Source organism: Streptomyces sp. NPDC004126 (genome assembly GCF_050275515.1).
In the GTDB taxonomy this organism is placed as follows: Bacteria; Actinomycetota; Actinomycetes; order Streptomycetales; family Streptomycetaceae; genus Streptomyces.
Genome location: NZ_JBNNPF010000063.1, coordinates 1 through 40,826, shown reverse-complemented (window position 1 = coordinate 40,826; position 40,826 = coordinate 1). Strand labels below are relative to the sequence as shown.

Sequence of the window (40,826 nt, the reverse complement as noted above, 5' to 3'; positions counted from 1 at the left end):
CGGCGCCCCGGGCCCCCCCGGGGCCCCCTCGGGCGGCCCCCGCCCCCCCCCCCCACACCGCGGGGGGGGCTTATCCCAGCCCCGCCGGCGATTGAGGCGCGGGGGTCCGGGGCGGAGCCCGGGGAACGGGCGAAGGGCGGGGCGGGGAGCAGCCCGCGCAGCGGCAACCGCGGCCCGGCACCCGCACCGCCACCGGCACCGGCCGCGCAGCCCTCAGCCGCGCCGCTCCAGCCGGGCCACCCGGCCCTTCTCCCCCGCCGCCCAGCAGCCTCCGTCGGCCGCGCAGTCGACGGTGTCGAACGACCCCGGCTCCAGTTGCCGCCAGCTGCGCCCCGCGTCCGTGGTGACGTCCGTCCCGGTCGGGCCGACCGCCAGGGCCGTGCCGTGCCCGTACGGGTGCCAGGCCACGCCCGAGCGGTACGCCGGCGGCGGCGTCTCCGCCTGGGTCCAGCCGCGCCCCCCGTCGGCGGAGCGGGCCGCCGCCCGCGGCGACGGCTGCCCGGTGCGGTAGTCGCCGCCGACCGCGAGGCCCGTCGTACGGTCGCGGAAGGCCAGGGCGAACACCCCGCGGGCCGGGTCCCCGCCCGGGACGGTGGAGTCGGCGACCCGCCAGGTCAGGCCCCGGTCGGCGGAGTGCAGCACCCGCGCCTGCGGGCCCCCGCCGGTGGCCAGCCACACGTCCCGCGGCCCGGCGGCCGTCAGGCACTGCCCGCTCGCCGCGAATCCGGCCTCGCCGGGCAGCGCCGGCGGCATCCCGGCGTCCGGGAGCACCCGCCAGCTGCGCCCGCCGTCATCCGTGGCCAGGAGGCGGAACTTCCCGTCGACGGGGTCGCTCACGGCCAGACCGTGGCGGGAGTCGAAGAAGGTCAGGCAGTCGTAGAAGGCACGCGGATCGGTGTTGCGGAAGGCCTCGGTCCAGGTGGCGCCGCCGTCCTCGGTGCGCAGGACCCGGGAGGCCTCGCCCTCGCCGATGGACAGGGCGACCGCCCGCCGTCCGTCGAAGGCCTCGATGTCGCGCAGTTCCAGCCCCTCGGCCACCGCCGCGGGCGGCGAGACGTCCCGCCAGCTGCGACCGCCGTCCCCGGTGCGCAGCACCCGCCCCTTGGAGCCCGCGAGCCAGGCCGTCCCGCGGCTGACGGCGGCCAGGCCGCGGAACCGGACGCCGTCGACGCCCTCCTGCCCGGTGTCCTTGACCGCCCAGCCGACGCCGCGCAGGTCCGGCGCGGACGCCGCCTGCGCCGGCGCCACGGCGGTGGCGACCAACAGGGCTGCCGCGCACATGCCAACTCCCAGAAGTCTCATGGCGCGGGAAGCTAACGCACCCCTCGGGCCCCGTCCAGGGTGCCTCCACCCGCCCCTCGGGCCCCTCCCGCATCCGCTTACGCCTGCAGAGCGATCGATTACCGGACGTATTGGAATCGCTTCGCGGGGCACGCCCCCGCCCCTCCGCCCTTTTACCGCACGTCACCAACGCTCACTCTGTGCGATCACACGGATGAGATCGCGCCAATCGGTGACACAGCTCACGTCATCCGCCATGCACGGATTTGCCGATTCCGGCGTCTATCCGGTTGCCGGGCTCCACCCCACAGCCCGACAGCAGATCCGCCGCAAGGGAGCGAGCCTTGATCACTGTCATCGAGCAGGCCGTGCAGGCCCGACTGATCGCCACCGCACCGAAGGTCGAGACCGTCCCCGTCACCCTCTGCTACGACCGCTCGGATCCCTTCGCCGTCCGCATGGCCTTCCCCGCCCTGGCCACGCTCGAAGGCGTGGAGGTGTCCTGGACCTTCGCCCGCGAGCTGCTGATGTCCGGGCTGCGCCATCCGTCCGGGTGCGGCGACGTGCGGGTGCGGCCGTACGACGGGGACCGGACCACGGTCGAGTTCCACGCGCCCGAGGGCGTGGCGATCGTGCTGATGACCACGGCCGAGCTCCAGCGGTTCCTCGAACGCACCTCCGCGCTCGTGCCGCCGGGCCTGGAACACCGCTATCTCGACATGGACCACAGTCTCGACGAGCTGATGCGCGGCTCCTGCTGATTAATTCGTTTGCGGGCGGCCCCGGGCCGCCCGTAGCTTCGTGAAGGCCCAGCAGTCGCCGAAACGGAGTAGGACATTGCTCTTCTGAGGTCCGAGACACCGACCCCCTCACCCACCCGCCGCATCCTCGCGGCCCCCGTGGCAGTCGGCCGTCTCACCACGTTGCACGCACCATCCACGCAACCTGGAGGCCTCCATGAGCCATACTCCTGTCTTCGCCACCTGCACCGCCCTCTCCTTCGACTGGCCCGACGGCAGCCCCGTCTTCGAGGGGTTCGACCTGACCGTCGGGCCCGGCCGGACCGGCCTGGTCGGCCTCAACGGCTGTGGCAAGTCAACCCTGTTGAAACTCCTCGCCGGCGCCCTGACCCCGTCCGGGGGGCAGGTCTCGGTCGCCGGGACCATCGGCTACCTCCCGCAGGACGCCACCCTCGACACCGCCCTGCGGGTGGACGAGGCGCTCGGCATCCGCACCGCCCGCGAGGCCCTGCACGCCATCGAGGCCGGTGAGGCCACCGAGGCCAACTTCACCGCCGTCGGCGACGACTGGGACGTCGAGGAGCGGGCGCTCGCCGTCCTCGACCAGCTCGGCCTCGCCGGAGTCGGCCTGGACCGGACGGTCGGCGAGCTGTCGGGCGGCCAGTGCGTCCTGCTCCGGCTGGCGGCGCTGCTGCTCGCCCGGCCGGACGTACTGCTCCTCGACGAACCCACCAACAACCTGGACCTGCGGGCCCGGCGCCGCCTGTACGCGGCCGTCGAGTCCTGGTCCGGGGTGATGGTGCTGGTCAGCCACGACCGGGAGCTGCTGGAGCGGGTCGACCAGATCGCCGACCTCCGCGAGGGCGAAGTCCGCTGGTACGGCGGCAACTTCAGCGAATACGAACGCCTGCTCGCGGCCGAGCAGGAGTCGGCCGAGCGGATGGTCCGGGTCGCCGAGGCCGACGTACAGCGCCAGAGGCGCGAACTGGCCGACTCCCAGGTCAAATTGGCCCGCCGCAAGCGGTACGGCCAGAAGATGTACGAGAACAAGCGCGAGCCGAAGATCGTCATGGGCGCCCGCAAGCGCGCCGCCCAGGAGTCGGCCGGCAAACACCGCATCATGCACGCGGAGAAACTGGCGGACGCCCGGGAGCGGCTGGACCAGGCCGTCGAGGCGGTGCGCGACGACGCCGAGATCCGCGTCCGGCTGCCCGCCACCCAGGTCCCGCCGGGGCGGCGGGTGCTCACCCTGAGCGATCTGCACCTCGCCCACGGCGGCGCGCGGGTCGCGGGCGAGTGGGAGGTGCGCGGCCCGGAGCGGATCGCACTGGTCGGCGCGAACGGCTCGGGCAAGACGACCCTGCTGCGGACCCTCGCCGGTCTGCTGCCACCCGCGTCCGGGGAGGCGCTGACCCACGTCCCGGCCCGCTTCCTGCCGCAGCGGCTGGACGTGCTGGACGACGAGCGGTCGGTGGTGGAGAACGTGGCGCGGTTCGCCCCGCAGGCCACGAACAACGTGATCCGGGCGCGGCTCGCCCACTTTCTGTTCCGGGGCGCCCGGGCGGACCGGCCGGCCGGCACCCTGTCGGGCGGCGAGCGCTTCCGGGCGACGCTGGCGGCGCTGCTGCTGGCCGAGCCGGCTCCGCAGCTGCTGATGCTGGACGAGCCGACGAACAACCTGGACCTGGCGAGCGTGCGGCAGCTCGGCGCGGCCCTGGAGTCGTACGAGGGCGCGCTGCTGGTGGCCAGCCACGACGTGCCGTTCCTGGAGTCGATCGGCATCACGCGCTGGCTGCTGCTCGACGGCGGCGTGCTGCGGCCGGCCTCCGCCGAGGAGGTCCGGGGCTCAACGGGGCAGTAGCGGGGCTCGGCCGGTCCGCGCCGGCCGGGCCAGGGCCCGCACCGCGGTGCGGGCCCCACCCGCGGTCTGCGCCGTCAAGGCGGTGCCGCGGACCACCTTCCGGCGTGATTCTCACCCCCGCGGAGCAGCCCGGCACCCTCTCAAACTGCATAGATAACCGGATGTAGCCGGACAGAACGATGGCCGGGGCTTGGCGCTCCTTGATGTCGCGCTTAACCTACGACTCCGTAGGCTACGGAACCGTAGGTAATTCGCTTTGTCCCCAGGAGCACCCGTGACGATCACCTCTCCCCACCTCGGCAGCTCGGAGGCGTGGACCGACGCCAAGCTGCTGTACGCGCTGGAAGAGGTGGTCGAGAAGGAGCTCAACCGCCACCTGAAGGTCACCAAGGACTGGATGCCCCACGAGTACGTCCCGTGGAGCGACGGCCGGAACTTCCCCGGTTTCTTCGAGGACGGCGAGGCCTGGGACCCCCAGCAGTCCAAGGTCACCGACATCGGCAAGATCGCCCTGGTCGTGAACCTGCTGACCGAGGACAACCTCCCCAGCTACCACCACGAGATCGCGACGCTTTTCGGCCGCAACGGCGCGTGGGGCACCTGGGTGCACCGCTGGACCGCCGAGGAGGGCCGCCACGGCATCGTGATGCGCGACTACCTGCTCGCCTCGCGCGCCGTGGACCCGGACAAGCTGGAAGCGTTCCGCATGCAGCACATGTCGGAGGGCTTCGAGTCGGACAACAGCCACTCGATGCTGCACTCGGTCGCGTACGTCGCCTTCCAGGAGCTGGCGACCCGCATCTCGCACCGCAACACCGGCCACCAGTCCGGCGACCCGGTCTGCGACCGGATGCTCGCCCGCATCGCGCAGGACGAGAACCTGCACATGATCTTCTACCGCAACCTGCTGGCGGCGGCCTTCGAGATCGCCCCCGACCTGACGATGCAGGCCGTGCGGGACGTCGTCGTCAACTTCCGGATGCCCGGACACGGCATGCCCGGCTTCGAGCGGATGGCCGCGCAGATGGCGATCGGCGGGGTCTACAACCTGCGGATCCACCACGACGACGTGCTGAGCCCCGTGATCCGCTTCCTCAAGATCATGGACATCGAGGACCTGGGTCCCGAGGGCCAGAAGGCCCAGGAGGAGCTGGGGCTCTTCATGAACGGCCTGGACTCCGAGGCCCGCAAGTTCGACGAGCGCCTCGCCGCGCGCGCCGCGCGCATGGCCGCCCGCAAGGGCTGAACCACCCGGAACCCACGGCGGAACCCACGGCCCCGCCGGGGGTTCCGCCGTGTCCGGCCGCCGCCCGTCAGGCGCGCGGACGCAGGGCGGAGCGCTCCGCCTCCGACAGGCCGCCCCACACCCCGAAGCGCTCGTCGTTCGCCAGCGCGTACTCCAGGCACGCCGCCCTGCCCTCGCACGCCCCGCAGAGCCGCTTCGCGTCCCGGAGCGAGGACCCCGGCTCCGGGAAGAAGAAGCTCGGGCCGGTCTGGGCGCACAGGGCCTGGTCGTACCAGGCGGGGGCGGCAATGGAGTTCATCGACATGCGCCGATCGTGGACCGGCGGGATGGACGTCCGATCAACGCCTGATCAACAGGGGGCCCGGCGACCGCGAAGACGGCGCACTAGGGTGAAGATCATGGAAGACATCCAGTTCGTACCGGGCGAGCCGGAGCGGCGTGCCGCGCAGGGGGACGTCGCGTACCTGCGGGAACTGGGGGCGCGGCTCGCCGACGGGTACGAGGACGCCGCCCGGCGGGCACGGACGTACCAGGAGCAGCTGGCGCGCGTCGTGCGCGTGCTGGCGCTCACCCCGGGCCGGGAGAGCCTGGCCGAGCTGATGCGGCTCGTCGACGAGAAGCGGCTCCCGTCGCACCGGCGGGAGCTGGCCTCGCTCCTCGCCGAGCACCAGCGGCCCGACGATCTCGCCGACGCCGTCTTCCGCCGCCCCGGCGCGTGGACACCGTACGAACTCGAAGCCTGCCTCTTCCACGAACTGCTGCTGCGGGGCGTGGACGTGCGGGCCTTCCCGCCGCCGGCCTCCTCGCACACCCTGTCCTGGCTCCCCGTACGGCGGCGCGACTTCGAGGCGGGCGCCCGGTTCCCGGTCCGCTCGCTGGGCGGCGGTACCGGCGGATCCTCGACGGCCATGCCCGCCGAGGGACGCGTCGACCCGCCGGTCCCGCGCAGCACCGAGCGGTCCGCCCTGCTGAACTCGGTCACCGCCGAGGAGCACGAGGCCATCCTCAGCGCCCCGCACAGCGGCGACTGGGGGCACTGCGACGCCTGGGTGTTCCCGCTGGACGAGGCCCTCGCACCCGAGCGGGTGCCCGCCCTGCTGCCGGCCCTGCCCATGCCCTGCACCGACGTCGGGGCCTCGGCCCGCTTCGAGGTCGCGCTCAGGCCGCTGGACGACGTCTGGCAGCTGCTCTTCGCCTCCGCGTCGATGGGCGGGGTGTGCGCGGGGGGCGTGGGCGGAGCCTGGGGGCGGATGTGGGCGTGGCGCTCGATGGCCGCCCTCAGCGGGGCCCCGGCCGGCGCCGACGCCGAGGAGGTGGAGCGCCGGGCCCGCGAGACCACCTGGTTCCGCTTCGAGGCCGACTCCGGCTGGTTCTTCAACGAGGTCGGCGCCGACTTCGCCATCGCGGCCCTCTCCCCGGACCGCCGCCGCCTGGCGGTCCTCGCGGCGACGGACACCGACTAGCCGCCCGCACCGCTCAGGCCCAGCCAGCGGCCCATCACGGCGAAGTCCGCGTCCGTCAGTCCCGTCCGGGGGTCGACTCGGTGCAGGAGCGCGGGGGCGGGGTGGTGGGCGGCGGCCCAGGCCCGGTCGGCGGGGGTGATCTCGTCGTCGGCCCAGACGAACGGCCGCCCGCCGGCCCGTTCCAGGAGGGTGCGGGTCTTCCAGTGCAGCCCGTCCCGGCCCTCGGCGTCGGAGGGCTCCGGCCACTCCACCACCGGCAGGCGCGGCAGACCCAGGCGCGGGGAGAGCGTCTCGTTGGCCTCGTCCTCCCAGGTCGTCGCCCACACCAGCTCGCACGGCAGGGCCAGCAGCCGGGGCCCGAGAGCGGGGTCGACCCTGGCGAGCAGGGGATTGCCGGGCCCGGCGGCCGGGGGGTAGCCGGTTCCGCCGAAGGGGATCAGCGGGCCGTCCACGTCGAGGAAGAGCAGCGGCAGCGGGGCGGGAGCGGCGACCATACCGCCAGGCTAGGTGCCTGCGCCCCTGCCGGGCCGAGGAGTTTCCCGCGCTGCGGGCCCCGGAAACCGGGCCGGCCGTCAGTCGTCGTGTTTGGCGCGGCTCGGCTGGACGCGTTTCGGTTCGCCCGGCATCTTCGGGTAGTCCGGCGGGTACGGCATGTCGCCCAGGCCGTGTTCGTGCTCGTCGCGGGCCGCGAGTTCCAGGACGGGTTCCAGGCTGAAGGCGTGGTCGTCCATGTCGGCGTGCAGGTCGCCCAGTTCGGCGAAGCGCGCCGGCATCGTCACGATGTCGAAGTCGCGCGGTTCCGCGTCGTCCACCTCGTCCCAGCGCAGCGGCGCCGAGACCGGGGCGTGCGGGCGGGGGCGGACGGAGTAGGCCGAGGCGATGGTCCGGTCGCGCGCCGTCTGGTTGTAGTCGACGAAGATCCGCTCGCCGCGTTCCTCCTTCCACCAGGCCGTGGTGACCTTGCCCGGCATGCGGCGCTCCAGCTCCCGGCCCAGGGCGATGGCGCAGCGGCGGACCTCGGTGAAGGTCCAGCGCGGGGCGATCGGGACGAAGACGTGCAGGCCGCGGCCGCCCGAGGTCTTGGGCCAGCCGCGCAGCCCCAGCTCGTCCAGGAGCGCCCGCAGTTCGTGCGCCGCCGCCACCGCGTGGTGGTAGTCGGTGCCGGGCTGCGGGTCGAGGTCGATGCGCAGTTCGTCCGGCCGGTCGGTGTCCTCGCGGCGCACCGGCCAGGGGTGGAAGGTCAGGCAGCCCAGGTTGGCGGCCCACAGGACGGCGGCCGGCTCGGTCGGGCAGATCTCGTCGGCCGTGCGGCCGCTGGGGAAGGCGATGTGCGCGGTGGGGATCCAGTCGGGCAGGTTCTTCGGGGCGCGCTTCTGGAAGAAGGACTCCCCCTCCACCCCGTCCGGGTACCGCTCCAGGGTGGTGGGGCGGTCGCGCAGGGCGCGGGTGATCCCGTCGGCGACGGCCAGGTAGTACTCGGCGACGTCCCGCTTGGTGAGGCCGCGCTCCGGGAAGTAGACCTTGTCCGGGCTGGACAGGCGTACCGCCCGCCCGCCCGCGTCGAGCTCGATCGCACCACCCGCGCTACCGCCCATGGGCGCCACGGTAGGCGGGTGCGGGCGGACTCGCACACCGAGCGGGCCCGGACGCACCACCGCAGAATCGAGGGCATGGACCTGCCGGTGATGCCGCCCGTGAAGCCGATGCTCGCCAAGTCGGTGAGCAGGATCCCGCCGGGCATGCAGTATGAGGCCAAGTGGGACGGCTTCCGGGCGATCGTGCACCGCGACGGGGCCGAGGTGGAGGTCGGCAGCCGTACCGGCAAGAGCCTGACCAGGTACTTCCCGGAGCTGGTGGCCGCGCTGAAGGAGAATCTGCCGGACCGCTGCGTGGTCGACGGGGAGATCGTCGTCGTGCACGGCGGGCGCCTCGACTTCGACCGGCTCAGCGAGCGGATCCACCCCGCGGCCTCCCGGGTGAAGCTGCTCGCCGGGACGACGCCGGCCAGCTTCGTCGCCTTCGACCTGCTCGCGCTCGGCGACGAGTCCCTCCTCGACACTCCGCTCGGCGAGCGCCGCAGCGCCCTCGTCCACGTACTCTCCACGGCCCGGCCCCCCGTCCACCTCGCGCCCGCCACCACCGATCCCGCGCTCGCGCGGGAGTGGTTCGAGCGGTTCGAGGGCGCCGGGCTCGACGGGGTCGTCGCGAAACCCCTCGATCTCCCCTACCGGCCCGACGCCCGCCTCATGTTCAAGATCAAGCACGAGCGTACGGCCGATGTCGTCGTCGCCGGTTTCCGTTTCCACAAGAGCGGTCCGATCATCGGATCGCTGCTGCTCGGCCTGTACGACGACCGCGGCGCCCTCCAGCACGTGGGCGTCTGCGCCGCCTTCCCGATGAAGCGCCGGGCCGAGCTCGTCGAGGAGCTCGAACCCCTGCGCATGCCGGACCCGGCCGGCCATCCCTGGGCGGCCTGGGCCGAGGAGGCGGCCCACGAGACCGCCCGGCTGCCGGGCGCGCAGAGCCGATGGACGGGGAAGAAGGACCTGTCCTGGGTGCCGCTGCGCCCCGAGCGGGTCTGCGAGGTGCGCTACGACCACATGGAGGGCGACCGCTTCCGCCACACCGCCCAGTTCGCGCGCTGGCGCCCCGACCGGACGCCGGAGAGCTGTACGTACGCCCAGCTGGATGAGGTCGTCGGCTACGACCTGGCCGAGGTGCTGGGCGGCACGGGCTGAGCAGCGGTGTCGGCCCGCTCCTGTACCTTCGGGAAAACGGCCCGGCTCCGGACGGAGCGGCCCGAAACTCTCGGGGGAAGAGATGAACGACGAGGGCAGCCACTTCTACGCGGTGACCGTCAAGGTCCAGCGTGAGACCCACTGGAGCGAATACGGGGCGGCGGGATCCGTCACCCCGTACGAGGGCACGACCACCCTCGGCGTGTACCGCCAGGTCGTGCAGGACCTCCTGAGGGCGCGGGGGCTTCCCGAGGACACGAGCTACCTGCCGGTGTCCTTCAAGCTGCTGCCCAACGACCCGAACAGGATCTGACCCGGGCCGCTCCCGGCGCCGGTGAGCCGCTCCCATTCGGCCCGGTCCGGGCCCACCGCGTTCGGCGTCCAGTCCGGCCGGGCCGCGAGCCAGCGCGCCACCCGCGCCCGGACCCCGGGGTCCGCGTAGGCGCGTTCGGGCGGCTCGGCCAGGTGCCGGACCCTGGCCCGGGCCCGCATCACCTCGGGGTCCTCCAGCGCGCACTCGAACAGCGCGGCCGCCTCCCGCGCCCGGCCCGCCACGCCGCCCCCGGAACCGGCCCGCGCCGCGAGCCGCTCCCCGACCGCCGCGTCGGCCCCGACCTGGAGGTCGAACCAGGGCTTCAGGGTGCGCAGCGCCCAGCCGTGGTACGCGGCGGCGAAGCCGAAGGAGCCCGGGTCCCGGTGGGCCGTCCGGGCCACCCGGTCGGCGGCCCACAGCGCGAGCGAGGTCCCCTGGCCCAGGGTCGGGTTGGTGTGGGTGAGCGCGTCGCCGACCGGCACCATCCCGGTCGCCACCGGGCCCCGCCCGTCGGCCAGCGGGCTCCAACGGTTGTCCAGGCCCGCGGTCGCCAGCACCCCCGACAGCGGCTCGGCGCCCAGCCCGAGCCAGGCGGCGCCGGGCGGGAAGGCCCGCGCGGCGGCCTCGAACACGGCCGGGTCCCGCAGGGCGGCGCGGGTGGGGTCCCCGGTGTGCGCGAACACCGTGACGGCGAAGACCCGGTTGTCGGACGGGAAGACGGCGCAGCCCGCGAAGGCGCCGCCGGTCACCGTCCACGGCTTGCGCGGACCCTCGTCCGTCCCGTCGGGCAGCCGGTACCAGCGGCAGAAGTACGCCAGGCCGGTGCGGTGCCGCTCGACGGGGGCCGGACGGCAGCCGGCGGCGGCCGCCAGGCCGGCGGAGCCGCCGCGCCGGCCGGCCGCGTCCACCACGAGGTCGCCCCGGTACGCGCCGCCCGGGGTGGTCACCCCGGTGACCCGGACCCACGGCACCTCCCCGGCCCCGTCGCCGCCCTCGCCCCCGTCGGCCCCCTCGGCCCGCGTCAGGCCGACGACGGGCTCCCCGTACCGAACCACCACGCCCGGCTCCGCCCGTACGGCGGTGGCCAGCGCGCTCTCCAGCACGATCCGGCGGGCCTGGACCATGACCAGGTCCTCGTCCCCCGGGCGCGCGGGAGGCCGTACCTCGAACCAGTCCAGCTCGTGCCGCTCCCGGGCGCCGAGCCGGATCATCTCGGCATGCACGTCGGGCAGTTCGGCGCGCAGCAGCCGGCGGGCGGCGCCGAGCAGGACGTGCGGCTGCGCCGCCTGCGGTACGCCCGGGCGGTGCCAGCCGAAGAAGTCCCGGTCGAGGGCGGTGCCCGGGGCGCGGGTGTCGCGTTCGAAGACCTCGGCGGTGTGCCCCCGGCGGGCCGCGAGGAGGGCGGTCGCGAGCCCGGCGATCCCTCCGCCGATGACCAGCAGATGTGCCATGGCTACCCCCGAACCGGCGTCCCGTACGACGATCTGACCGCCCAGAGCCTGCACGTACGGACCCCGGCCGAAACTCGTACATCCGTCCGAGGGGTCCGGCGGGGAGGCGGGCCGCCCCACCGGCGAAAATGGCCGCATGGCCAGCGAACACGAGAACACCCCCGGCGCCGGATCCCGCCCCGGAGGCTCCATGCCCGCCCGCGCCGCCGCCGGGATCCACGCGACCGTCGGCGTCGGACTGATCGTCGTCGGCCCCGACGGCCGGGTCCTGCTCGGCCAGGCCCACGACGGGAACTGGGAGCTGCCCGGCGGCAAGGTCGACCCCGGGGAGCGCTTCGAGGAGACCGCCGCCCGGGAGCTGGCGGAGGAGACCTCCCTGCGGGCCGACCCCGGGGACGTCGAGCTGCTCGCCGTCCAGCTGTCCGCGGCCCCCGAGCCGCCGACCCGCCTGACGGTGGCCGCCCTCACCCGTTCGGCCGAGGGCACCCCGGCCGTCACCGAACCGCACAAGATCGCCCGCTGGCAGTGGTTCGCCCCGGAGGAGATCCCCGGCGCCCTGTACCCGCCGTCGGCGGCCGTACTGCGCGTCTGGCGCCCCGGCCTCACGGCCCTGCCGCCCGTCCCCTCGCACGACTACCCCGCCGGAGCCGGGGACACGGCCTAAGCGGTGCGCCGGGGGGCGAAGTTGCCCTCACCCAGGTCCTCGGCCAGCAGCCGCTTGGCGATGGCGTCCGCCGCCGCCCGCAGCTCCTCGCTGCGCGGGCGGCCGCGGTCCTGCTCCAGCCGGTCGCCCAGCCAGTCCGCCCAGGCCCGGGAGATCACGGCGGCTTCGCGCTCGCCCGCCCGGGTGTGGGCGAAGAAGCCGTTCTGCCGGGTCAGGAAGCCCTCCTCGACCATCCGGTCGAACACCGGCAGCAGCACCTCCGGCGGCAGCGACAGCCGCGACGCGATCAGCCCGAGGCCGGCGTGCCCCACGGTCCGGGTCATCAGGTCCACCTGCATCACGGCCCACGCCCCCGCCATGTCGAGGCGCGTGTCGGAGGCGTTGACGATGGCCCGCGCCGTGTCGGGCCCCATGTTCCGCACGAGTTTGCCGACCGCCAGCTCCAGCAGCTTGGCAGAGTCCCCCGAGGCCGTGGCCGGGGAGCCGAAACCGTCGCCGATGTCGGTCGAGCCCGCCCGGGCGCTGTCGCGCAGCCGGACCTGCTTGAGGAACAGCGCGACGACGAAGCCCACGGCGGCCACCGGCACCGTCCACAGGAACACGGTGTGCAGGGCGTCGGCGTACGCGTCGATGACCGGGCCCGCCGCGGCCGGGTCGAGCCCGTGCACGCCCTGCGGGCTCTGCGCGGCGGCCCCGATGCGGGCCGGGTCGGTGCCGGTGGCGCGGGCCGCCTCGGCGACCCCGGCCTTCAGGGCGGGCTCCAGGCTGTTGGCGTAGATCGTGCCGAAGACGGCGGTCCCGAAGGCGCTGCCGAGCGTACGGAAGAAGGTGACTCCGGAGGTCGCCGTGCCGAGGTCGGCGTAGTCCACGGTGTTCTGCACGGCGATGGTGAGCACCTGCATGCACAGGCCGATGCCGGCGCCGAGCACGAACATGTACACGGACTCCAGCCAGGCGCCGGTGCCGCGTCCCATCGTGGACAGCAGGTAGAGGCCCGCGCCCATCACCGCGCAGCCCACGATCGGGTAGATCCGGTACCGGCCGGTCTTGGAGGTGGCGTTGCCGCTGTAGACGGACGCGATGAGCAGGCCGATGACCAGCGGGAGGGTCCGTACGCCGGACAGGGTGGCGGAGTCCCCGTCCACGTACTGCAGGTAGGTCGGCAGGAACGTCATCGCGCCGAGCATGGCGAAGCCGACGACGAAGCTGAGGACGGAGCAGACCGTGAAGACCGGGTTGCGGAAGAGCCGCATGGGCAGCATCGGTTCGGCCGCCCGGGTCTCGGCCAGGCAGAACAGGGCGAGGGCCAGCGCGCCGCCCGCGAACAGGCCGATGATCGTCGGCGAGCTCCAGGCGTACTCGTTGCCGCCCCAGCTGGTGGCCAGGATCAGGGCACTGGACCCGACGGCGACGAGGGCGATGCCCAGGTAGTCGATGACGGGCCGGCCGGCGACGCGTACGGAGGGGATGGTGCGGGCGGCGGCCACGACGACGAGGACGGCGACGGGGACGTTGACGTAGAAGGCCCAGCGCCAGCTGAGGTGGTCGGTGAAGAGGCCGCCCAGCAGCGGTCCGATGACGGTGGCGACGCCGAAGACGGCGCCGATGGCGCCCTGGTACTTGCCGCGTTCGCGCAGCGGGACGACGTCGGCGATGAGCGCCATGGAGGTGACCATCAGGCCGCCGGCGCCGATGCCCTGGAGGCCCCGCCACAGGATGAGCAGGGTCATGTTGGAGGCGAGGCCGCACAGGAACGAGCCGGTGATGAAGACGACGGCGGAGATCTGAAAGATGATCTTCCGGCCGAAGAGGTCGCCGAACTTGCCGACGAGGACGGTCGCGACGGTTTCGGCGAGCAGGTACGCGGTCACCACCCAGGCCATGTGGGCCGCGCCGCCGAGGTCCGCGACGATGGTGGGCAGGGCGGTGCCCACGATCGTCTGGTCGAGCGCGGCCAGCAGCACGCCCAGCATGATCGTGCCGAAGACGACGTTGCGCCGCCGCCGGTCCAGCACGGGGGGCGCCGCGGCGACGGCGGGGGCAGTGGTCACATCTCGCATGCTCACAGCGCCCCCACCGCGGCGCATGCCGCAAGCCGCCGTACGGGTGAGATCCCGGACCGGGCTCCGGCGGGGGCGTCAGCGCAGGTGGGCCAGGCCCGGGTGCTCCGCCGCGTACCCGTCCAGCAGCCGCCGGGCCACCGTCACCGAGTCCACCAGCGGGTGCAGCGCGAAGGCCTTCACCGCGTCGGCGCGGGAGCCGCTCGCGGCGGCGGCCAGCACCGCCCGCTCGGCCGCCTTCACGGAGGTGACCAGCCCCACCGCGTGCAGCGGCAGCGGTGCCACCGACACCGGGTGGGCGCCGTTCGCGTCGACCAGGCAGGGCACCTCGACGACCGCCTCCGGGTCCAGCACGGACAGGGTGGCGCCGTTGCGGACGTTGAGGATCAGCGTGGCGCGCTCGTCGCGGGCGATGGCCCGCATCAGGGCGAGGGCGACCTTCTCGTAGCCGCCGGACTCCAGGTCGCTCTCCTCGCGCTCCCCGACGCCCGCCACCTCGCGGTTCTCCGACATGTACGTGGCCTCGCGCTCGGCCCGGGTCCGGTCCCAGGCGGCGAGCGCCGCCCCGGCGGACTGTCCCGGGCGGCCGGCCTCGGCGTAGAAACCGCGCTGCTGGTCGCGCAGGAAGGCGCCGCGGGTCTGCTTCGCCTCCTGGTAGGCGCGTACCGTGTCGCGGTTGAAGTAGTAGTAGTGCAGGTACTCGTTGGGGATCGCGCCGAGCGAGCGCAGCCAGTCGGCGCCGAAGAGGCGCCCCTCCTCGAAGGACTCCAGGGCCTCGGGGTCGGCCAGCAGCCGGGGCAGTTCGTCGCGCCCGCCGATCCGCAGGCCCCGCACCCAGCCCAGGTGGTTGAGGCCGACGTAGTCGATCCAGGCCTCGCCGGGCCGGGCCCCGAGCAGCCGGGCGATCCGGCGGCCGAGCCCGACGGGCGAATCGCAGATGCCGATGACGCGGTCACCCAGTTCCTCGGCCATGGCCTCGGTGACCACACCGGCGGGGTTGGTGAAGTTGATGACCCAGGCGTCCGGGGCGCTGCGGGCGATCCGGCGCGCGATCTCCCGGGCCACCGGCACCGTTCGCAGGCCGTACGCGATCCCGCCCGCGCCCACGGTCTCCTGGCCGAGCACCCCTTCGGCCAGCGCGACCCGCTCGTCCGTGGCGCGCCCCTCCAGGCCGCCGACGCGGATGGCGGAGAAGACGAAGTCGGCTCCGCGCAGGGCCTCGCCGAGGTCCCCGGTGGCGGTGACGGCCGGGGCGTCCGCCGCCCCGGAGGCCGCGGCCTGGTCCGCGAGGACCCGGGCCATGGCGGTGAGCCGGGCGGGATCCTCGTCGTAGAGGGTCACCTGGGACACCCGGCCCTCGGCGCGGTCCGCCAGCAGGGCCCCGTAGACGAGCGGGACGCGGAATCCGCCCCCGCCGAGGATGGTCAACCGCATGCCCATTTCCGCCCTTCCGCCGTCGTGGCCGCGGCCACGGCCCGGGGCTGCCCCGGGCACGGTCGAAGCCACGGCTCCGGCGACACCGCCGGAGTGCCGCGATCCGTGGCATCCGCGCGGTGTCGCGGATCGTGGCATCCGCGGGCACCGAACCAGGCAGTCGGTACGGCACCCTGCCGCCGACCCCGCCCCGGCACGGGCCGTGGCGCGTGCTTCAGGGGACCAGTCTCCCCCGCGGCGTCACTCCCCCAGCGGCGGCACGGCCCGCAGACGCGCGCCCTGCTGCTGCTGGAAGCCCGCTCCGCCGCGCACCGGACCGGCCGGCAGGCCCTGCGGGGCCGAGAGCACGAGGGTGATCCGGGTGAGGCCCATGCCCTCCAGCATTCGGCTGGATTCCGCCACCATCCGGCACCGCACCAGACCCCAGCCGGGGTCGGGATGGCGCACCGTCCGCACCGCGCCGTCCAGTTCGGCGGCGGCCTCCCCGTGGGTGGTCAGCCAGTGCGGGACCCCGTAGCGGTAGGCGGCCTCCATGAACGGGTCCCGGGCCACCTCCTGACGGATGCTCCGCAGCCCCTCGTCCTCCGGGGCCTCGGCCAGGGCGGTCGCGAAGCGGGCCAGCAGCGGCACGCACCAGGCCGGTTCGTGGTCCTCCAGCACGGCCGCGGCGTCCGGGTGGAACAGCACGAAGCGCAGGAAGTTGTCGTCCGGCAGGGCCGTCGGGTGGGGGCGGACCGACTGGAACAGCCGGTCGAAGGCCGAGTTGGTGAGGGCCACGTCCCAGCGGTGGTCCACCAGGAAGCTCGGGTAGGGCACGGCCTCCATGAGGGCCGCGTAGTCGACCAGGTAGTCGCGCTGGGCCGGGTCCTGGGGCAGCCGGTTCTCCTCGGCCGCGCGCCAGGTGGGCGGCGGGTCCCGGTCGACCATGACCCGGAACAGCCAGAAGCACTGCCGCTCGCTCATCTCCAAGGCCTCGGCCAGGGCGAGGAGTTTGCGGTCCGTCCACTCCTTGACGAGCCCGCGTTCCCAGTTTCCGTACGCGCGCACGCTGATGCGCAACCGCGACGCGACGTCCTCCTGGCTCAGGCCCAGTTCTTCGCGGCGCTGGCGCAAAATCTCCTTGCGCCGCTCCGTCCGCACTGCACCGCGGGGCTCCTCGCCCGCCAGGCGCTCCTCACCGGCTCGGACGAGGCCATCAGACGGGCCCACCGCTGCGAGATGTGGCACCGAGAGCTCCCCCTCCTCAACGGTCTGGATCTTCATTTCCGTGTGGCGATCCTGCTACCGACTTCATTCGAGTGTCAACTATTGTGGCAATTCCAGCCGAGCGACAGCTCATTCCCGCCACAGCTGTGGCAAGTTCTGGCTCTCCCAAAACAAACCGGATAGATTCCTCAAGGCCGACCACGTGCCCACTGACCTCGCGCGATCTAGGAGAACCACTGGTGACAGACGGCTTCCCGGCTCCCGTCGCGGTGGCCAACGCGCCCCTGGCAGCGACCGTCACGCGGGTCGCCGAACTGGCGAACAAAATGGGCCGCGACCCGAACCAGGTCTTCGACCTCCGCCGGCTCTCCGAGGCCTCCGGGGTTCCCACCGATGTGATCAGGACCCTGCTCGACGGCCGGCGGGCGGGCGAGCCCGATCTGCAGGCGCGTTTCCTCCAGCGCCTGGACCTGCTCAGGCGGACCCGGGTCAAACCCAACGGGCGCCGCTACACGCAGCAGGAGATCGCCGACGGCGCCGGCATGTCCCGGCAGCAGGCCGGCGCCCTGATCAACGGCGACCGGCGGCCCACGATGGAGCACTGCGACGCCATCCAGCGGTTCTTCGGCGTACACGCGGGCTTCCTCACCGCCCATGACGCCGACGCCCTCACGGACGCCCTCCAGCGCACCGAGCAGCAGCTGCTCCAGGACTTCGCCGGGCGCGAGCGGCAGACCGTACCGGCGGAGGCGGCTTCGGCGGGCGATCCGCTGGCAAGACTCCTGCAGAACCACGGCGTACGGGGCATCGCCTGGCGCGCCGCCCAACTGCCCAGCGACAAGCACCGGGACAAGGTGACCGAATGGCTGGACATGCTTCTCGAAAGCGTCAAACCGAACGAATCATGACCCAGTCGAAAGTCTGGATCTGATCCTTGAGTCCTGATCCGGATCCGCGCCGACGGGGAGAACGGTGAGCATAGGCAGAGCGCAGCGGCGGTTGTGCGCGGAGCTGGTGTCCGGCATCAAGCTGGCCGCCCCCGTGGAACCACTGGACCTCTACGCCGCCCTCTGCGAGGGCATGAGCAGGCACCGCGGCCGCCCGGTGGAGTTCCGGATGGCCGCGTTCCCGCAGGGGACCGCGAGCGGCCTCTGGCTCGACATGGCGGACCGGGACCTGGTGGTCATCGAGGAGCGCACCGCGCCCGACCACCAGCTCGTGATCCTCGGCCACGAGCTGTGGCACATGAAGGCCGGCCACTGCAGCCACCACGTCGACGGGGCCGCCGTGGCCGCCCGCCTGCTGACCGACGCCGCCGACCTCGGCGAGACGGTCCGCAGCGTCGCCGCCCGCACCCGGGCCGACGTCCAGGAGGAGACGGAGGCCGAGAGCTTCGGCCTCCTGCTGGGCAGCCGCTGCCGCACCTGGCTGGCCGGTTCGGCGGGCCACCGGCCACCGGCCCAGCGGGACGAGCTGGCCGGCCGGATCGAGACCTCGCTCGGCTACCGGGGGCGCAGGAACGACCGTTGAGCGGACCGGACTACTACATCCCGGCTGCCGCGATGGCAGTGGCCCTCGTGTGCAAGCTGCCGGCGCTGCGCGCCAACGGGCGCGATCCGCTCCTGCGGTCCGTCTTCGTCCTGCTCCTCCTCGGCGGCTCGGTGTTCACCTTCGCCGCCCCGCCCACCATCGCCGCCGTCAACCGCTGGACCGGCGTCCCCAACGTCTCCGCCCCGCTCGTCTACTGCCTGATGACCGCCTTCAGCGCCTCCTGCCTCGTCCTGATGTTCAACTGGCGCGGCGGCCCGGCGGAGGAGATCCGGCGCACCTCGCAGCGCTGGATCGCGGGCTACTCCGTGGTCATCGCGGCCATCGTCGTCCTCTTCGCCCTCGGTGACGCCCCCGTCGAGCGGCTGCGGGACTTCGACACCTACTACGCGAACACGCCCTACATCCGGCTGATGATCACGGCCTACCTGCTGGCGCACAACGCCGCGGTGCTGATGATGGTGTCGATGTGCTGGCGCTGGTCCCTGCGGGTCCGCGGCTGGCTCCGGGCCGGACTGGTGATCATCGTCGCCGGGTACACCATCAGCCTCGCCTACGACGCCTCCAAGATGTCCGCCGTCGCCGCCCGCTGGCTGGGCCACGACCTGGACTACCTCAGCACCTACCTCGCCCCGCCGCTGGCCGCCTTCGCCGCCCTCGTCAGCTCCGTGGGCTTCGTACTGCCGCTGGTGTGCCAGCGCGTGTCCGACAGCTGGCGCACCTGGAGCACCTACCGCCACCTCGGCGCGCTGTGGCACGAGGTGCAGAGCACCGTGCCCCTCGGCACGCCCTGCGTGCGGATGTCCTGGTGGTCCCCGGCCGCGATCCGGGTGATCCAGCGGGAGTCCGACATCCACGACGGCTTCCTGCGCCTGGGCCCGGCCTTCGACCGCCACCACCGCGACACCGCCTACGAACGGGCCCGGGCGGCCGGGGCGGACGAGGAGACGGCCCGCGCCGTCGCGGACGCGGCGATGGTGGTGGCCGCCGTACGGGCCACCGCCGCCGCCCCCGAGGGGGCCGACGGCGGCGACGAGGAGCGGGTGGCGCTGCTGGCCGACGGGCCGCGCGACCTCGTCCGGATCTCGCACGCCCTGCGGCACTCGCCGCTCGTGGCCGCCGTACGGCGGCAGGGGGCCCCGGCGGGAGGCTGAGCCGCCCCGGGGAGCCGGCCGCCGCGCGGGGCCCGGGAGCGGCCGCCGCACGGAGCCCGGCGCGGGCGCTCAGCGGGAGGCCGTCACCGACAGGGCCGGGAACAGGTCCTGGAAGGGCCCGGCGGAGTCGGTCCCGTCCCGCCCGTAGGGGGCGTCGAAGCTCCACACCATGAACAGCAGGAACACGATCAGCGCGCTGAACAGCCCGGCCAGCAGCAGCTCGCGCCCCGAGCGCCGGATCTGCAGGGTGAAGATCAGCCCGATGGTGACGAGGCCGCCGACCACCAGCCCGATCCAGACCACGCTCGGCAGGGTGGACTCGTCGCTCTGCGTGCGCGAGTGCCGGGCGTCGTCCGCGGCCGCGATGTGGTCGAGCAGCGGCTGGTAGGCCTGCGCCTGGAGCTCGTTGGCGGGGCTCTGGTGGGTGACGTCGGTACGCAGCTTGCCGAGGAGCTGCGCACCCTCGGCGGAGGCGTCCTGCCCGGATACCAGCCGCGGCCAGTCCACGCTGACGGTGTGGGCGACGTACGCGTCCACCTCGCCGCGGATCCGGTCGCGGACGGGCCCGGGGTAGACGTCGGCCCGTTGGGTGACCTCGTACAGCGACTGGGCCTCGCGGCGCACGCTGTCCTCGGCCGCGCCGCGCGCCTCCCAGACGCCCGCGATGGCCAGGCCCAGGACGATCGCGTAGACCACGCCGACCATCATCGTCATGTACTCGATGACGTCGGGGGTTTCGCTGGTGTCCTCGTCGTCCGCGACCCGGCGGTGCCGGACCACGGTCATGGCGAGGACGAGGGCGCAGACGAGCGCCATGGCGACGGCCAGGACCAGCCATTCGGACACGAGGGATCTCCCGTTCGTGGGTGCGTGGATGCGTGGATGCGTGAGGGGCGCCCGGGGGCGTCAGCTCCGGCTCTTGGAGCGGGGGCGCAGCGCGGCGGCGGCCAGCACGGCCGGGGTGGTCACGACCACCATCAGCATCACGGTGCTCAGTCCGTCCGGGCCGCGCCGCGCCAGGGCCGCCGAGTGGTACGGGCGTACGTGGAACCTGCTCACCCGCTCGACGGCGGCCGCGGCCCCGGGCGGGGCGGGGGCGTCGGCCGGGGCCGGCTCCGGCTGCGCGTCCGCCGGCGGCGGGGCCTGCGGCGGCTGCCCCGGCCCGCCGGGCACCGCCGCCCCGGGCGCGGGCCGCTCCGCCAGCCCCGGCGCGTCGCCGGGGTGGCGCACCGTGGGCCGGACGGCGCCGGGCACCGTCACCCGCACGGGCGGCGGCGCCGACGGGGTCCCCGGCCGCGCCACGGGCGGGGGCGGCATGACGGGCGGCCGCACCCCGGGCGGCTTCGGCGGCCCGCCGGGCACGCACACGTCGACCCGGGCCCCGCGGCCGTGGCCGTCGCCCGCGACCGCCACATGGCCGTGCAGCGGGCAGAGCGCGGCCACCAGCCCCGCCCCGGCGAAGTACTGCCAAGCCGTCACCGCGGTCCTCCCGATCCGGCAGCCGATATGAGGGTTACGCCTGAAGAAACGATCAAGGCCCGCCTTCGGACACGCACCGGACAGGTCAAGATCCTTGTGCGACGGCTCACTTCGCACCGGGCGCGGGACCCCCGGGACCGCCGGCGGGCAGCCGGCCCTCACCCTCACGGCCCAGCCCACCACGGCGCCCGCCGCCCGCCCGGCCGATGATCGGAGCAACGGGCGGCAGAGGGACGGTGGCGCGTGGCAGCAGACGATCGGCCCGCTTCCGCGAGACCGCAGCCGGATCCGGAGCCCGGGCCGCGGCGACAGCCGGAGCCCGGGCCGCAGCCCGAGCCGGAGCCGCCCGCCCCCGCCAAGGGGTTCCGCTTCCCCAGCGCCCTGACCATCCTGGCCCTGGTCACGGTGGCCGTCTGGCTGCTGGCCTTCCTCGTACCGGCCGGACTCTACGACCGGGGTGGCAACGGTGCGCCCGTCGCCGGCACCTACCACCGCGTCGAGGGCGACCGGAGCCTCACCGACCGGCTGGACGACCTCTTCCTCGCCCCGGTCAACGGCCTGTACGGCATCCAGGACACCGCCACCGGCGAGGTGGGCCCGGGGTTCACCGGCGCGCTGTACGGCAGCGCGGGCGTCTTCCTCTTCGTGCTCGCCATCGGCGCCTTCATCACCGTCGTCTTCGCCACCGGAGCCCTGGACCGGGGCATCGCCCTCCTCGCGCACCGGCTGCGCGACCGCGGGGCCCTGCTGATCGCCGCGGTGATGGTGGTCTTCTCTGTCCTCGGCACGGTCGAGGGCTTCGCGGAGGAGACCCTCGGGTTCTACGGCCTGCTGGTGCCCATGGTGCTGGCGCTGGGCTACGACCGGCTCGTCGCGGTCGGGGCGGCGGTCCTGGGCGCGGGCATCGGCGTGCTGTGCTCCACCGTGAACCCCTTCGCCACGGGCGTGGCCTCTTCGGCCGCGGGCATCTCCCTCGGCGACGGCATCCTGCTGCGCGGCGCGATGTGGGTGGTGCTGACCGCCGTCACCGTCCTGTACGTCGTCCGCTACGCGCGGCGCGTCCAGCGGGACCCGGAGCGGTCCCTGTGCGGCTTCCTGCCGGGCGACCTGACGCAGAAGGCGGCCGCCGACGCCGATGTGGAGCCGGAGCTGACGCGGCTGCACAAGGTCGTACTGGTGCTGCTCGTCCTGGTCTTCGCCTTCATGATCTTCTCGGTGGTGCCCTGGTCAAGCGCCCTCACCGGGAAGGCCGACGCCACCCCGTACGGGTGGGAGCTGGACTGGTCCTTCCCCCAGCTGTCCGCGCTGTTCCTGTGCGCCGCGGTGCTCGTGGGGCTGGTGGCGCGGATGGGCGAGGCGAAGCTCAGCTCCACGGTCGTCCAGGGCGCCGCCGACTTCATCTCCCCCGCCCTGGTCATCATGCTGGCGCGCGGCGTCACCGTGATCATGAACAACTCGAAGATCACCGACACCGTCCTGCACTCCATCGAGGGCGTCGTCAAGGGGACCTCGTCCAGCCTCTTCGCGGTCATCGTCTTCGTCGTCAACCTCCCGCTGGCCTTCCTGATCCCCTCCACCTCCGGCCACGCCACCCTCGCGATGCCGATCCTGGCCCCGCTCGCCGACTTCGCCGGGGTCTCCCGCGCGGTGGTGGTGACGGCCTGGCAGGCGGCCAGCGGCTGGATGAACCTCTGGGTCCCCACGACGGCCGTCACCATCGGCGGCGTCGCCCTGGCCAAGGTCGGCTACGACAAGTACCTCCGCTTCGTCTGGCCGCTGCTGGCGATCCTGTTCGTGCTGATCTGCGGCTTCCTGGCGGTGGGCGCGGCGATGTGACGGCCCGTGAGCGCGGGGGGCACCTCGCCTAGGCTGTCGGTATGTCCGCGTCCATACCCTCCGTACCCGTCCCGCCCGTCCCGCCGGCCCCGGCCGCCCCGCCCGTCGCCGTCTGGCGGGCGGCGCGGCGGCCGTTGGGGTTCCTGGGGTCCTGGTGGCCCTGGCGGTGCTGGGCGTACCTCGGGAGCGGGTTTCCGCTCGGGTACGGGGTGCTGCTCGCGCTGGTGCTGCTCCTCGGGCTCGGGGTGCTGCTCGCGGTGGCCGGAGTCGGGCTGCTGCTGCTGGCCGGGGCCCTGGCGGGGGCGGTGCCGCTGGGGGCTCTGGAGCGGCGCCGGCTGCGGTGGGTGGAGCCGGAGCCGGTGGCCGACCCGCACACCTCGCTCGCCGGGGCCGGACCCGCCGCCTGGCTGCGGACGCGGCTGCGCGAGCGCGCCACCCGGCGGGAGTTCGGGTACGCCGTGCTGCTCGGGCTGGTCTTCGGGGCGGCCGGCTTCGGGGTGCTGTCGCTGCTGGCGTTCTCCCTGATGCTGGTGGCCTCCCCCGTCATCGTGTGGGCGCTCGCGCCGGAACCGGTGATGCTGGTGCCCGGCCAGGCGGTGGCCGGCCCGCTGGAGGCGCTGGGCGGTACGGCCGTGGGGCTGGCCGGGCTGGTGCTGACCGCGTACGCGGGCGCGCTGATCGCCGGGGCCCAGGTCAAGTGCGCCCGGCTGCTGCTCGGGCCGCGCGCGGAGGACGACCGGGTGCTGGAGCTGACCCGCTCGCGCGTCCGGCTGGTCGAGGCGTTCGAAGCGGAACGGCGGCGCATCGAGCGGGACCTGCACGACGGCGCCCAGCAGCAGCTGGTGGCCCTCAGCATGACCCTGGGCCTCGCCGAACTGCGGCTGCGCGGGCACCCGGAGGCGGCGGAGGCGGCCGCGCTGGTGAGCCGGGGCCGCGAGGAGGCGAAGCTCGCCCTCGCCCAACTCCGGGACCTCGTACGGGGGATCCACCCGCAGGTGCTCACCGACCACGGGCTCGCCGCGGCGGTGGCCGAGGTGGCGCTGCGCCATCCCGTGCCGGTCACGGTGGACCTGGAGCTGCCCCGGCTGCCCGAACCGGTCGAGGTCACCGCGTACTTCACCGTCGCCGAGGCCCTCGCCAACGCGGCCAAGCACAGCGGCGCCGCACGGGTCGGCGTCGCCGGTAGGGTCGAGGGCGACCGGCTCACCCTCACCATCACCGACGACGGCCGCGGCGGGGCCGATCCCGGCGCGGGGGCGGGCCTGGCGGGTCTCGCGGACAGGGTGGCGATGTTGCAGGGCAGGCTGACGGTGTCCAGTCCGGTGGGCGGGCCGACCGAACTGAGGGTGGAGGTCCCGTGCTCCGGGTGATCCTGGCCGAGGACTCCGTACTGCTGCGGGCCGGACTGACGGAACTGCTGACCCTCGGCGGCCACCGCGTCCTCGCCTCCGTCGGCGACGCCCCCGCCCTGCTGCGGGCCGTCGCCGCCGAACGGCCCGACGTGGTCGTGACGGACGTGCGGATGCCGCCCGGGCTGCGCGACGAGGGGCTGCGGGCCGCCCTCGAACTGCGCTCCGCGGACCCGTCCCTGCCGGTCCTGGTGCTCTCGCAGTACGTGGCCACGGCGTACGCGACCCAGCTGTTCACCGGCGGTTCGGCTGCCGGGCTGGGCTACCTGCTCAAGGACCGGGTCGGGGAGGTGGAGGAGTTCCTCGACGCACTGCGCCGGGTGCACGAGGGGCAGACGGTCATCGACCCGGAGGTGGTCCGCGTCCTCCTCGCGCCGCGGCCGGCCAACCAGCCGCTGGCCCGCCTGACCCCGCGCGAGCGGGAGGTGCTCGCGCTGATGGCGGAGGGCCTCAACAACCAGGCCCTGGCGGCCCGCCTGTTCATCACCGAGGCCTCCGTCGTCAAGCACGCGAGCAGCATCTTCACGAAGCTGGACCTGGACCCGACGGAGGGCAACCGGCGCGTGCTGGCCGTCCTGGCCCACCTGCGCGGAACGGAACCGGCCTGAACCCGTGCCCCGCCCGCCCAGGGGCGTGCGCGAGGATGACCTCGTGACTCCTCCCCCTCCTAAAGGAGGGGGCTTCTCGCTATGCCGGTGCGGCTTCGCGAAGGACCAGCCCGGCCCGTTGAACGTTGATTGCGCCCACCGTGTCCGCGTGTGCCTGGTGGTCGCATGAGACGCAGTGGAACTTCTCCTGTGTGGGCCGGTTCTCCTTGGCGGTGTGCCCGCATTCGGGGCATCGCCGGGAGGTGTTTCGGGGGTCCACGGCGATCGTTTCCCGTCCGGCGCTTTCAGCCTTGGCGGCGAGGATCGTCAGGAACACCCCCCATCCGGCATCGGCGATCGAGCGGTTCAGCCCGGCCTTCGAAGCAGCCCCGTTGGGCAGGAAGCTGCCCGGTGTCCCGGGGTCGGGCTTCGGTTCGGGGGCCTTGCCCATGTTGCGGATCTTGAGATCTTCGTGCGCGATGAAGTCGTGTTCACGGACCAGGGCAAGCGCGGTCTTGTGGGCGTGGTCGAGGCGCTGACGGCGTACCTTGCCGTGCAGCTTGGCGACCTTCTCCACGGCCCGCTGGTGGTTCTTGGTCCGCTTGTCACGGCACACTCGTGGGAAGCGGGCAAGAGCGCGCTGTGCGGCTTCGAGCTTCGCGGCAGCACGCCGGCCGTGACGGGGGCTGGCAACAAACTCACCGTTGGAGTCGGCAAGGAAGTTGGCTATGCCCATGTCGATGCCGACCACGGACCCGGTGGCGGGCAGCGGCTCAGGCTGGTCCTGCTCTGCGGTCAGCACGACGAACCACTTGCGGCCCTCACGCTTGACCGAAACGGTCTTGATACCTTCCCGACCACGGGCCGGTGCTGATGCACTTTGACGTGCCCGACGCCCTGGAGGCGGACACGGGTCACGGGGTCGTGCGGGGTGGCATCCCAGCGGCAGCCGTCACCGTCTTTCGGGAAGTCCACGGTGTCGAACCAGCTGACGCCCCGGAACCGGGGACAGCCCGGCTTCTCCCCGGCCTTGACCCGGCGGAAGAACGCGGCAAACGCCTTGTCGAGACGGCGAAGGGTCGCCTGCTGCGAGGAGAACGACCAACGCCCGTGCCGCTCCGGGTCGAACGCCCGGATCTCCTTGAGCTGCGCGGACTGCTGCCCGTACTTGATGCTCGTCTTCGACACATGCCGAAAGGCATCACGGCGTTCCTGCAACGCACCGTTGTAGAGCGAGCAGTGATCACGCAGCATCTCGCCGAGCGCGATCGTCTGGCCCACAGTGGGCCGCATGAGGAACTTGTACGCACGGATCAACGCGGCCCGCCTCCTCCGGATTTCCCAGGTCACGGCCGATGCGATCACCCTACTGGCCGTCACTGACAACGCAGCGAACTCCGGCGCTCCGCGCCTCCGGGCCAAGGATGCGTTTCCCTCCCCAGCCAAAGCAGGGGATACCCACGCAAGATCAGGGATGGACGAGATCATCCTGATGTCGGACCCGAGGGTCGCCGCCGTCCCCGTCGTGGAGTGCGGGGAGCCGCTCGTGGACGAGCTGGACCTGGGCACCCGGGTCAACGCCAGTCCGGAGGAGAGCGGGGGCGCCTGCTACACGGCCGCGGCGGACATCGGCGACACGGCCCGGGCCAACCGGGAGGTGCTGTGCGGCGCGCTGACGGCCGCCGGGCTGGTCAACTACCCGACGGAGTGGTGGCACTGGTCGTTCGGGGACCGTTACTGGGCCCTGTCGACGGGCGCCGCCACCGCCCGCTACGGCCCCACCGCCCTCCCGGCGGCCGCCGGCTGAGCGGGCCGGGCCGCCCCGGAGCCCGTCACCACGCGGGAGGCGGCCGGACCGGCCGGGGTCGCCGAGCGGGCCCAGGCCGCCAGCAGGAGCGGGAGCGCCAGGTAGCCGAAGCGGCCCGCCGGGGCCAGCAGGAAGGCCAGGGTCAGGCCGAGTGCGAGCCGGTCGGCCGCGGCCACCACCGTGCGCGGCGGGCGCACCAGCAGCGACACCGCCACCCCCAGCCCCCCGAGCGCCAGCAGACCCACCGTCAGGTGCCAGCCCCACGGCCCGAGTTCCGCCAGCAGGTGCCCGGGCAGCGGGCTGCTCGCCGGGGTCGGCACCTCGGCCCGCCCGGTCGGGAAGGCGAACACCTGCCGCCACAGCTCCCCCGGCTGGAGCAGCAGGCCCGGCAGCACCAGGGCCGCCGTCCCCGACAGGGTCACCAGCGCGCACCGCAGCGCCGCCCGCCGGCCCCGGCACGCCGCGAGGAGGGCCAGCACCACCGCCACCGCGGGCAGCGCCGTCCACTTGAGGGCGCACGCCGCGGCCAGGGCCGCCCCGGAGGCCGCCGGGCGGTCGGCGGCGGCCGCCGCGAGGGCCAGGCAGCACAGCCCCGCCAGCGGCAGGTCCACCCCGCTCACGGCGAGCGGGAGCGCCACGACCGGCGAGGCCACCAGGGCCGGGAGCAGCGGGGAGGGGGCGGCGCCCAGCAGGCGGCGGCCCGCCCGCATCCCGCCGAACAGCACGGCCGCGCACCACAGCCGGGCGTCGCCCAGCAGGCGTACCGCCCACTGGTGCCCGTCGCCGGAGCCGTCGCCGAGCAGGGCGCGCGGGATGCCCAGGAGGGCCATGCCGGGGAGGTAGGGGGTGTACTCCTCGACCCCGGCGGGGTGGTCCACGTAAAGCCTTCCGGTCTCCAGCAGGAGCCGCCCGGACCGTTCGATGACGCCGACCTCGGACTGCCCCTGTCCGGTGAGCACCAGGTACAGCAGCGGTACGGCGACAGCTCCCAGCAGCGCCGCGGCGAGCGCCTCCCGGCGCCGGCCCAGGGCGGTGGCGGCCGCGGCGGCGAGGTATCCGGCGGCCGCGCACCAGCCCCACAGCCGGTGCGGGGCCAGGGCGGAGAACAGCGGGAACGACAGCGCCCAGGCGGCCGCGAGCAGCCAGCCGGCGGTCCACAGGGCGGTCGTACGGGAAGGGGTCATGGACCCATTCCAGCCGCGCACCCCCGGCCGGGTCTGCACGCCCAGGTGGAGTCGTCATGGTGGGGTTTTGCCTACCACCGGGGCCCGGCAGACCCCCGGGTACGCCGAAGGGGCGCGGCCGCGCGGGCCGCGCCCCTCCAGGGCGGTCATCGGGGCGCTCAGGCCTCCGGGTCGCCGCCGAAGCGCTCGCGGTAGGACTCCAGGTCCTCCTCGGTGACCCGGGCGAAGAGCACCGGCGGCACGGTGAACGGCGTCCCGGCCGGGACGGCGTCCAGCGCCTTGGCCTGCTCCGGGGTGACCCAGGCGGCGGTGTCGCCGGGCAGCTCGAAGGAGGAGCGCATGGCGCGCGCCGAGGCCGGGATGAACGGCTCGGAGACCACCGAGTAGAGGTGGATGAGGTTCATCGCGGTGCGCAGGGTGAGGGCCGCGGCGTCGAGGTCGGTCTTGACCTCCAGCCACGGGGCCTTCTCGTCCAGGTAGGCGTTGCCGGCCGACCACAGGGCGCGCAGCGCGGCGGCGGCCTTGCGGTACTGGAGGGTCTCCATGTGGCCCTCGTACTCGGCCAGCAGCTCGGCGATCTGCTCGCCGAGCCTGGCCTCCGCCTCGCCCGCCGGGCTGCCCGCGGGGACCTCGTCGCCGAACTTCTTCCGGGAGAAGGTCAGTACGCGGTTGACGAAGTTGCCGAGGGTGCCGCCGAGGTCCTTGTTGACCGTGGCCGCGAAGTGCTCCCACGTGAAGGACGAGTCGTCGGACTCGGGGGCGTTGGCGATGAGGAAGTAGCGCCAGAAGTCGGCGGGCAGGATCTCCAGCGCCTGGTCGGTGAAGACGCCGCGCTTCTGCGAGGTGGAGAACTTGCCGCCGTAGTACGTCAGCCAGTTGAAGGCCTTGACGTAGTCGACCATCTTCCACGGCTCGCGGGTGCCGAGCTCGGTGGCCGGGAACATCACCGTGTGGAACGGGACGTTGTCCTTGGCCATGAACTGGGTGTAGCGGACGTCTTCGGCCTCGTACCACCAGGACTTGTAGTCGCGGTTCGCCGGGTCGGCGTCGGCCCACTCCTTGGTGGAGGCGATGTACTCGATCGGCGCGTCGAACCAGACGTAGAAGACCTTGCCCTCGGCGGCCAGCTCGGGCCAGGTGTCGGCCGGGACCGGGACGCCCCAGTCGAGGTCGCGGGTGATGGCGCGGTCGTGCAGGCCCTCGGTCAGCCACTTGCGGGCGATGGAGGAGGCCAGCTGCGGCCACTCGTCCTCGTGCCGCGCGACCCAGGCCTCGACCTCGTGCTGCAGCTTGGACTGGAGCAGGAAGAGGTGCTTGGTCTCGCGGACCTCCAGCTCGGTGGAGCCGGAGATGGCCGAGCGGGGCTCGATCAGGTCCGTGGGGTCCAGGACGCGGGTGCAGTTCTCGCACTGGTCGCCGCGCGCCTTGTCGTAGCCGCAGTGCGGGCAGGTGCCCTCGACGTAGCGGTCCGGCAGGAAGCGGCCGTCGGCGGGCGAGTACACCTGCCGGATCGCGCGCTCCTCGATGAAGCCGTTGGCCTGGAGCTGCCGCGCGAAGTGCTGGGTGATCTCCACGTTCTGCGCGGAGGAGCTGCGGCCGAAGTAGTCGAAGGACAGCTCGAAGCCGTCGTAGACCGCCTTCTGGGCGTCGTGGGCCTGCGCGCAGAACTCGGAGACCGGGAGGCCGTTCTCCTTGGCGGCGAGCTCGGCGGGGGTGCCGTGCTCGTCGGTGGCGCAGATGTACAGGACGTCGTGGCCGCGCTGGCGGAGGTACCGGGAGTACACATCCGCCGGAAGCATCGACCCGACCATGTTGCCCAGGTGCTTGATCCCGTTGATGTAGGGAAGCGCGCTGGTGATCAGGTGTCGAGCCATCCTCGGATGCTCCATTCGTTTCATTTGTACGGATCTACGCGTGACAACGCGCGGTTCATCGTATCGAACCGGCGAAACGCCACGCGTCGGCTTTTCCCGGGGGTCCGGGGGTCCGGCGGCGGTGCGCGGGGACGCAACGCAAAAGCGAGGACTGTGACCTCTCCGTCACGGCCCTCGCGATGGGCCCATGCTACAGCCGCACCGCCGGGGCCCCGACCGGCGTCCGCCCGCCGGACCGCCCGCCGGACGACGGAGGGCCCCGGCATATGCGTTCGTGCTCCGCGGCACCTCGTGTGATCGGCATCGGTCACCATCCGATCACCCCCGCGCCTAATCCCCTCATGTTGCTCCTCCGCCCCCTCGGAAGGCGTAGGCGCTGCTCTCATGGACCCCGCACAGGGGATGAGGTGGGGAACGGTGAACGATGGCGGACCGGAGGAGTCCGGCGGGGCCGTGGGACTGCCCAGCCGACGGCGGCAGCCGACGCCCATGAGTCAGTGGGATCCGACGGCGCGCCTGTCTTACTGGGCCTTCCACGCGAACCGGCGGCCCGCGTACATGCGCTTCGCGTACCTCCAGCTCGGGTCCGACGCGGCCGCCGAGGACGCGGTGGACGCCACCTTCGACTCGATCATGAACGAGTGGCTGCGCATGCTCCACATGGACCGCCTCGACGCCTACGCCTGGACCGTGCTCAAGCAGCGGATCGTCGACTGGCAGCAGCGCCGCGACCCGCGCCTGCGCCGCCCCGAGCCGATGGACATCAGCGCCTTCGAGGCGGCCCTCAAGGAGGCGCACGCCGACCAGTACGAGGTGCTGACCGACACCATCCGCTTCTACTCGGCGGTCTCCCGCCTCGCCGAGCGGCAGCGGGACACCGTACTGCTGCGCTACGGGCTCCAGTGCAGCCCCGGCGAGGCCGCCGCCGTGATGGGCGTCGACGAGGCCACCGTCCGCTCGCAGCTCGGCCAGGCCCACCGGCGCCTCGCCCGGCTGCTCGACACGTCCGCCGGATCATGAGGCCCGGCGAGGACCCGGACGGCGGCGACCCCGGCGGCGGGCGCCCGGCGGCCCCGCGCAGCCTGGCGGAGTTCCTGGACCGCGCGGGCGTGCGCGACCGCTACCCCCACTACGACCTGGGCGCGGCCGAAGCCCGGCTGCTGCGCGTGCCCCGCGCCCCGGGCGTCCCCGCCACCGCCCCGGTCCGGAGCCGGCGCCGGCCCTTCGGCTGGAGCGACCCGGCGCGGGACCGCCCGCTGGAGTCGGAGCGGGCCCGGCGCGACCTGAAGGCCGCCTGCCTGGCCGTGGTCGGGGACCCGCGCGCCGGGACCGACCTCGAAGCCTTCCTGGAGAGCCGGCACAGCGACCTGCCCGGCGCGGTCGTCTTCGGCTGCCTGCTGTACCTGGCCGGGCTGCGCGAGGGTTCCCGCTTCTGGTGGCAGTTCGCCGCCGGCTCCGGCAGCCCGCGCACCGCTCCGGCCGCCTACTGCCTCTTCCTGGACCACTCCCGGCGCGGCGAGCACCACGACGCCCGCCTCTGGGCACGCGAGCTGGGCCGCCGCGGGTTCCGCCCCAGCGGCCGCCGCGAGCTGCGCGAGGTGCGGCTGTGCGCCCAGGCGGCCGTCCTGCGGTACGTCGACCAGTGCGACGACCCCGACCTGGGCCCGGTACCCCTGCCCAGGCCGGGGCTGCCCGCGGTGCTGGCCGCGTTCCTGCCGCCGCCCCCGGCGCCGGCGCCCCGGCCGCGCCCCGGCCCGGGCCCGCTGCGCCACCCCGCGCTGACGTCGGCCGCGCGGGGGACGGTGGTCCAGTCCGACACCGGCGAGGCCCTGGCGCAGGCGCGGCGCGCGCTGGCCGCCGTACGCGTCCTGGAGCGGCACCCGCTCGGCGTGCGGGCCGCCCGGCTCGCACGGGAGTCGGGGCTGGCCGGGGCGGAGCTGCGCCCGCTGCTGGTGATGCTGCGCGAGGAGGAGTACGCGTACTGCCCCGCCCCCGGGGTGTACGCGCCCGGCCCCGCCCTGGACCGGCTCGCGGCCCCGGGCGGCGCCGGCCTGGCGGGGCAGCTCCAGCGCACCCTGGCGCTGGCCCGCGACAGCGCGGGCGCCGCCGTGTACCTGAGCCGGTACGCGGAGGGCGAGGTCCGGATCACGCAGATGGCGGACGGGCCGGGGGCTCCGCCGGTGCGCGAGTGGGTGGACTTCCGGGCGGCCGCGCACGCCAGCGCGGTCGGCAAGTGCCTGCTGACGCAGCTCGACCACGACGGCCGGGCCGACCACGTGGCCCGCCACCGCCCGGCCCGGCTCACCGCGCGGACCATCACCGACAGCCGGGCCCTGTTCAGCGCCCTGGACGCGGTGGCTCCGGGCGCCCCGGTGTTCGACCTGCGCGAGTACTCCCCCGGGGTCGTCTGCTCGGCGGTGCCGATCGCGACGGGCGACGCCGCCGGGAGCCTGGCCCTGTCCCTGCCGGCCGCGCACGCGCACCGGCTGGGCTCCGCGACCGAGGCCCTGCGCCGCAAGGCGGTCCCGGTGCTGCTGGCGCTGCTGCTGTCCGGGGCCATCCCCCCGGACGTCCCGGCGGGCGCGGCGCCCGCCGCACCGGCCGCCGCCGCCACCCCGGAGACGCTGCGCCAGCTGGGCCGGCTCTTCCGGACCCCGTTGACCCGCTTCACCGCGTCGGCCGGCGGCCCGCACCTGGTCAGCGACTCCTCGTCGGGGGCGGCGTACCTCTTCGACGCGCCCCCGGAGGACGGGCGGCCGCGCCTCGCGCTGCCGCAGACCCTGGGCCCGCTCGCCCCGGGCAGCCTGCCCGCCCCGGAAGGCCTGGTGGTGCTGGGCACCCGCCCGGGGCACGGGGACTCCTAGCCGCGCGAGTCGCCCGGCGTCCGCCGTCCGCCGCCTATCCGGCTCCGACGGGGACGAAGGAGTCCAGGGCCGCGTCGAAGTTCCCCCTGGCCTGGGTGAGACGGCCGAGGGGGGCCGAGACCCAGACGTCGTACATGCGGCCGTTCTCGTCCCAGCACAGGTCGAAGGTGTGCCGGGGCCCCTCGGCGGTGGTGAAGCCGTTCCAGGTGAACTCCCAGAGCGCCGCGGGCAGTCCGTTGTGCGTGGTGGGCACGATCGTGTTGTCGCGGTAGCCCGGGTTGTTGGACGGGCCGTTCGCGTCGGACTGCCGCATCGCGGCGAGCGGCCCGCCCGCGGCCGGCTTCACCTTGATGCCGATCCGGATCGCGCCGTCCGGGGAGACGTAGAAGACCCGCTGGTCGTCGGTGGTGCGCTGGAAGCCCTGCGGCACGGCGAGCCCGAAGCCCTCCGGGTCGGAGACGAAGCGGTACCCGGCGGGCGCCGCCTTGCCCGGGGCCGGCTGCGCGGGCGGGGCCGGGGCCGGCGCGGTCACGGTGGTCGTGGCCGTGGTGGTGGCCCCCGCGGCGCCGGTGGGCGGGGTGGGGGCCGTCGGGGACTGCGGGGCGGACGTGGTCACGCCGGGGGAAGGGGAGGCGGGGTTGCCCGGCCCGGCCGCGCGGCCCTTGTCCCCGGACCGGTCCGAGAGCAGTGAGGTCGCGGTGACCGCGCCGATGACGGCCACCACGACGAGCGCGGCGACCAGCCCGACGCGCAGGCCCGCCCGGCGGTTCCCCGGCTCGGCAGCGGGGCCGGTCCGGGCGGTGACGCGTTCGGTCGGCGAGTACCCGGGAGGGCCGGCGGGCCCGGACGGGCCGGCCGGACCCGCCGGACGGGCCGGGCCGGGGGTGCGGTCGAGGAGGGGCAGGCTGCCGGTGGTGACGTACGCGGACAGCATCCGCTGGGCGTCCGCCACGCCCAGCCGGCGTTCGGTGTCGCGTTCCAGCAGGCCCCGCACGAGCGGGGTCAGCGGCCCGGCCTGCGCCGGCGGGCGGATCTCGTCGTAGACGACGGCGTGCAGCACCCCGCCCAGCGAGTCCCGGTGGAAGGGCGACTCGCCGGTCAGCGCGGCGCACAGGAGCGCGCCGAGGGACCACAGGTCGGACTCGGGTCCGGCGGCGGCGCCCTGCATCCGCTCCGGGGAGGTGTATTCGGGCGAGCCGACGAAGGCGCCGGTCTCGCTGATGGTGGTGGAGCCGGCGAGGCGGGCGATGCCGAAGTCGGTGAGCACGACCCGGCCGGTGCCCGCCTCCATGAGGACGTTGGCGGGCTTGACGTCCCGGTGGAGCACCCCGCGGTCGTGCGCCGCGCTCAGGGCGCCGAGCAGGGCGAGACCGATGCGGGCGGTCTCGGCGGCGTCCAGCGGACCGGTGGCGCCGAGGCGGTCGGCGAGTGAGCCGCCCTCGACGAGTTCCATCACGATGTACGGGCGGCCGTCGTCCTCGACGACGTCGTGCACGACGACCACGTGCGGGTGCTTGATCTGTGCGACGGTGCGGGCCTCGCGCAGGGCTCCGGCGGCTTCCTTGCCCTCGCCGACGTGGAGTTCCTTGACGGCGACCGCACGTCCCAGGAGCTCGTCCGAGGCCTGCCACACGGTCCCCATGCCGCCGCGGCCCAGCCTCTTCCCCAGGCGGTACCGCCCGGCGATCACGACGTCGTTGCGCGGTTCGTCCTGCGACACGTTCCCCCCTTGACCCGGTCAGGCTTCATGATGCCGCACGTGTGGATCCGGCCACCCGGTTCCGCGGAGAGCTCACCCGGGCTTCGCCCGGGAAGGGGCCCGGATCCGCCCGGAAACGCGAAAGAACCCCACCGGAGTGGGGTTCTTCCTCTGTGTGTCCGAGGGGGGACTTGAACCCCCACGCCCGATAAAGGGCACTAGCACCTCAAGCTAGCGCGTCTGCCATTCCGCCACCCGGACCGGTGGTCGGCCCCGGTTTCCCGTGGCGACATGGACAACCATAGCAGGGGATCGGCGGGCTTCCGACCACGTTTCCGAGCGGCCGCCGGTCCGCCACGCCGCGCTGACCTGCGGGCATGCCGGGAGCCCGGCGGCCGGGCCGGCCGCTAGGGACAGGTGATGACCTGGCCCGCGTAGGACAGGTTGCCGCCGAAGCCGAAGAGGAGGACCGGGGCGCCGGAGGGGATCTCGCCGCGTTCGACCAGCTTCGAGAGGGCCATGGGGATGCTCGCGGCGGAGGTGTTCCCGGAATCGACGACGTCGCGGGCGACGACGGCGTTGACGGCGCCGATCTTCGCGGCGAGCGGCTCGATGATCCTCAGGTTGGCCTGGTGCAGCACGACCCCGGCGAGCTCCTCGGGGGTCACCCCGGCCTTCTCGCAGACCTTGCGGGCCAGCGGCGGGAGCTGGCTGGTGGTCCAGCGGTAGACGGACTGGCCCTCCTGCGCGAAGACGGGGGGCGTGCCCTCGATCCGCACGGCGTGGCCCATCTCCGGGACCGAGCCCCACAGCACGGGGCCGATGCCCGGCTCCTCGCAGGCCTCGACCACGGCCGCGCCCGCACCGTCGCCGGTCAGCACGCAGGTGGTGCGGTCGGTCCAGTCGGTGATCTCGGTCATCTTGTCGGCGCCGATGACCAGCGCGCGGGTGGCGGAGCCGGCCCGGATCGCGTGGTCGGCGGTGGCCAGGGCATGGGTGAAGCCCGAGCAGACGACGTTGATGTCCATCACGGCGGGCGCGCCGCGCATCCCCAGCTTGGCGGCGACGCGCGCGGCCATGTTGGGGGAACGGTCGATGGCGGTGGAGGTGGCGACGAGGACGAGGTCGATGTCGTCGGGGCTCAGGCCGGCGTGCGCGAGGGCCTTTCCGGCGGCCTGGTAGGCGAGCTCGTCGACCGGCTCGTCGGCACCCGCCATGTGGCGGGTGCGGATGCCCACCCGGGAGCGGATCCACTCGTCGTTCGTCTCGACCATGGCCGCGAGGTCCTCGTTGGTGAGCACTTTCGCGGGCTGGTAGTGCCCTAGCGCCACCACGCGTGAACCGGTCATGGGCGGGGTCCCCCTCTGTACGGCAGGCAGTCAGGTTGACCCAGCTTTGCCTGCTACCGGCGGGTACGTGTGCGCGTGACCCAACAGGATTCCGCCACCGGAATTTGGAGCATTCCGAGCAACTTCCTGCCGGAACCGGTCGCGGTGGCGGATCCGGGACAATGTCCTCGTCAGGTGAACGCGAGGACGGAACAGGTGGGCTGATCACGATGGGACGGGTCACCGAACGGCGCCGTGTCGTACGCATCCGGGGCGGAGCGGCCGGGGTCCGGCCCGACACCCTGGTCACGGAGGAGCCGCTGGAGATACGGCTCAACGGCAAGCCGCTGGCCATCACGATGCGCACCCCGGGGGACGACTTCGCGCTGGCCGCGGGCTTCCTGGTCAGCGAGGGCGTCATGGCGCGCACCTCGGACGTCCAGGCCGTGACGTACTGCGAGGGCGCCACCGAGGACGGTTCCAACACCTACAACGTGGTCAACGTCCAGCTGGCCCCCTCGGTTCCGCTCCCCGACATCACGCTGGAACGGAACGTCTACACCACCTCCTCCTGCGGGCTGTGCGGCAAGGCCAGCCTGGACGCGGTCCGCACGGCGACCCGCTTCCCGGGGCTCGCCGCCGATCCCGTACGGGTCCCCGCGGAACTCCTCTCCGAGCTGCCGGACCGGCTGCGCGCGGCGCAGAAGGTCTTCGACCGCACGGGCGGGCTGCACGCCGCCGCGCTGTTCTCGGCGGAGGGCGAGCTGCTCGACGTACGGGAGGACGTGGGCCGGCACAACGCCGTGGACAAGATCGTCGGGCGGGCGCTCCAGGCGGGCCGGCTGCCGCTGGCCGGCTCGGTGCTGCTGGTGTCGGGACGGGCGTCCTTCGAGCTGGCGCAGAAGGCCGTCATGGCCGGCATCCCGGTGCTGGCGGCGGTCTCGGCACCGTCCTCGCTGGCTGTGGACCTGGCCCTGGAATCGGGCCTGACGCTGGTCGGCTTCCTGCGCGGCGCGAACATGAACGTGTACGCGGGCGAGCAGCGGATCATCCTGCCGGGGGCCGGGGCCGGGGCCGGATCCTAGGCCGCTCAGCGGCGGCGGCCCCGCCGGGGGGTCGTGGGCTGCTTCGGCTCCGGGGGGTCGATGCGGTGCAGGTCGAGGGTGGCGGGGAGCGGCGTGCTGCCGGGGCCGCCGGATTCGGCCCAGGCGATGATCTCGTCCGTCGCGGTGTCGTCCAGGGCCCAGCCGAACCAGACGGCCCGGGCGCCGCGCCGGCGGGCCTCGGTGGTGGGCTGGACCACGATCACGTTGGCCTGCGCGCAGGGCCCGAGGCAGTCGCTCGTACGGACCGCGAGGCGTCCCCCGGACGCGGCGGCGGCCTCCCGCAGGCGGGCGAGCTGGCCGGCGTGGTCGGTGCCGGGGTTCTTGCGGGGGTCCCCGCAGCAGCAGCCCCGGCAGACGACGAGGGTGCAGGGGCGCGGGGCGGTGGCGGCGAGCGGGCGTATCCAGGTCACCGCCGCACGTTACCGGCCCTGCGCGGCGGGGGGTTGGACCGCGGGCGAGACCTCCACCACACGGCGGGCGTCGAGTTGGTCCTGGAGGACCGCCTCGGGGTCCCGGGCGCGGCGGCGGGCAAGGACCGCGCAGACCATCAGCTGCATCTGGTGGAACAGCATCAGCGGGAGCACCGCGAGGGAGGCCTGGGCCCCGAACAGGACGCTGGCCATGGGGAGTCCGGCGGCCAGGCTCTTCTTCGACCCGGCGAACTGGATGGCGACGCGGTCCGCGCGGCCGAAGCCGAGGCGCGCGGCCCCGTACCAGGTGGCGAGGAGCATGACGGCGAGGAGTACGGCCTCCACCGCCATCAGGGCGCCCAGGCGCGGCAGGCTGACCTGGTGCCAGACCCCGGCGGCCATGCCCGCGCTGAAGGCGGCGTAGACGACGAGCAGGATCGAGCCCCGGTCGACGTAGCCCAGCACCTTCTTGTTGCGGGTCAGGAAGCCGCCGACCCAGCGGCGCAGGCCCTGGCCGAGGAGGAAGGGCAGCAGCAGCTGGAGGACGATCTTGAGGAGGGAGTCGAGGGAGAAGCCGCCGGCGTCGTGGCCGAGGAGGGCGGCGGCGAGCAGCGGGGTGAGGAGGATGCCGGCGAGGGAGGAGAAGGAGCCGGCGCAGATCGCGGCGGGGACGTTGCCCCTGGCTATGGAGGTGAAGGCTATGGAGGACTGGATGGTCGACGGGACCAGGCAGAGGAAGAGCAGACCGCTGTAGAGGGGCTGGGTGAGCAGGCCGGGCACCAGGAGGCGGGCGGCCAGGCCCAGCAGCGGGAAGAGGACGAAGGTGCAGGCCAGGACGGTGAGGTGGAGCCGCCAGTGGCGCAGCCCGTCGAGGGCCTCCCGGGTGGAGAGCCGGGCCCCGTAGAGGAAGAACAGCAGGGCCACGGCGGCGGTGGCGGCCCCGTCGGCGACGGTGGCGCCGGCACCCGTCGCGGGGAGCAGCGCCGCGAGGCCCACGGTGGCGAGCAGGGCCAGTACGTACGGGTCCAGGGGCAGCCAGGCGGGAAGGCGGGGGCGTCGCATGGGGGTGCTCACTTGCTGTCGTACGGGGAAGGGCGGGGGTGACGAGGGGTACGACCATCGTCGCGGGTCGGCGGTCATCGGGAAACACGCACACCGCTCTGACTGCCATCACGGAACGCGATGACCCGGGCGTAGGCTGGGGGCATGTACGACCCGGTCCAGCTGCGCACCTTCCTCACGGTGGCCCAGACGCTGAGCTTCACGCAGGCGGCGGCCCGGCTCGGAGTGCGGCAGTCCACGGTCAGCCAGCACGTGCGGCGGCTGGAGGAGGCGACGGGGCGTCCGCTCTTCGTGCGGGACACGCACAGCGTCGGGATGACGGAGGACGGCGAGGCGCTGCTGGGCTTCGCGCGGACCATCCTGGAGGCGCACGAGCGGGCGGCGGCCTTCTTCACGGGGACCCGGCTGCGGGGACGGCTGCGGTTCGGGGCGTCGGAGGACTTCGTGCTGACCCGGCTGCCGGAGATCCTGGAGGGGTTCCGGCACGAGCACCCCGAGGTGGACCTGGAGCTGTCGGTGGAGCTGTCGGGGACGCTGCACGAGCGGCTCGACGCGGGGCGCCTGGACCTGGTGCTGGCCAAGCGGCGCGGGCCGGGGGACGAGCGGGGCCGCCTGGTGTGGCGGGACCGGATGGTGTGGATCGGGGCGGAGGGGCTGCGGGTGGACCCGGAGCGCCCGGTGCCGCTGATCGTGTTCCCGCCGCCGGGGATCACCCGGGCGCGGGCCCTGGAGGTGCTGGAGCGGGACGGCCGGGCGTGGCGGATCGCCTGTACGAGCGGCAGCCTGAGCGGCCTGATCGCGGCGGCCCGCGCGGGGCTCGGCGTGATGGCGCACACCCGGGGCCTGATCCCGCCGGGCCTGGTACGGGTGGGCGGCCTGCCGGAGCTGGGGCCGGTGGAGTTCGCCCTGCTCCAGGGCCGCCGCCCGACCCCGGCGTCGGAGGCCCTGGCGGCCGCCGTCCTGGCGGGCGGCGACCGCCTGAGCCGGCCGGCCTAGTCGGGCCGGCGGTCGGGGTGCTTCGTGTCCCGGGGGCGGGGCTGGACCTCGAAGGGGGTGTCGTCACTGAACTGGATGGTGCCCGCGGGCAGGCAGCTCGCCGCGCGGTCGGTGGTGAACCCGTCGCAGTGCTCGGCGCTGAGAGTGATGAACACCGTGCTGGTGTGCTGACCGACGCTCAGCGCCTTCAGGGGCGGCGACACGGGGACGGATTGCGGAAACCCGTCCAGGTCCGTGAGGCCGGTGCGCAGGACCCGCTTCTTGTCGAAGGTGAAGGTCTGCTCCTGCGGTGTGCCGATGTCGTGCACGTAGGTGGCGCTGACGAACTTGGCGTTGAAGTCCTCGATGGGCGCACGGCGCAGCGGGGTGTAGCCGGCCGGGTAGACGGCCTTCTCGGCGGTCTGGGTCGACCAGCCGAGAACCGCCCTGACCCAGGGTTCCTTGGCGATGGCCACCCGACAGGTGGCGGGCGGGGCGATGATCCGCTCCTTGACGTGAAAGACCTTGTTGAAGTCGAAGCCGTCACTGGCCACGCAGTGCGGTACGTGCGGTCTTGCGGCCGGGGCGGCAGTGCCGGAGGCGGAGGCGGCGGGTGCGGCGCACAGAGCGGCGGCGAGGAGGGCGGGAACGGTCGCGGCGAAGAGGCGGGGACGGTTCACCGGGGACCACCTTTCGTGAGTCGGCGGGAGTGGCCGCCCGCCAGCCGACCACGGCCCGTGGGCCCGGCCCCGCCGACATCCCGGGCCACTGAGCCGGACGGCGGAGGGGGTCATGCGTCCGGGGGTACCGCGTCTGCGGCAGCGGGGGGTGGGGGGTGGGGGGTGGGTGACGGGGTCTTGCCTGGACGGTAGTCGGGGAGGGTTTGGGGGTTTCCCGTCAGTCCCATCGTCCTTCCGCTTCGGCCCGGTCCCTCAAGGGCGCTCCCTCCGGTCGCGTCGCTTCGCGATGTCGCTTCGCTCCACCCTTGACCGACCGACCCGAACCGGAAAGCCGAAAGACTGCCGGGAAACCCCCAAAAGGAACGGTCACAGGGGGAGAGGAGCGAGAAACGGTTCCGTCAGCGATGAGGCGAGGGGCCGGGGGCCGGCTCGCCGAGCATCCGGGCCCTCAGATGTCCTGACTCCGGGCCGGGGGCCCGGCCACCCGCACGAGAGGCCGACCAGACCAGCCCAAGCAGCGGACGGGCGCGACAGATCGCTACGCGCTCCTCATTCCTCAGCGTCCGGCGACCGTCCGGGGCTGATGACGGCACCAGAGGACGAACAGAGCAGCTCAGGGAGCCGACAGGCGCGACAGATCGCTACGCGCTCCTCATTTCTCAGCGTCCGGCGGCCGTCTGGGGCTGATACCCGCACCAGAGGACGAACAGAGCAGCCCAGGCAGCGCATGGGGCGCGTCAGATCGCTACGCGCTTCTCTCTGCTTGGCGTCGGACGGCCGCCTGGGGCCGGGATGGGGCGCGAAGGGGCGGACAGCGGCCGTGGAGGGGTGAATCGCTCCTCTCGCAGGACCTTTGGCGGCTTGCAGGAGTCTGCGGATGCCGTTTTGACCCTCAGAGTCCGACAGAGGACAGTCCGACCTCATCACAGGCCACCATATGGGAGCAAAAAGGGCACCCATGTCTCCTGGGCGGCCATGAGAGACCCAAGACGGCCGTCGGACGCCGAGACCAGAGGAGCGCGTAGCGATCTGACGCGCTCGTCCGCTGCCTCGACTGCTCTGGTCGGCTTCTCGTGCGGGTATCAGCCCCAGGCGGTCGTCGGACGCTGAGACGTGAGGAGCGCGTAGCGATCTGATGCGCCTGGCGGCTCCCTGGACTGGTCTGGTCGGCCTCTCGTGCGGGCAGTCGGGCCCCCGGCCCGGAGTCAGGACATCTGAGGGCCCGTATGCGTGGTGTGCCGGCGCCCGGCCCCTCCTGCATCGCTGACGGAGCCGCTTCTCGCCTCTCTCCCCCTGTGACCGTTCCTTTTGGGGGTTTCCCGGCAGTCTTTCGGCATTCCGGGGCGGGACGGCCTGTCAAGGGTGGA

At 73.8% G+C, this 40,826-nt stretch carries 33 protein-coding genes, 1 tRNA gene and 3 pseudogenes; 18 read left to right on the top strand and 19 right to left on the bottom strand.

The features are described 5' to 3' along the window. Positions 1 to 213: 213 nt before the first annotated feature. A complete protein-coding gene (locus ACQKM2_RS35715) occupies positions 214 to 1,302 on the bottom strand; it encodes a WD40/YVTN/BNR-like repeat-containing protein (RefSeq protein WP_427717167.1) in 1,089 nt (362 codons plus the stop codon). Positions 1,303 to 1,625: 323 nt separating this feature from the next. Between ACQKM2_RS35715 and ACQKM2_RS35710 the strand changes: the two genes are divergently transcribed. From ACQKM2_RS35710 to ACQKM2_RS35700, 3 genes are all read left to right on the top strand, one after another. Then, positions 1,626 to 2,042, top strand: coding sequence for an SsgA family sporulation/cell division regulator (locus ACQKM2_RS35710; RefSeq protein ID WP_007267557.1), 417 nt, complete (start codon positions 1,626 to 1,628; stop codon positions 2,040 to 2,042). Positions 2,043 to 2,238: 196 nt separating this feature from the next. Next, complete coding sequence (locus ACQKM2_RS35705; protein ID WP_427717165.1) at positions 2,239 to 3,882, top strand: ABC-F family ATP-binding cassette domain-containing protein; 1,644 nt, start codon at positions 2,239 to 2,241, stop codon at positions 3,880 to 3,882. Positions 3,883 to 4,156: 274 nt separating this feature from the next. Then, complete coding sequence (locus ACQKM2_RS35700) at positions 4,157 to 5,128, top strand: acyl-ACP desaturase (protein WP_007267555.1); 972 nt, start codon at positions 4,157 to 4,159, stop codon at positions 5,126 to 5,128. A 67-nt stretch (positions 5,129 to 5,195) separates the two neighbouring features. On the opposite strand, the gene ACQKM2_RS35695 is transcribed toward ACQKM2_RS35700, so the two are convergent. Beyond that, positions 5,196 to 5,432, bottom strand: a complete 237-nt coding sequence (locus ACQKM2_RS35695) for a WhiB family transcriptional regulator (protein WP_427717164.1) — start codon at positions 5,430 to 5,432, stop codon at positions 5,196 to 5,198. Between the two features lie 94 nt (positions 5,433 to 5,526). Between ACQKM2_RS35695 and ACQKM2_RS35690 the strand changes: the two genes are divergently transcribed. Further along, entirely contained in the window at positions 5,527 to 6,591 is a 1,065-nt protein-coding gene (locus ACQKM2_RS35690) for a DUF6183 family protein (RefSeq protein ID WP_427717163.1), read from the top strand. Here ACQKM2_RS35690 and ACQKM2_RS35685 read toward each other — a convergent pair. Continuing rightward, entirely contained in the window at positions 6,588 to 7,085 is a 498-nt protein-coding gene (locus ACQKM2_RS35685; protein WP_427717162.1) for an HAD domain-containing protein, read from the bottom strand. The two genes, ACQKM2_RS35690 and ACQKM2_RS35685, sit on opposite strands and share 4 nt — an antisense overlap. A 78-nt stretch (positions 7,086 to 7,163) precedes the next feature. After that, positions 7,164 to 8,186, bottom strand: coding sequence for a non-homologous end-joining DNA ligase (gene ligD / locus ACQKM2_RS35680; RefSeq protein ID WP_427717160.1), 1,023 nt, complete (start codon positions 8,184 to 8,186; stop codon positions 7,164 to 7,166). A 75-nt stretch (positions 8,187 to 8,261) separates the two neighbouring features. Here ligD and ACQKM2_RS35675 point away from each other — a divergent pair, with 75 nt between their 5' ends. Further along, on the top strand, positions 8,262 to 9,329 hold the full coding sequence (locus ACQKM2_RS35675) for an ATP-dependent DNA ligase (protein ID WP_427717158.1): 1,068 nt from the start codon (positions 8,262 to 8,264) through the stop codon (positions 9,327 to 9,329). 82 nt (positions 9,330 to 9,411) lie between these two features. Continuing rightward, positions 9,412 to 9,642 (top strand): hypothetical protein, encoded by a 231-nt coding sequence (locus tag ACQKM2_RS35670; protein WP_427717157.1) that lies wholly within the window; start codon positions 9,412 to 9,414, stop codon positions 9,640 to 9,642. Here ACQKM2_RS35670 and ACQKM2_RS35665 read toward each other — a convergent pair. Then, complete coding sequence (locus tag ACQKM2_RS35665) at positions 9,591 to 11,093, bottom strand: NAD(P)-binding protein (protein ID WP_427717155.1); 1,503 nt, start codon at positions 11,091 to 11,093, stop codon at positions 9,591 to 9,593. The genes ACQKM2_RS35670 and ACQKM2_RS35665 overlap by 52 nt on opposite strands. Positions 11,094 to 11,229: 136 nt before the next feature. On the opposite strand from ACQKM2_RS35665, the gene ACQKM2_RS35660 reads away from it, so the two are divergent. After that, complete coding sequence (locus ACQKM2_RS35660; RefSeq protein ID WP_427717154.1) at positions 11,230 to 11,757, top strand: nucleotide triphosphate diphosphatase NUDT15; 528 nt, start codon at positions 11,230 to 11,232, stop codon at positions 11,755 to 11,757. Here the strand turns inward: ACQKM2_RS35660 and ACQKM2_RS35655 are convergent. From ACQKM2_RS35655 to ACQKM2_RS35645, 3 genes are all read right to left on the bottom strand, one after another. After that, complete coding sequence (locus tag ACQKM2_RS35655) at positions 11,754 to 13,817, bottom strand: DHA2 family efflux MFS transporter permease subunit (protein ID WP_427717173.1); 2,064 nt, start codon at positions 13,815 to 13,817, stop codon at positions 11,754 to 11,756. The genes ACQKM2_RS35660 and ACQKM2_RS35655 overlap by 4 nt on opposite strands. Before the next feature lie 78 nt (positions 13,818 to 13,895). Next, entirely contained in the window at positions 13,896 to 15,251 is a 1,356-nt protein-coding gene (locus tag ACQKM2_RS35650) for a 6-phospho-beta-glucosidase (RefSeq protein WP_427717152.1), read from the bottom strand. Between the two features lie 240 nt (positions 15,252 to 15,491). Beyond that, positions 15,492 to 16,478, bottom strand: coding sequence for a helix-turn-helix domain-containing protein (locus tag ACQKM2_RS35645; protein WP_427717151.1), 987 nt, complete (start codon positions 16,476 to 16,478; stop codon positions 15,492 to 15,494). A 218-nt stretch (positions 16,479 to 16,696) separates the two neighbouring features. Between ACQKM2_RS35645 and ACQKM2_RS35640 the strand changes: the two genes are divergently transcribed. The 3 genes from ACQKM2_RS35640 (at position 16,697) to ACQKM2_RS35630 (ending at position 19,159) form a co-directional block, all read left to right on the top strand. Continuing rightward, positions 16,697 to 17,365, top strand: coding sequence for a helix-turn-helix domain-containing protein (locus tag ACQKM2_RS35640; protein WP_125818527.1), 669 nt, complete (start codon positions 16,697 to 16,699; stop codon positions 17,363 to 17,365). 64 nt (positions 17,366 to 17,429) lie between these two features. Further along, positions 17,430 to 17,987: a hypothetical protein gene (locus ACQKM2_RS35635; RefSeq protein WP_063749922.1), complete on the top strand. Its 558-nt coding sequence runs from the start codon at positions 17,430 to 17,432 to the stop codon at positions 17,985 to 17,987. Continuing rightward, positions 17,984 to 19,159, top strand: a complete 1,176-nt coding sequence (locus ACQKM2_RS35630) for an MAB_1171c family putative transporter (protein ID WP_427717150.1) — start codon at positions 17,984 to 17,986, stop codon at positions 19,157 to 19,159. Before ACQKM2_RS35635 ends, ACQKM2_RS35630 begins: the two co-directional genes overlap by 4 nt. 69 nt (positions 19,160 to 19,228) lie before the next feature. On the opposite strand, the gene ACQKM2_RS35625 is transcribed toward ACQKM2_RS35630, so the two are convergent. Next, positions 19,229 to 20,005: a hypothetical protein gene (locus tag ACQKM2_RS35625; RefSeq protein WP_427717149.1), complete on the bottom strand. Its 777-nt coding sequence runs from the start codon at positions 20,003 to 20,005 to the stop codon at positions 19,229 to 19,231. A 60-nt stretch (positions 20,006 to 20,065) separates the two neighbouring features. Then, a complete protein-coding gene (locus ACQKM2_RS35620) occupies positions 20,066 to 20,638 on the bottom strand; it encodes a hypothetical protein (RefSeq protein ID WP_427717147.1) in 573 nt (190 codons plus the stop codon). Positions 20,639 to 21,019: 381 nt separating this feature from the next. Between ACQKM2_RS35620 and ACQKM2_RS35615 the strand changes: the two genes are divergently transcribed. Genes ACQKM2_RS35615 through ACQKM2_RS35605 form a run of 3 tightly spaced genes read left to right on the top strand, consistent with a single transcriptional unit; the run spans position 21,020 to position 24,491 of the window. Next, positions 21,020 to 22,474, top strand: coding sequence for a YfcC family protein (locus ACQKM2_RS35615; protein ID WP_427717171.1), 1,455 nt, complete (start codon positions 21,020 to 21,022; stop codon positions 22,472 to 22,474). Between the two features lie 41 nt (positions 22,475 to 22,515). Further along, positions 22,516 to 23,844: a sensor histidine kinase gene (locus ACQKM2_RS35610; protein WP_427717146.1), complete on the top strand. Its 1,329-nt coding sequence runs from the start codon at positions 22,516 to 22,518 to the stop codon at positions 23,842 to 23,844. Next, a complete protein-coding gene (locus ACQKM2_RS35605; RefSeq protein WP_427717145.1) occupies positions 23,832 to 24,491 on the top strand; it encodes a response regulator transcription factor in 660 nt (219 codons plus the stop codon). The genes ACQKM2_RS35610 and ACQKM2_RS35605 overlap by 13 nt, the downstream gene beginning before the upstream one ends. A gap of 79 nt (positions 24,492 to 24,570) precedes the next feature. Here ACQKM2_RS35605 and ACQKM2_RS35600 read toward each other — a convergent pair. Next, positions 24,571 to 25,787, bottom strand: a pseudogene (locus tag ACQKM2_RS35600) (RNA-guided endonuclease InsQ/TnpB family protein). A 235-nt stretch (positions 25,788 to 26,022) separates the two neighbouring features. Here ACQKM2_RS35600 and ACQKM2_RS35595 point away from each other — a divergent pair. Continuing rightward, positions 26,023 to 26,277, top strand: a pseudogene (locus ACQKM2_RS35595) (M15 family metallopeptidase); the annotation flags it as partial. On the opposite strand, the gene ACQKM2_RS35590 reads toward ACQKM2_RS35595, so the two are convergent. Both ACQKM2_RS35590 and metG read right to left on the bottom strand, forming a co-directional pair. Beyond that, the gene (locus ACQKM2_RS35590; protein ID WP_427717143.1) at positions 26,241 to 27,461 is read right to left on the bottom strand and encodes a glycosyltransferase 87 family protein; all 1,221 of its coding nucleotides are present in this window, start codon (positions 27,459 to 27,461) and stop codon (positions 26,241 to 26,243) included. The pseudogene ACQKM2_RS35595 and the gene ACQKM2_RS35590 overlap by 37 nt on opposite strands. Positions 27,462 to 27,619: 158 nt before the next feature. Then, a complete protein-coding gene (metG, locus tag ACQKM2_RS35585; protein ID WP_427717142.1) occupies positions 27,620 to 29,335 on the bottom strand; it encodes a methionine--tRNA ligase in 1,716 nt (571 codons plus the stop codon). Positions 29,336 to 29,824: 489 nt separating this feature from the next. Between metG and ACQKM2_RS35580 the strand changes: the two genes are divergently transcribed. After that, positions 29,825 to 30,355, top strand: a complete 531-nt coding sequence (locus ACQKM2_RS35580; protein WP_427717140.1) for a sigma-70 family RNA polymerase sigma factor — start codon at positions 29,825 to 29,827, stop codon at positions 30,353 to 30,355. Positions 30,356 to 31,164: 809 nt separating this feature from the next. Then, a pseudogene (locus ACQKM2_RS35575) lies at positions 31,165 to 31,884 on the top strand (IclR family transcriptional regulator domain-containing protein); the annotation flags it as partial. A gap of 349 nt (positions 31,885 to 32,233) precedes the next feature. Here the strand turns inward: ACQKM2_RS35575 and ACQKM2_RS35570 are convergent. The 3 genes from ACQKM2_RS35570 to ACQKM2_RS35560 form a co-directional block, all read right to left on the bottom strand. Then, the gene (locus tag ACQKM2_RS35570; protein WP_427717170.1) at positions 32,234 to 33,841 is read right to left on the bottom strand and encodes a protein kinase domain-containing protein; all 1,608 of its coding nucleotides are present in this window, start codon (positions 33,839 to 33,841) and stop codon (positions 32,234 to 32,236) included. Between the two features lie 233 nt (positions 33,842 to 34,074). Continuing rightward, positions 34,075 to 34,159 (bottom strand) — tRNA-Leu (locus ACQKM2_RS35565). Positions 34,160 to 34,305: 146 nt separating this feature from the next. Next, a complete protein-coding gene (locus ACQKM2_RS35560) occupies positions 34,306 to 35,247 on the bottom strand; it encodes a beta-ketoacyl-ACP synthase III (protein ID WP_427717139.1) in 942 nt (313 codons plus the stop codon). A gap of 209 nt (positions 35,248 to 35,456) precedes the next feature. Here ACQKM2_RS35560 and fdhD point away from each other — a divergent pair, with 209 nt between their 5' ends. After that, entirely contained in the window at positions 35,457 to 36,311 is an 855-nt protein-coding gene (gene fdhD / locus ACQKM2_RS35555; protein ID WP_427717168.1) for a formate dehydrogenase accessory sulfurtransferase FdhD, read from the top strand. Between the two features lie 5 nt (positions 36,312 to 36,316). On the opposite strand, the gene ACQKM2_RS35550 is transcribed toward fdhD, so the two are convergent. Further along, a complete protein-coding gene (locus ACQKM2_RS35550; protein ID WP_427717138.1) occupies positions 36,317 to 36,742 on the bottom strand; it encodes a (2Fe-2S) ferredoxin domain-containing protein in 426 nt (141 codons plus the stop codon). 9 nt (positions 36,743 to 36,751) lie between these two features. Beyond that, entirely contained in the window at positions 36,752 to 37,804 is a 1,053-nt protein-coding gene (locus ACQKM2_RS35545) for a bile acid:sodium symporter family protein (RefSeq protein WP_427717137.1), read from the bottom strand. A gap of 144 nt (positions 37,805 to 37,948) precedes the next feature. On the opposite strand from ACQKM2_RS35545, the gene ACQKM2_RS35540 reads away from it, so the two are divergent. Continuing rightward, positions 37,949 to 38,800, top strand: coding sequence for a LysR substrate-binding domain-containing protein (locus ACQKM2_RS35540; protein WP_427717136.1), 852 nt, complete (start codon positions 37,949 to 37,951; stop codon positions 38,798 to 38,800). Here the strand turns inward: ACQKM2_RS35540 and ACQKM2_RS35535 are convergent. Beyond that, on the bottom strand, positions 38,797 to 39,459 hold the full coding sequence (locus tag ACQKM2_RS35535) for a hypothetical protein (RefSeq protein WP_427717134.1): 663 nt from the start codon (positions 39,457 to 39,459) through the stop codon (positions 38,797 to 38,799). The genes ACQKM2_RS35540 and ACQKM2_RS35535 overlap by 4 nt on opposite strands. Positions 39,460 to 40,826 lie beyond the last annotated feature (1,367 nt).

Excerpts from the sequence above, each read along its gene's own strand:
- ACQKM2_RS35670 (WP_427717157.1), top strand. The coding sequence starts at position 9,412 with ATGAACGACGAGGGCAGCCACTTCTACGCGGTGACCGTCAAGGTCCAG.
- ACQKM2_RS35610 (WP_427717146.1), top strand. The coding sequence starts at position 22,516 with ATGTCCGCGTCCATACCCTCCGTACCCGTCCCGCCCGTCCCGCCGGCC.
- ACQKM2_RS35690 (WP_427717163.1), top strand. The coding sequence starts at position 5,527 with ATGGAAGACATCCAGTTCGTACCGGGCGAGCCGGAGCGGCGTGCCGCG.
- ACQKM2_RS35570 (WP_427717170.1), bottom strand. The coding sequence starts at position 33,841 with ATGGGGACCGTGTGGCAGGCCTCGGACGAGCTCCTGGGACGTGCGGTC.
- ACQKM2_RS35715 (WP_427717167.1), bottom strand. The coding sequence starts at position 1,302 with ATGAGACTTCTGGGAGTTGGCATGTGCGCGGCAGCCCTGTTGGTCGCC.
- ACQKM2_RS35695 (WP_427717164.1), bottom strand. The coding sequence starts at position 5,432 with ATGTCGATGAACTCCATTGCCGCCCCCGCCTGGTACGACCAGGCCCTG.
- ACQKM2_RS35665 (WP_427717155.1), bottom strand. The coding sequence starts at position 11,093 with ATGGCACATCTGCTGGTCATCGGCGGAGGGATCGCCGGGCTCGCGACC.
- ACQKM2_RS35560 (WP_427717139.1), bottom strand. The coding sequence starts at position 35,247 with ATGACCGGTTCACGCGTGGTGGCGCTAGGGCACTACCAGCCCGCGAAA.
- ACQKM2_RS35540 (WP_427717136.1), top strand. The coding sequence starts at position 37,949 with ATGTACGACCCGGTCCAGCTGCGCACCTTCCTCACGGTGGCCCAGACG.
- ACQKM2_RS35705 (WP_427717165.1), top strand. The coding sequence starts at position 2,239 with ATGAGCCATACTCCTGTCTTCGCCACCTGCACCGCCCTCTCCTTCGAC.
- ACQKM2_RS35655 (WP_427717173.1), bottom strand. The coding sequence starts at position 13,817 with ATGCGAGATGTGACCACTGCCCCCGCCGTCGCCGCGGCGCCCCCCGTG.
- ACQKM2_RS35650 (WP_427717152.1), bottom strand. The coding sequence starts at position 15,251 with ATGCGGTTGACCATCCTCGGCGGGGGCGGATTCCGCGTCCCGCTCGTC.
- ACQKM2_RS35545 (WP_427717137.1), bottom strand. The coding sequence starts at position 37,804 with ATGCGACGCCCCCGCCTTCCCGCCTGGCTGCCCCTGGACCCGTACGTA.
- metG (WP_427717142.1), bottom strand. The coding sequence starts at position 29,335 with ATGGCTCGACACCTGATCACCAGCGCGCTTCCCTACATCAACGGGATC.
- ligD (WP_427717160.1), bottom strand. The coding sequence starts at position 8,186 with ATGGGCGGTAGCGCGGGTGGTGCGATCGAGCTCGACGCGGGCGGGCGG.
- ACQKM2_RS35660 (WP_427717154.1), top strand. The coding sequence starts at position 11,230 with ATGGCCAGCGAACACGAGAACACCCCCGGCGCCGGATCCCGCCCCGGA.
- ACQKM2_RS35675 (WP_427717158.1), top strand. The coding sequence starts at position 8,262 with ATGGACCTGCCGGTGATGCCGCCCGTGAAGCCGATGCTCGCCAAGTCG.
- fdhD (WP_427717168.1), top strand. The coding sequence starts at position 35,457 with ATGGGACGGGTCACCGAACGGCGCCGTGTCGTACGCATCCGGGGCGGA.
- ACQKM2_RS35685 (WP_427717162.1), bottom strand. The coding sequence starts at position 7,085 with ATGGTCGCCGCTCCCGCCCCGCTGCCGCTGCTCTTCCTCGACGTGGAC.
- ACQKM2_RS35580 (WP_427717140.1), top strand. The coding sequence starts at position 29,825 with ATGAGTCAGTGGGATCCGACGGCGCGCCTGTCTTACTGGGCCTTCCAC.
- ACQKM2_RS35590 (WP_427717143.1), bottom strand. The coding sequence starts at position 27,461 with ATGACCCCTTCCCGTACGACCGCCCTGTGGACCGCCGGCTGGCTGCTC.